The 57,671-nt window shown below is 53.8% G+C and carries 47 protein-coding genes (2 of these 47 only partly in view); 33 read left to right on the forward strand and 14 right to left on the reverse strand.

The window, feature by feature from the left end; all coding sequences use genetic code 11:
- The 6 genes from folK to thpR all read right to left on the reverse strand — a co-directional run.
- Nucleotides 1–86 carry the start of a 2-amino-4-hydroxy-6-hydroxymethyldihydropteridine diphosphokinase gene (gene folK / locus F4V61_RS12155; protein ID WP_000150784.1) on the reverse strand. 394 nt of this gene lie to the left of the window's left edge, so the window shows 86 of its 480 coding nt (coding positions 1–86); it begins with the start codon at nt 84–86; the stop codon falls past the left edge of the window.
- Entirely contained in the window at nt 83–1,480 is a 1,398-nt protein-coding gene (gene pcnB, locus F4V61_RS12160) for a polynucleotide adenylyltransferase PcnB (protein WP_206730753.1), read from the reverse strand. The genes folK and pcnB overlap by 4 nt, the downstream gene beginning before the upstream one ends.
- Before the next feature lie 161 nt (nt 1,481–1,641).
- Nucleotides 1,642–2,538: a tRNA glutamyl-Q(34) synthetase GluQRS gene (gluQRS, locus tag F4V61_RS12165; protein ID WP_024132003.1), complete on the reverse strand. Its 897-nt coding sequence runs from the start codon at nt 2,536–2,538 to the stop codon at nt 1,642–1,644.
- Between the two features lie 68 nt (nt 2,539–2,606).
- Nucleotides 2,607–3,062 carry an RNA polymerase-binding protein DksA gene (gene dksA / locus F4V61_RS12170; RefSeq protein ID WP_001155232.1) on the reverse strand — a complete coding sequence of 152 codons (456 nt, stop codon included), beginning with the start codon at nt 3,060–3,062 and terminating at the stop codon, nt 2,607–2,609.
- Between the two features lie 176 nt (nt 3,063–3,238).
- Nucleotides 3,239–3,943: a DNA/RNA nuclease SfsA gene (sfsA, locus tag F4V61_RS12175; RefSeq protein WP_038396933.1), complete on the reverse strand. Its 705-nt coding sequence runs from the start codon at nt 3,941–3,943 to the stop codon at nt 3,239–3,241.
- Between the two features lie 16 nt (nt 3,944–3,959).
- Complete coding sequence (thpR, locus tag F4V61_RS12180) at nt 3,960–4,490, reverse strand: RNA 2',3'-cyclic phosphodiesterase (RefSeq protein ID WP_079799285.1); 531 nt, start codon at nt 4,488–4,490, stop codon at nt 3,960–3,962.
- A gap of 72 nt (nt 4,491–4,562) precedes the next feature.
- Between thpR and hrpB the strand changes: the two genes are divergently transcribed.
- From hrpB to fhuB, 6 genes are all read left to right on the forward strand, one after another.
- Entirely contained in the window at nt 4,563–6,992 is a 2,430-nt protein-coding gene (hrpB, locus tag F4V61_RS12185; protein ID WP_058819650.1) for an ATP-dependent helicase HrpB, read from the forward strand.
- A 139-nt stretch (nt 6,993–7,131) separates the two neighbouring features.
- Nucleotides 7,132–9,651 (forward strand): bifunctional glycosyl transferase/transpeptidase, encoded by a 2,520-nt coding sequence (mrcB, locus tag F4V61_RS12190; RefSeq protein ID WP_000918114.1) that lies wholly within the window; start codon nt 7,132–7,134, stop codon nt 9,649–9,651.
- A gap of 293 nt (nt 9,652–9,944) precedes the next feature.
- The gene (gene fhuA, locus F4V61_RS12195; RefSeq protein WP_079827778.1) at nt 9,945–12,188 is read left to right on the forward strand and encodes a ferrichrome porin FhuA; all 2,244 of its coding nucleotides are present in this window, start codon (nt 9,945–9,947) and stop codon (nt 12,186–12,188) included.
- A gap of 49 nt (nt 12,189–12,237) precedes the next feature.
- Complete coding sequence (gene fhuC, locus F4V61_RS12200) at nt 12,238–13,035, forward strand: Fe3+-hydroxamate ABC transporter ATP-binding protein FhuC (protein ID WP_038396929.1); 798 nt, start codon at nt 12,238–12,240, stop codon at nt 13,033–13,035.
- Nucleotides 13,035–13,925 carry a Fe(3+)-hydroxamate ABC transporter substrate-binding protein FhuD gene (fhuD, locus tag F4V61_RS12205; protein WP_080161255.1) on the forward strand — a complete coding sequence of 297 codons (891 nt, stop codon included), beginning with the start codon at nt 13,035–13,037 and terminating at the stop codon, nt 13,923–13,925. The genes fhuC and fhuD overlap by 1 nt, the downstream gene beginning before the upstream one ends.
- Nucleotides 13,922–15,904 carry a Fe(3+)-hydroxamate ABC transporter permease FhuB gene (gene fhuB, locus F4V61_RS12210; RefSeq protein ID WP_079827780.1) on the forward strand — a complete coding sequence of 661 codons (1,983 nt, stop codon included), beginning with the start codon at nt 13,922–13,924 and terminating at the stop codon, nt 15,902–15,904. The genes fhuD and fhuB overlap by 4 nt, the downstream gene beginning before the upstream one ends.
- Nucleotides 15,905–15,996: 92 nt before the next feature.
- On the opposite strand, the gene hemL is transcribed toward fhuB, so the two are convergent.
- Complete coding sequence (gene hemL, locus F4V61_RS12215; RefSeq protein ID WP_038396927.1) at nt 15,997–17,277, reverse strand: glutamate-1-semialdehyde 2,1-aminomutase; 1,281 nt, start codon at nt 17,275–17,277, stop codon at nt 15,997–15,999.
- A gap of 169 nt (nt 17,278–17,446) precedes the next feature.
- On the opposite strand from hemL, the gene clcA reads away from it, so the two are divergent.
- Both clcA and erpA read left to right on the forward strand, forming a co-directional pair.
- Nucleotides 17,447–18,868 (forward strand): H(+)/Cl(-) exchange transporter ClcA, encoded by a 1,422-nt coding sequence (gene clcA, locus F4V61_RS12220; RefSeq protein ID WP_079827782.1) that lies wholly within the window; start codon nt 17,447–17,449, stop codon nt 18,866–18,868.
- Nucleotides 18,869–18,948: 80 nt separating this feature from the next.
- Nucleotides 18,949–19,293, forward strand: a complete 345-nt coding sequence (erpA, locus tag F4V61_RS12225; protein WP_001278668.1) for an iron-sulfur cluster insertion protein ErpA — start codon at nt 18,949–18,951, stop codon at nt 19,291–19,293.
- A gap of 118 nt (nt 19,294–19,411) precedes the next feature.
- Here erpA and F4V61_RS12230 read toward each other — a convergent pair whose 3' ends face one another.
- Genes F4V61_RS12230 through mtnN form a run of 3 tightly spaced genes read right to left on the reverse strand, consistent with a single transcriptional unit; the run spans nt 19,412 to nt 21,557 of the window.
- Nucleotides 19,412–20,029: a TRIC cation channel family protein gene (locus tag F4V61_RS12230; protein WP_000964232.1), complete on the reverse strand. Its 618-nt coding sequence runs from the start codon at nt 20,027–20,029 to the stop codon at nt 19,412–19,414.
- Nucleotides 20,030–20,065: 36 nt separating this feature from the next.
- Nucleotides 20,066–20,866 (reverse strand): vitamin B12 ABC transporter substrate-binding protein BtuF, encoded by an 801-nt coding sequence (gene btuF, locus F4V61_RS12235; protein WP_001118844.1) that lies wholly within the window; start codon nt 20,864–20,866, stop codon nt 20,066–20,068.
- Nucleotides 20,859–21,557, reverse strand: coding sequence for a 5'-methylthioadenosine/S-adenosylhomocysteine nucleosidase (gene mtnN / locus F4V61_RS12240; protein ID WP_000689860.1), 699 nt, complete (start codon nt 21,555–21,557; stop codon nt 20,859–20,861). Before mtnN ends, btuF begins: the two co-directional genes overlap by 8 nt.
- An 85-nt stretch (nt 21,558–21,642) precedes the next feature.
- On the opposite strand from mtnN, the gene dgt reads away from it, so the two are divergent.
- From dgt to cdaR, 3 genes are all read left to right on the forward strand, one after another.
- The gene (gene dgt / locus F4V61_RS12245) at nt 21,643–23,160 is read left to right on the forward strand and encodes a dGTPase (protein ID WP_038396926.1); all 1,518 of its coding nucleotides are present in this window, start codon (nt 21,643–21,645) and stop codon (nt 23,158–23,160) included.
- Nucleotides 23,161–23,289: 129 nt separating this feature from the next.
- Nucleotides 23,290–24,717 carry a serine endoprotease DegP gene (gene degP, locus F4V61_RS12250; RefSeq protein WP_024132001.1) on the forward strand — a complete coding sequence of 476 codons (1,428 nt, stop codon included), beginning with the start codon at nt 23,290–23,292 and terminating at the stop codon, nt 24,715–24,717.
- A 151-nt stretch (nt 24,718–24,868) separates the two neighbouring features.
- A complete protein-coding gene (cdaR, locus tag F4V61_RS12255; protein WP_000929413.1) occupies nt 24,869–26,026 on the forward strand; it encodes a DNA-binding transcriptional regulator CdaR in 1,158 nt (385 codons plus the stop codon).
- 78 nt (nt 26,027–26,104) lie between these two features.
- Here the strand turns inward: cdaR and F4V61_RS12260 are convergent, their stop codons facing one another.
- Nucleotides 26,105–26,491, reverse strand: coding sequence for a DUF3461 family protein (locus F4V61_RS12260; RefSeq protein ID WP_000272195.1), 387 nt, complete (start codon nt 26,489–26,491; stop codon nt 26,105–26,107).
- A gap of 245 nt (nt 26,492–26,736) precedes the next feature.
- Here F4V61_RS12260 and F4V61_RS12265 point away from each other — a divergent pair, with 245 nt between their 5' ends.
- A complete protein-coding gene (locus F4V61_RS12265; protein ID WP_038396925.1) occupies nt 26,737–28,038 on the forward strand; it encodes an MFS transporter in 1,302 nt (433 codons plus the stop codon).
- Between the two features lie 53 nt (nt 28,039–28,091).
- On the opposite strand, the gene dapD is transcribed toward F4V61_RS12265, so the two are convergent.
- The 3 genes from dapD to map all read right to left on the reverse strand — a co-directional run bounded on the left by dapD (nt 28,092) and on the right by map (nt 32,521).
- The gene (gene dapD, locus F4V61_RS12270) at nt 28,092–28,916 is read right to left on the reverse strand and encodes a 2,3,4,5-tetrahydropyridine-2,6-dicarboxylate N-succinyltransferase (protein WP_001186673.1); all 825 of its coding nucleotides are present in this window, start codon (nt 28,914–28,916) and stop codon (nt 28,092–28,094) included.
- Between the two features lie 29 nt (nt 28,917–28,945).
- Nucleotides 28,946–31,618, reverse strand: coding sequence for a bifunctional uridylyltransferase/uridylyl-removing protein GlnD (glnD, locus tag F4V61_RS12275; protein WP_079827784.1), 2,673 nt, complete (start codon nt 31,616–31,618; stop codon nt 28,946–28,948).
- A gap of 108 nt (nt 31,619–31,726) precedes the next feature.
- Nucleotides 31,727–32,521, reverse strand: a complete 795-nt coding sequence (map, locus tag F4V61_RS12280; RefSeq protein WP_001018207.1) for a type I methionyl aminopeptidase — start codon at nt 32,519–32,521, stop codon at nt 31,727–31,729.
- Between the two features lie 323 nt (nt 32,522–32,844).
- Here map and rpsB point away from each other — a divergent pair, with 323 nt between their 5' ends.
- The 21 genes from rpsB to tilS form a co-directional block, all read left to right on the forward strand.
- Nucleotides 32,845–33,570 (forward strand): 30S ribosomal protein S2, encoded by a 726-nt coding sequence (rpsB, locus tag F4V61_RS12285; protein ID WP_000246886.1) that lies wholly within the window; start codon nt 32,845–32,847, stop codon nt 33,568–33,570.
- A gap of 259 nt (nt 33,571–33,829) precedes the next feature.
- On the forward strand, nt 33,830–34,681 hold the full coding sequence (gene tsf / locus F4V61_RS12290) for a translation elongation factor Ts (RefSeq protein WP_000808101.1): 852 nt from the start codon (nt 33,830–33,832) through the stop codon (nt 34,679–34,681).
- Nucleotides 34,682–34,826: 145 nt separating this feature from the next.
- Nucleotides 34,827–35,552 (forward strand): UMP kinase, encoded by a 726-nt coding sequence (gene pyrH / locus F4V61_RS12295; RefSeq protein ID WP_000224567.1) that lies wholly within the window; start codon nt 34,827–34,829, stop codon nt 35,550–35,552.
- A gap of 408 nt (nt 35,553–35,960) precedes the next feature.
- A complete protein-coding gene (gene frr, locus F4V61_RS12300) occupies nt 35,961–36,518 on the forward strand; it encodes a ribosome recycling factor (protein ID WP_000622423.1) in 558 nt (185 codons plus the stop codon).
- Nucleotides 36,519–36,658: 140 nt separating this feature from the next.
- On the forward strand, nt 36,659–37,855 hold the full coding sequence (ispC, locus tag F4V61_RS12305) for a 1-deoxy-D-xylulose-5-phosphate reductoisomerase (RefSeq protein ID WP_058819643.1): 1,197 nt from the start codon (nt 36,659–36,661) through the stop codon (nt 37,853–37,855).
- Between the two features lie 312 nt (nt 37,856–38,167).
- A complete protein-coding gene (ispU, locus tag F4V61_RS12310) occupies nt 38,168–38,926 on the forward strand; it encodes a (2E,6E)-farnesyl-diphosphate-specific ditrans,polycis-undecaprenyl-diphosphate synthase (RefSeq protein WP_024132000.1) in 759 nt (252 codons plus the stop codon).
- Nucleotides 38,927–38,938: 12 nt separating this feature from the next.
- Nucleotides 38,939–39,796: a phosphatidate cytidylyltransferase gene (gene cdsA / locus F4V61_RS12315; RefSeq protein WP_079827786.1), complete on the forward strand. Its 858-nt coding sequence runs from the start codon at nt 38,939–38,941 to the stop codon at nt 39,794–39,796.
- Between the two features lie 11 nt (nt 39,797–39,807).
- Nucleotides 39,808–41,160, forward strand: coding sequence for a sigma E protease regulator RseP (rseP, locus tag F4V61_RS12320; protein ID WP_038396922.1), 1,353 nt, complete (start codon nt 39,808–39,810; stop codon nt 41,158–41,160).
- 31 nt (nt 41,161–41,191) lie between these two features.
- A complete protein-coding gene (bamA, locus tag F4V61_RS12325; protein WP_001240917.1) occupies nt 41,192–43,624 on the forward strand; it encodes an outer membrane protein assembly factor BamA in 2,433 nt (810 codons plus the stop codon).
- 122 nt (nt 43,625–43,746) lie between these two features.
- A complete protein-coding gene (gene skp / locus F4V61_RS12330) occupies nt 43,747–44,232 on the forward strand; it encodes a molecular chaperone Skp (RefSeq protein ID WP_000758960.1) in 486 nt (161 codons plus the stop codon).
- A 3-nt stretch (nt 44,233–44,235) separates the two neighbouring features.
- Nucleotides 44,236–45,261, forward strand: coding sequence for a UDP-3-O-(3-hydroxymyristoyl)glucosamine N-acyltransferase (lpxD, locus tag F4V61_RS12335; RefSeq protein ID WP_038396921.1), 1,026 nt, complete (start codon nt 44,236–44,238; stop codon nt 45,259–45,261).
- A gap of 105 nt (nt 45,262–45,366) precedes the next feature.
- The gene (gene fabZ, locus F4V61_RS12340) at nt 45,367–45,822 is read left to right on the forward strand and encodes a 3-hydroxyacyl-ACP dehydratase FabZ (protein WP_000210741.1); all 456 of its coding nucleotides are present in this window, start codon (nt 45,367–45,369) and stop codon (nt 45,820–45,822) included.
- A gap of 3 nt (nt 45,823–45,825) precedes the next feature.
- Nucleotides 45,826–46,614 carry an acyl-ACP--UDP-N-acetylglucosamine O-acyltransferase gene (gene lpxA, locus F4V61_RS12345; protein WP_000565955.1) on the forward strand — a complete coding sequence of 263 codons (789 nt, stop codon included), beginning with the start codon at nt 45,826–45,828 and terminating at the stop codon, nt 46,612–46,614.
- Nucleotides 46,614–47,762: a lipid-A-disaccharide synthase gene (gene lpxB, locus F4V61_RS12350; RefSeq protein ID WP_000741211.1), complete on the forward strand. Its 1,149-nt coding sequence runs from the start codon at nt 46,614–46,616 to the stop codon at nt 47,760–47,762. The genes lpxA and lpxB overlap by 1 nt, the downstream gene beginning before the upstream one ends.
- Nucleotides 47,759–48,355 (forward strand): ribonuclease HII, encoded by a 597-nt coding sequence (gene rnhB, locus F4V61_RS12355; RefSeq protein ID WP_000569408.1) that lies wholly within the window; start codon nt 47,759–47,761, stop codon nt 48,353–48,355. Before lpxB ends, rnhB begins: the two co-directional genes overlap by 4 nt.
- Nucleotides 48,356–48,378: 23 nt before the next feature.
- Entirely contained in the window at nt 48,379–51,861 is a 3,483-nt protein-coding gene (dnaE, locus tag F4V61_RS12360) for a DNA polymerase III subunit alpha (protein ID WP_038396920.1), read from the forward strand.
- A 12-nt stretch (nt 51,862–51,873) separates the two neighbouring features.
- Entirely contained in the window at nt 51,874–52,833 is a 960-nt protein-coding gene (accA, locus tag F4V61_RS12365; protein ID WP_000055758.1) for an acetyl-CoA carboxylase carboxyl transferase subunit alpha, read from the forward strand.
- A gap of 319 nt (nt 52,834–53,152) precedes the next feature.
- Nucleotides 53,153–54,916 carry a chitinase gene (locus F4V61_RS12370; RefSeq protein WP_079782007.1) on the forward strand — a complete coding sequence of 588 codons (1,764 nt, stop codon included), beginning with the start codon at nt 53,153–53,155 and terminating at the stop codon, nt 54,914–54,916.
- 75 nt (nt 54,917–54,991) lie between these two features.
- Nucleotides 54,992–57,133: a lysine decarboxylase LdcC gene (gene ldcC, locus F4V61_RS12375; RefSeq protein ID WP_079827788.1), complete on the forward strand. Its 2,142-nt coding sequence runs from the start codon at nt 54,992–54,994 to the stop codon at nt 57,131–57,133.
- 55 nt (nt 57,134–57,188) lie between these two features.
- Nucleotides 57,189–57,578, forward strand: coding sequence for a VOC family protein (locus F4V61_RS12380; RefSeq protein ID WP_058344689.1), 390 nt, complete (start codon nt 57,189–57,191; stop codon nt 57,576–57,578).
- Nucleotides 57,579–57,640: 62 nt separating this feature from the next.
- Nucleotides 57,641–57,671: the 5' end (the start) of a tRNA lysidine(34) synthetase TilS gene (gene tilS, locus F4V61_RS12385; protein ID WP_079827790.1), read on the forward strand. 1,268 nt of this gene lie beyond the right edge of the window; 31 of the gene's 1,299 nt are visible here — the first part of the coding sequence; the start codon lies at nt 57,641–57,643; its stop codon lies off the right edge, out of view.

Below are 57,671 nucleotides of genomic sequence, written 5' to 3' on the forward strand. Positions count from 1 at the left end.
ATGCCGGCGATAGCCTTCAGGGCGGCATTGACCTGCTCCAGCGGAGAGGCCTGGTTACTGCCAAGCGCGATATACGCGATCGTCATGCAGCGCCCTCGCGACGCGGCGCTTTCCGGCGCGGACGATGCCGGCGGCGACGTGGCGCAGGATCGTCGTCCAGCTCGTTAAGCATCCCTTTTTGTTCCGGCGGCGCGGAAGCCTGAAACTCGCCCCACCACTGCGCCAGACGTTGCAGTTCAGTATTCTTTTCCACCTGAGCGCGCAGTTCCAGCAAGTCAAACGCGGCGCGGAATTTCGGATGTTCCATCAGTTTCCAGGCGCGTTTACCCTGACGTCGCGACATTCGTAACTGAAGCTGCCAGATATCACGGGTAAGCGTGGTAAGACGTTTCGGGATCGCCAGAGAACGGCAGGCTTCATCCAGCACGTCATTCATGGCCAGCGCGAAAGCATCGTAATAGGCCAGACCGCTCTCCTGAGCGATTTTTTGCGCCATCTCCAGCAGCGGATACCAGAACATGGCGGCAAACAAAAATGCCGGATTAACGCGCATCTCGTTACGGATGCGGTTATCCGTATTCTTCAACACCTGCGCAATGATGCGTTCCATTGCGCTGTCGCCGTTTTCGGTAAAATAACGCGTAATGGTGGGAAACAACGGCTGGAAAAGGTTGTACTCCCGCAGTTGTTGATAGGTTTCAAAGCCGTTCCCCGCCTGCAACAGCTTCAGCGACTCTTCGAACAGACGCGCGGGAGGAATGTCGTTTAGCAAGGCCGCCAGACGCGGGATCGGCTCGGCGGTTTCAGAGCTGATACGCATATTGAGCTTTGCAGCGAAACGTACGGCGCGCAGCATCCGGACCGGATCTTCGCGGTAACGCGTTTCCGGATTGCCGATCAGACGAATCACGCCTTCTTTTAGATCCTGCATTCCGCCGACGTAATCGCGCACGGTAAAATCCGCCACGCTGTAGTAAAGGCTGTTGATGGTGAAGTCGCGGCGCTGGGCATCTTCTTCGATAGAGCCGAAGATATTATCGCGCAGCAGCATACCGTTTTGCCCACGCTGGGAGGTGGTACGGTCGCTTTCACTGCCTTCATGATGACCACGAAACGTCGCCACTTCGATAATTTCCGGACCAAACATGACGTGAGCCAGGCGGAAACGGCGCCCCACCAGACGACAATTTCGGAATAATTTCCGCACCTGATCCGGCGTAGCGTTGGTGGTCACGTCGAAATCCTTCGGCTTTTTGCCGAGCAGGAGATCGCGGACGCCGCCGCCGACCAGGTAGGCTTCATAGCCCGCTTTGTTCAGCCTGTACAGTACCTTGAGGGCATTTTCACTGATATCTTTGCGGGAGATAGCGTGCTGTTCACGCGGGATAATCGTCATATGTGGACGGGCGACGGCTTGCTCTGCCTCGCTCTCCTCGCGGCTTAACACCTTACGGCAAAAATTAGCGACTCGGGTAAAAATAGCGCACCTCGGTAGTGTCATACATTAATAAGATCCACTTACTCTATGTCTTTCGCATTACGGCAGACGGGCTAAAAGAACGACGCGCCCCAAGGCTGTAAGCATCATTAACGCCGCAGCAATGCGAAAGACGATGAGTAAAAATAGCGGCTAATCATAGCTCAGCGAGACGCATTTGAGAATGCCGGATTTACATTAGCCGATGTGGGTACGGCTGTAAGCCTCCAGTGAGCCACCGCAAAACGCAGTAATTGCTCAACAGACATCTCCTGCCACGGTACGACGGCGCGCTGGCCTAAAAAGCGTAATGCCTGGACAAGTACCGGGCGCGGGTCGCCTGTCGGAAGCGCAGGAGCATGATTCTGCTTGGAAAGTTTAGCGCCTTGTTCGTTGCGCGCCAACGGAAGGTGAACGTAATCCGGCGCGCGCCAGCCAAACTGTTTATACAGCGAAAGTTGTCGGACGGTTGGTTCGATTAAATCCGCGCCGCGGACAATCTCCGTCACGCCCTGGAAGTGGTCGTCTACCACTACCGCGAGGTTATAGGCAAACAGCCCATCGCGACGGTGGATGATAAAATCTTCGCCTGCCAGTTGTGGGTCAGCCAGAATATCGCCGCGCAAGGCATCATGGAAACGCATCACCGGATGCTGCTGTTTAATTCTGACGGCGGCATTCTCCGGCCCGTGGCATAACGTCCGGCAATGGCCGTCGTAAATACCGCCCAGACGTTGAATGCGCGAGCGGGGGCAGGTGCAGTAGTAGCTCAGTCCCTGCTCGTGAAGCCAGGCCAGCGCCTCGCGATAGGCCTCATGACGCTGTGATTGCCATAAGATTTCGCCATCCCAGTGCAGGCCGTAATGTTCCAGTTGACGCAGAATGATCGCTGCGGCACCGGGAACTTCACGAGGGGGATCGATATCCTCTATGCGAACACGCCAGACCCCGCCTTGCGCGCGGGCTTGCAGATAGCTGCCGAGGGCAGCGATTAACGAACCGAAATGCAGTTCGCCGGAGGGCGACGGCGCGAAACGGCCAATATAGTGTGAGTCAGTCATGCTGCGGGCAATAAAGAATAAGGCGGGAAAACTCCCGCCTGTCATAAATAGGGTAGAAACGAACGGGATTAACCCGCCATCTGTTTTTCGCGAATCTCAGCCAGCGTTTTGCAGTCGATGCACAGATCGGCTGTCGGACGCGCTTCCAGACGGCGGATACCAATCTCCACCCCGCAGGACTCGCAATAACCGAAGTCTTCATCTTCCACTTTCTTCAGCGTCTTCTCGATCTTTTTGATCAGTTTGCGCTCACGGTCACGATTACGTAACTCCAGGCTAAACTCCTCTTCCTGCGCGGCGCGATCGACCGGATCGGGGAAGTTGGCGGCTTCGTCCTGCATGTGCGTCACAGTGCGATCGACTTCATCCCGGAGTTGATTACGCCATGCTTCAAGAATACGCTTGAAGTGCGATAGCTGGGCTTCGTTCATATACTCTTCGCCCGGTTTCTCCTGGTACGGCTCCACCCCAGCGATGGCGAGAATACTCAGGGACGATGTTTTACGGTTTTGCCCTTCTTGCATGTTGCTTCTCCTTAACACGCACTATCGATCCCCATGTTCGGGGGAAAATCAGGTCGCTATAAATAGCAGATGCTTTTCCGGATAGCAATTATCTAAACGTAACACTTGACAACCCTGTGAGGAAAAGCGTATTTACGCACGCGGCCAGAATACTTAATAATCAGGCTGTTATTCCACTACAACATTATGGGTAGTGATTTGTTCAGCTCCATCTTTGTGGCTGAAAGTTCTGCTTTATAAGCTAAAACTTCCACACCTTTATTCTGAGCCTCGCTCAATAGCTGCGCGTATTTTATATCGATATGACGTGCGGGTGAAAAACGTGTAATGGCGGAGTGCAGCACCGCGAACAACACCACCGCGCGATGACCTGCCGCCGCAACGCCCATCAACTCCCGAAGATGTTTTTGCCCTCGTTCGGTGATGGCGTCGGGAAAATAACCGTTTTCTTTTTCCGCTAACGTGACCGATTTCACTTCAATATAGCAGTCAGGGCGGAAATCTGCCTGTAACATAAAATCTATACGGCTGCGTTCGGCGCCATATTTGACTTCACTTTTCAGAATATTGTACCCCGCCAGCTCCGGCAGGCGATCCTCTTGAATCGCTTCTTTCGTTAACCGGTTCGCCCACAGCGTATTCACGCAAATGAATGCGCCGGATTGCGTTTCAGTTAACTCCCAGGTGTGCGGATATTTGCGTTTAGTATTTTCTGATGTCGAATACCAGACGGTATCGCCAGGCGTGGCGCAGCCGGTCATTGCGCCAGTATTAGGACAGTGCAGCGTGAGCGCCGTACCGTCAAGGGTGATCACATCGGCTAAAAAACGTTTATAGCGCTGAATCAGCGTAGCGCGTTGTAAAGGGGGTGAGAATAGCATCGAAATTCCTTCATGATTATTCGCCCAGCGTCCAGCGCTGCAGTTCGGCGTAGCGGGTACGGCCTTGCCCATACGAAGAGGCGTAAAGCGCAAACGACGTGACCGGGAATGACCAGCAAAAGCCCGGCGGCGGGATAGTCACCGCATGGCTGGCGTCGCGCAGCAGCGTAATATGCGGGTGAAAAGGCGGCGGGCTTTGGTAACAACCGCTGCGGGCGGCCTGCGCGCGTAGCATATTCGCCAACTGTAACAACCCGCGCGGCGGCTGGCGCATCCCCAGCCACACAACGCGCGAACGCAGCCACTGACCGGCGTCATCCAGATGTAGCATAAAGCCCGGCTGGCGAATTCGTCCGGCCAACTGCGCAAGCGCGCGCTGCTTATCGTCACTGACGTCGCCTAAAAAGGCCAGCGTCAGGTGTAGGTTCGCCGCCGCGACGGGACGCCCGTCTTCAGACGCAAAATGGGCGGCGCGCCAGGCGATAATTTGCGCGCGCGCCTCGTCGGGTAAGTCAATGGCAAAAAAAAGCCGTTTTGGCTCAGACATAGGGATACTCGGTTATGGATTAACACGATGCTACAATGCGGCGCAAAGAAAGTTAACCCCGTGGAGCCGTTTGTGACGTCATTGCCCGTTGCCGCCGTATTGCCTGAATTGTTGACAGCCCTAAAAACCGCGCCGCAGGTTTTGTTGTCCGCGCCTACCGGGGCGGGAAAATCTACCTGGCTGCCGCTGCAACTCCTGCAACAAGGTCCGGTTGCTGGAAAAATTCTCCTGCTTGAACCGCGTCGTCTGGCGGCGCGTAATGTCGCGCAGCGTCTGGCGGAAGGGTTGAATGAAAAGCCTGGCGAAACGGTAGGTTACCGGATGCGCGCGCAAAACTGCGTGGGGCCGCATACCCGGCTGGAGGTGGTGACAGAAGGCGTATTGACCAGAATGATCCAGCGCGATCCCGAATTAAGCGGCGTGGGGCTGGTAATACTGGATGAGTTTCATGAGCGCAGTTTGCAGGCGGATTTAGCTCTGGCGCTGCTGCTGGATATCCAGCAAGGGCTCCGTGACGATCTCAGGCTGTTAATTATGTCTGCGACGCTGGATAACGACAGGCTTTGCCAACGGCTGCCCGATGCGCCGACGATCGTCTCGCAGGGACGCGCGTTTCCGGTGGAGCGACGTTATCAGCCGCTTGCGGCGCATCTGCGTTTTGATGAGGCCGTCGCGATGGCGACAGCGGAACTGCTGCGCAATGAAAGCGGCTCGCTACTGCTATTTTTACCCGGTGTAGGCGAAATTCAGCGCGTCCATGAACATCTGGCGTCGCGGGTTGGGAGCGATGTCCTGCTTTGTCCGCTGTATGGCGCATTGTCTCTGGAAGCGCAGCGCAAAGCGATTATTCCCGCGCCGGCCGGGATGCGTAAAGTTGTTTTGGCGACTAACATTGCCGAAACCAGTTTGACGATTGAAGGCATTCGTCTGGTGGTTGATAGCGCTCAAGAGCGCGTAGCGCGATTCGACGCGCGAACGGGACTGACGCGGCTGGTTACGCAGCGTATAAGTCAGGCCTCAATGACGCAGCGCGCGGGGCGCGCCGGACGACTGGCGCCGGGTATCTGTTTACATCTGCTGGCAAAAGAACAGGCGGAGCGGGCGGCAGCGCAAAGCGAACCGGAAATCTTACAAAGCGATCTCTCCGGTTTGTTGATGGAGGTGTTGCAGTGGGGATGTCACGATCCGGCATCGCTTTTCTGGCTGGATATGCCGCCGGAAGCGAATCTCCAGGCCGCCCGTCGTTTATTAGTGATGTTAGGCGCGCTGGAGGGCGATCGATTAAGCGCGCGGGGCCGGAAAATGGCGGCAACAGGTAACGATCCGCGCCTGGCGGCGATGTTAGTCAACGCCGGCGAGGGCGATAGCGCCGCCACCGCCGCCAGGCTCGCGGCAATCCTTGAAGAACCGCCGCGCGGCGGCGGTACGGATTTAAGCGAGGTATTTTCGCGGCGACAGCCGGGCTGGCAGCAGCGCAGCCAGCAACTTTTAAAACGGCTGCAGGTGCGCAATGGCGAGCCGGATAGCGCGCTTATCGCGCCGCTGCTGGCTGGCGCATTCAGCGACCGCATCGCGCGGCGTCGCGGTCTGGAAGGGCGCTATCAGTTGGCCAATGGCATGGGGGCGATGCTGGATGCGGATGACGCGTTGGGACGTCATGAATGGCTTATCGCGCCGCTGTTGCTGCAAGGCAGCGCCTCGCCGGACGCCCGAATATTGTTGGCGCAGCCGCTGGATATCGCCTCGCTGATTCAGGCGTGTCCTGATTTGCTGCGCCAGTCCGACACGATTGAATGGGACGAAGCGCAGGGAACGTTGAAAGCGTGGCGCAGAATATGTATTGGGCAGTTGACGGTTAACGTCCAGCCGCTGGCGAAGCCATCTGAAGAGGAGCTTCATCAGGCGATGCTGAACGGCATCCGCGATAAAGGTCTGGCGGTACTCAACTGGACGCCGGAAGCGGAGCAGTTCCGCCTGCGTCTGCATTGCGCGGCGAAATGGCTGCCGGAATATGACTGGCCCCCCGTGGATGAGGCGTCGCTGCTGGCGACGCTGGAGCGCTGGTTGCTGCCGCACATGACCGGCGTACAATCATTACGCGGACTGAAATCTCTGAATGTGAATCAGGCGTTACGGGGACTGCTTGACTATCCCATGCTGCAACGTCTGGATAGTGAGCTGCCTGGGCATTACACTGTGCCGACGGGAAGCCGAATAGCGATTCGTTATCATGAAGATAACCCGCCCGCACTGGCGGTCAGGATGCAGGAAATGTTCGGCGAGGCCAGTACGCCGACGCTTGCGCAGGGGCGGGTGCCGCTGGTGCTGGAACTGCTTTCGCCTGCGCAGCGACCGCTACAGATTACCCGCGATTTAAGCGCTTTCTGGCAGGGCGCATATCGGGAAGTGCAAAAAGAGATGAAGGGCCGTTACCCCAAACATGTCTGGCCGGACGATCCGGCGAATACGGCCCCAACGCGGCGCACGAAGAAGTATTCGTGACGTGTTATACGTTGCCTCCAGGCCAGATAAGGCGTTAATCGCCATCCGGCAAAAGGTAAATTGAGAGATTTCTTCTTCTGTCGCCTGGCGGAAGAATAGAGAATCGGGCCCTTGCGCCTGTATGTTGCGGAGAAAAAGCATGGCGGGGAATGACCGCGAGCCGATTGGACGTAAAGGGAAACCGTCGCGTCCTGTGAAACAAAAGGTGAGCCGTCGTCGGCAGCATGACGACGATTATGATGATGACTATGAGGATGAAGAACCGATGCCGCGTAAAGGTAAGGGCAAAGGGCGTAAGCCTCGTGGCAAGCGCGGCTGGCTGTGGCTATTGCTAAAACTGTTTATCGTTTTTGTGGTGCTGTTCGCCATTTACGGCGTCTATCTGGATCAAAAAATCCGCAGCCGTATTGATGGCAAGGTCTGGCAGCTACCGGCGGCGGTATATGGCCGTATGGTGAACCTTGAGCCAGACATGCCCGTCAGCAAAAACGAGATGGTGAAATTGCTGGAAGCCACGCAGTATCGTCTGGTGACGAAGATGACCCGTCCTGGCGAATTTACCGTGCAGGCCAATAGCATTGAGATGATTCGTCGACCGTTTGACTTCCCGGACAGTAAAGAAGGGCAGGTGCGCGCGCGGCTGACTTTCGATGACGGGCGTCTGGAAACCATCGTCAATCTGGATAACAATCGCCAGTTTGGCTTCTTCCGCCTCGATCCGCGGCTTATCACCATGCTTTCTTCGCCAAATGGCGAGCAGCGTTTATTCGTCCCGCGCAGCGGTTTCCCGGATCTGCTGGTCGATACGCTGTTGGCGACGGAAGACCGTCATTTCTATGAGCATGATGGCATTAGCCTTTACTCCATCGGGCGTGCGGTGCTGGCTAACCTGACGGCGGGACGCACGGTGCAGGGGGCCAGTACACTGACCCAACAGCTAGTGAAGAACCTGTTCCTCTCCAGCGAAAGATCATACTGGCGTAAAGCGAATGAAGCCTACATGGCGCTGATCATGGATGCCCGCTACAGCAAAGATCGTATTCTTGAGCTGTACATGAACGAGGTCTACCTCGGTCAAAGCGGGGATAATGAAATTCGCGGTTTCCCGCTGGCGAGCCTGTATTACTTTGGTCGTCCGGTAGAGGAACTGAGCCTCGATCAGCAGGCGTTACTGGTAGGGATGGTGAAAGGGGCGTCGATTTATAACCCGTGGCGCAACCCTAAACTGGCGCTGGAGCGCCGTAACCTGGTGCTACGCCTGCTACAGCAGCAGAAAATCATCGATCAGGAACTCTATGACATGCTGAGCGCGCGTCCGCTTGGCGTACAGCCGCGCGGCGGCGTTATTTCACCGCAGCCTGCGTTTATGCAGATGGTTCGTCAGGAACTGCAGGCGAAGCTGGGGGATAAAATTAAAGATCTCTCCGGCGTGAAGATCTTCACCACCTTTGATCCCGTGGCGCAGGATGCCGCAGAGAAAGCCGTTGTCGAAGGCATTCCGGCGTTGAAGAAGCAGCGTAAATTGAGCGATCTGGAAACCGCGATGGTGGTGGTGGATCGCTTTAGCGGCGAGGTGCGAGCGATGGTTGGCGGGGCGGAGCCGCAGTATGCCGGCTATAACCGCGCCATGCAGGCGCGTCGTTCCATCGGGTCGCTGGCGAAACCGGCCACCTATCTGACTGCGCTAAGTCAGCCGAACTTATACCGACTGAACACCTGGATTGCCGATGCGCCGATTTCTCTGCGCCAGCCGAATGGTCAGATCTGGTCGCCGCAGAACGACGATCGTCGCTACAGCGAAAGCGGGAAAGTGATGCTGGTGGATGCGTTAACTCGCTCGATGAACGTACCGACGGTCAATCTGGGGATGGCGTTAGGTTTACCGGCGGTAACCGATACCTGGATGAAGCTCGGCGTGCCGAAAGATCAGCTCAATCCGGTTCCGGCTATGCTGTTAGGGGCGCTGAACCTGACGCCGATCGAAGTGGCGCAAGCGTTTCAGACTATCGCCAGCGGCGGTAATCGCGCGCCGTTATCAGCGCTGCGTTCGGTCATTGCGGAAGATGGTAAGGTGCTGTACCAAAGTTATCCGCAGGCTGAGCGCGCCGTACCGGCACAGGCGGCTTACCTGACGCTCTGGACAATGCAACAGGTCGTTCAGCGTGGTACGGGGCGTCAGCTTGGCGCAAAATATCCGGGTCTGCATCTGGCGGGTAAAACCGGGACGACAAACAACAATGTCGATACCTGGTTTGCCGGTATCGACGGCAGCCAGGTGACTATCACCTGGGTAGGCCGTGATAACAACCAGCCGACGAAACTGTACGGTGCCAGCGGCGCGATGGCGATTTACCAGCGCTATCTGGCGAACCAGACGCCGACGCCTTTAGTTCTGACGCCGCCGGAAGATGTAGTGGATATGGGCGTTGATTACGACGGTAATTTTGTCTGTAGCGGCGGTATGCGAACTCTGCCGGTCTGGACGGACGATCCGAATACGCTGTGCCAGCAGGGCGAGATGATGCAGCAACAGCAGCCGTCAGGTAATCCGTTTGATCAGTCGTCTCAGCCGCAGCAGCCTGCGCAGCAACAGCCGCCAAAAGAAGAGAAGAGCGACGGCGTTGCTGGCTGGATTAAGGAGATGTTCGGCGGTAATTAATCACTATAATGGTGCCGGGGGGCGCTGCGCTTACCCGGCCTACGCTATTACCAGCACATTAACCGCTCCCGTAGGCCGGATAAGACGCTAGCGTCGCCATCCGCAAATCGCCCATAAATAACATTCCAGCTTAATTTATTAAACCTTTCTTTTCATCTGGTTGTTTCTTAACCCCTTAGTTTTCGTAGGGGCGCGTATCGCTTGCCATTGCGGTTATATTTCGCCTATTATGCTGCGGTTATAATAATAATTCTCGTTTACGTTATCATTCACTTTTCATCAGAGATATACCAATGGCGCGTCTTAAAACTGCTCAGCCAAACTCCTCACTGCGTAAAATCGCAGTTGTAGTAGCCACAGCGGTTAGCGGCATGTCTGTCTACGCACAGGCGGCGGTTCAACCGAAAGAAGAAACTATCACCGTAACCGCAGCGCCTGCCCCGCAGGAAAGCGCCTGGGGACCGGCGGCTACCATTGCCGCGAGACAATCCGCTACCGCGACCAAAACGGACACGCCGATTCAAAAGGTTCCACAGTCTATTTCCGTCGTTACTGCCGAAGAGATGGCTCTGCATCAGCCAAAGTCGGTTAAAGAAGCGTTGAGCTATACTCCTGGCGTCGCTGTGGGGACTCGCGGCGCGTCTAATACTTATGACTACCTGATCATTCGCGGTTTCGCCGCCGACGGCCAAAGCCAGAATAACTATCTGAATGGCCTTAAGATGCAGGGCAACTTCTATAATGACGCGGTGATCGACCCTTATATGCTGGAGCGTGCGGAAGTGATGCGCGGTCCGGTTTCTGTTCTCTACGGAAAAAGTAGCCCTGGCGGTTTGCTAAATATGGTTAGCAAGCGCCCGACCACAGAGCCGCTAAAAGAAGTCCAATTTAAGATGGGTACCGACAGTCTTTTCCAGACTGGCTTTGACTTCAGCGATGCGCTGGATGAAGATGGCGTATATTCTTATCGTTTAACTGGCCTGGCGCGTTCCGCCAACGCGCAGCAGGATCGTGCGGAAGAACAGCGCTATGCGATTGCGCCAGCGTTCACCTGGCGTCCGGATGAGAAAACGAACTTTACGCTCCTCTCTTATTTCCAGAACGAACCGGAGACCGGCTACTACGGCTGGTTGCCGAAAGAAGGAACGGTTGAGCCGTTGCCAAACGGTAAACGTCTACCCACCGATTTTAACGAAGGGGCTAAGAACAATACCTATTCTCGTAATGAGAAGATGGTGGGATATAGCTTTGACCACGAATTCAACGATACCTTTACCGTGCGTCAGAATTTGCGCTATGCCGAGAATAAAGTCGCGCAAAATAGCGTCTATGGTTACGGCGTCTGTTCCGATTCGGCTAACGCCAATAGCAAGCAGTGCGCAGCATTAGCGCCAGCGGACAAAGGCCATTATCTGGCGCGGAAATATGTTGTTGACGATGAGAAGCTACAAAACTTCACTGTCGATACCCAGTTGCAAAGTAAGTTTGCGACCGGTGAGGTAGATCATATCCTGCTAACCGGCGTCGATTTTATGCGTATGCGTAACGATATCAACGCCTGGTTTGGCTACGACGACTCCGTACCTCTGCTTGATCTCTACAACCCGGTGTACACTGATTTCGACTTTGCTTCGCAAGATCCGGCAACATCCGGCCCGTACCAGATTTTGAATAAGCAGAAGCAAACGGGTCTGTACGTCCAGGATCAGGCGCAGTGGAATAAAGTTCTGGTGACGGTGGGGGGGCGTTATGACTGGGCCGATCAGGAATCGCTCAACCGTACTACCAGCGTTACATCTAAACGTGATGATAAGCAGTTCACTTGGCGTGGAGGTGTTAACTATCTTTTTGATAACGGGATAACCCCTTATTTCAGCTATAGCGAATCGTTTGAGCCAGCTTCACAAACGGGAGAGAACGGTAAAATATTTGCGCCTTCAAAAGGTAAGCAGTATGAAGCGGGGGTGAAATATGTACCGAACGATCGTCCAATCGTGATCACCGGTGCTGTCTACCAGTTGACGAAAACCAATAACCTGATGGCCGATCCGAACGGATCGTTTTGGTCTGTAGAAGGCGGTGAAATTCGTTCTCGCGGGGTAGAAATTGAAGCGAAAGCGGCGCTGTCTGCAAGCATCAACGTTGTCGGTTCTTATACTTATACTGATGCCGAATACACGACGGATACAACCTACAAAGGTAATACTCCTGCGCAGGTGCCAAAACATATGGCGTCGCTGTGGGGCGACTACACCTTCTTTGATGGCCCGTTGTCTGGTTTGACGCTGGGAACCGGCGGTCGTCTCACAGGTTCAAGCTATGGCGATCCGGCAAACTCTTTTAAAGTAGGAAGTTATACGGTTGTCGATGCGCTGGTGCGTTATGACCTTGCGCGCGTAGGCATGGCAGGCTCCAACGTCGCGCTCCATGTTAATAACCTGCTTGACCGTGAGTACGTCGCCAGTTGCTTCCAGACCTACGGCTGTTTCTGGGGCGCGGAGCGTCAGGTTATTGCAACGGCAACCTTCCGTTTCTAATCTCTTTTTGGGCACGGCTTGCCGTGCCCGTTTTACAAGTTGGCTTGCAATGCAGGAAAACCACATTCATCCCGATACCACCTTTGCGCTGCGAAGCGTCGCCTTTCGCGTGCCGGGCCGCACGCTTTTACACCCTCTCTCGTTAACCTTCCCTGCGGGTAAAGTGACCGGACTTATCGGCCACAACGGCTCCGGTAAATCCACGCTGTTAAAAATGCTGGGACGCCATCAGCCGCCTTCCGAAGGGGATATTCTGCTCGACAATCAGCCGCTGGCGAGTTGGAGCAGCAAGGCATTTGCCCGTAAAGCCGCGTATCTGCCGCAGCAACTGCCGCAGGCGGAAGGTATGACGGTACGCGAACTGGTGGCGATTGGCCGCTATCCATGGCACGGCGCGCTGGGACGCTTTGGCGTCGCGGACCGGGAAAAAGTAGAAGAGGCGATTACGCTGGTTGGATTAAAACCGCTGGCGCATCGTCTGGTAGACAGTCTTTCCGGCGGCGAGCGTCAGCGCGCGTGGATTGCCATGCTGGTCGCGCAGGACAGCCGTTGTCTGCTGCTGGATGAGCCGACGTCAGCGCTGGATATCGCCCATCAGGTTGACGTGCTGGCGCTGGTGCATCGCTTAAGCCAGCAGCGCGGGTTGACGGTGGTTGCGGTGCTGCACGATATCAATATGGCGGCGCGTTATTGCGACTATCTGGTGGCGCTGCGCGGCGGCGAAATGATTGCGCAAGGAACGCCTGCGGAACTGATGCGCAGTGAAACACTGGAACAGATTTACGGTATCCCGATGGGTATCCTTCCGCATCCGGCGGGCGCTGCACCTGTGAGTTTTGTGTATTAATGCGTGATTTATATCCTCTTACTCGCCGCCGTTTATTAACGGCGATGGCGCTCTCGCCGCTGCTTTGGCAAATGAATACGGCGCAGGCTGCCGCTATCGACCCCCGCCGGATTGTGGCGCTGGAGTGGCTGCCGGTTGAGCTGTTGCTGGCGCTCGGCATTACGCCTTATGGCGTGGCGGACGTGCCAAATTATAAGCTGTGGGTTAGCGAACCGCCGTTGCCGGATTCAGTGATTGATGTAGGTCTTCGCACTGAACCCAATCTTGAACTGCTGACGGAGATGAAGCCGTCGTTTATGGTCTGGTCGGCAGGTTACGGACCCTCGCCGGAGAAACTGGCGCGGATCGCGCCGGGGCGCGGGTTTGATTTTAGCGATGGCAAAAAGCCGCTGGCGGTGGCCCGACGCTCGCTGGTTGAGCTGGCGCAGACGCTGAATCTGGAAGCCGCGGCAGAAAAACATCTGGCGCAATACGATCGTTTCATCGCCAGCCTGAAGCCGCGTTTTATCCGCCGCGGGGGACGTCCGTTACTGATGACGACGCTTATCGATCCGCGGCATATGCTGGTGCTCGGCCCGAATTGCCTGTTCCAGGAGGTGCTCGACGAGTATGGCATCCGTAACGCCTGGCAGGGGGAAACCAACTTTTGGGGCAGTACGGCGGTCAGCATCGATCGGCTGGCGATGTATAAAGAGGCGGATGTAATTTGCTTCGACCACGGGAATCACACCGATATGAATGCGCTGATGGCGACGCCGCTGTGGCAGGCCATGCCGTTTATCCGCGCCGGGCGTTTTCACCGGGTGCCCGCCGTTTGGTTCTATGGCGCGACCCTCTCCACGATGCATTTTGTCCGCATCCTGAATAACGTGCTGGGAGGGAAAGCGTGAATAAACGTGTGGCGCGTTTCCCGGTCTTTCTGCTGGCCGGGCTGTTTATCATCGCGGTCTGGCTTACCTGGACGAATCTCTCCATAGCGCTACCACGCGACCAGTGGCGGCAAGCGATGTGGTCGCCGAATGTAGATGCCATCGGACAGATGATTTTTCATTACAGCCTGCTGCCAAGGCTGGCGATTTCGCTGCTGGTGGGGGCGGGGCTTGGGCTGGTAGGCGTACTGTTCCAGCAAGTATTGCGTAACCCGCTGGCGGAGCCGACCACGCTGGGCGTGGCGACCGGCGCGCAATTGGGGATTACGGTTACTACGCTATGGGCGATTCCCGGCGCGCTGACGACGCAGTTTGCCGCCCTGGCGGGAGCCTGCATCGTCGGCGCGCTGGTGTTTGGCGTGTCGTGGGGCAAGCGCTTGTCGCCCGTGACTCTGATCCTCGCCGGGCTGGTCGTCAGCCTCTATTGCGGGGCAATCAACCAGCTATTGGTGATTTTCCGTCACGATCAGTTGCAAAGCATGTTTTTATGGAGCACCGGAACGCTGACGCAAACCGACTGGAGCGGCGTGCAGCGTTTGTGGCCGCAGTTGGTAGGCGGTGTCATGCTCACCTTATTACTGTTACGTCCGATGACGTTAATGGGGCTGGATGACGGCGTTGCGCGTAATCTGGGGCTGGCGCTGTCTTTAGCGCGTCTGGCGGCGCTGTCGCTGGCGATTGTGTTGAGCGCGCTGTTGGTCAACGCAGTGGGCATTATCGGTTTTATCGGTCTGTTTGCGCCGCTGCTGGCGAAAATGCTTGGCGCAAGACGTCTGCTGGCGCGCCTGATGCTGGCGCCGATCATTGGGGCGCTTATTTTGTGGCTGTCTGACCAGATTATCCTCTGGCTAACCCGCGTATGGATGGAAGTCTCCACAGGGTCGATCACGGCGTTAATTGGCGCGCCGCTACTGCTATGGCTGCTGCCGCGTCTTAAAAGCATGAGCGCGCCGGATATGAACGCCAGCGATCGCGCGGCGGCGGAGCGTCAGCATGTCCTCGCTTTTGCCGTTGCCGGCGGGGCGTTACTGCTGCTGGCGACATTTGTCGCGCTCTCTTTTGGCCGCGATGCGCACGGCTGGACGTGGGCGAGCGGAACGCTGCTTGAAGAACTGATGCCGTGGCGCTGGCCGCGGATACTGGCGGCGTTAATGGCGGGTGTTATGCTGGCGGTGGCGGGCTGTATTATTCAGCGTTTAACCGGTAATCCGATGGCCAGTCCGGAAGTGCTGGGAATCAGCTCCGGGGCAGCGTTTGGCGTGGTGTTGATGCTGTTTCTGGTACCGGGGAACGCCTTCGGCTGGCTGCTGCCTGCCGGAAGTCTTGGCGCGGCGGCGACGCTGTTGATTATTACTCTCGCCGCTGGTCGCGGCGGTTTTTCACCGCAACGGATGCTGTTAGCGGGGATGGCGCTCAGCACGGCTTTCACCATGCTGCTGATGATGCTCCAGGCGAGCGGCGATCCACGCATGGCGGGCGTGCTTACCTGGCTCTCCGGTTCAACCTATAACGCCTCCGGTGAGCAGGTTTTACGTACCGGTATCGTAATGGTTATTCTACTGGCAATGACGCCGCTGTGCCGTCGTTGGTTGACGATTTTACCGATGGGCAGCGACGCCGCGTGCGCGGTGGGCGTGGCGCTCACGCCATCTCGTATTGCGCTGCTGGCGCTGGCGGCTTGTTTGACGGCAACCGCGACGATGACCATTGGACCGTTGAGTTTCGTTGGTCTGATGGCGCCGCATATTGCGCGAATGATGGGGTTTCGTCGGACGATGCCGCATATGGTGATTTCCGCGTTGATTGGCGGTCTGTTGCTGGTGTTTGCGGATTGGTGCGGAAGGATGCTGATGTTCCCGTATCAGGTGCCAGCAGGGCTGCTCTCGACCTTTATCGGCGCGCCGTACTTTATCTATTTGTTGAGGAAGCAGAGCCGATAAAAAGCCGGATGGCGTATGCGCTTATCCGGCCTACCGATAGCGCATTCATATAGGCCGGGTAAGGCGAAGCCGCCACCCGGCAACCACAGCGCTTACAGCTTTGCAAACACCCGACGCGCGGCGTCAATGGTGTTATTAATGTCATCCATGCTGTGTGCGACAGACATAAAGCCAGCTTCAAACGCCGATGGCGCCAGATACACGCCTTCATCCAGCATCAGATGGAAGAAACGCTTAAAGCGTTCAACGTCGCACGCCATCACGTCCTGATAGCAGGTTACGCTCCCGGCGTCGGTGAAGAAAATCCCGAACATGCCGCCGACATGGTTGACGACCAGTGGGATCCCCGCCTCCTGCGCCGCTTCGCGCAGCCCTTCCGCCAGACGAGTGGTAAGTTTATTCAGCGTTTCATGAATACCGGGCTGGGCGACTTCGTTCAGACAGGCGAAACCCGCTGCCATCGCGATCGGGTTGCCGGAAAGGGTGCCCGCCTGGTAAACCGGGCCTGTCGGCGCCAGCGCGTCCATCACATCGCGACGACCGCCAAACGCGCCTACCGGCATCCCGCCGCCGATGATTTTGCCCAAACAGGTTAGGTCCGGCACGACGCCGTAGTAATCCTGGGCGCCTGCCAGCGCTACGCGAAAACCGGTCATCACTTCGTCGATAATCAGCAGTGCGCCGAACTCATCGCACAAAGCCCGCAGGCCCGGCAGGAACTCCGGTAGCGGCGGGACGCAGTTCATATTGCCCGCCACCGGTTCGACGATGATACAGGCGATTTCCTGCGGATATTGTTCAAACGCCGCTCGTACTGACGCCAGATCGTTATAGACGCAGGTCAGGGTATGTTTAGCAAAATCGGCCGGAACGCCCGGCGAGTTCGGCTGACCGAGCGTCAGAGCGCCAGACCCGGCTTTTACCAGCAGGCAGTCTGCGTGGCCGTGGTAACAGCCTTCGAATTTAATGATCTTATCGCGGCCGGTAAAACCACGCGCCAGGCGAATGGCGCTCATGGTCGCTTCGGTGCCGGAGTTCACCATACGCACCATATCCATTGTCGGTACCAGGCTTGTGACCAGTTCCGCCATTTTGACTTCCATTTCGGTTGGCGCGCCGAAGCTCAGTCCCCGCTCGGCGGCTTCGATTACCGCATTACGGATTGCCGGATGATTATGCCCTAGCACCATCGGTCCCCAGGAACCGACATAATCTATATACGCTTTGCCGTCGACATCATAAAGCCAGGCGCCGTCTGCTTTTTCGATAAACAGTGGGGTGCCGCCCACGCCAGTGAAAGCGCGAACAGGGGAGTTCACGCCGCCGGGGATCAGCTCACGCGCTGCGCTATAAAGATTTTCAGACTTACTCATGGAAAGGTTCCTGGTTCGTAGAAAAAGTGAATGCCCGCTATTCTAAGTTATTCAGAGAAGGTTATGAAAGTTTTACGCATTTGAAACAATACGATTTACAGGGGATTTTCACGGCGTTGGCGAGTAGAATGCCGACTTTAGATTTGTATTACCAATTAATGATCTTCTGATGAAAACAGACACTCCCACTTTTGAAGCACAGCAAATCGTGCGTTTACGGCGCGGGCGTTTGATCCGCCGATTAGTGCAGCGGGATAAAACGCCGCTGGCCATTCTGCTCATGGCGGCCGTTGTCGGCACGCTGACCGGACTGGTTGGCGTCGCCTTTGAAAAGGCCGTTTCCTGGGTACAAAACATGCGCATTGGCGCGCTGGTTCAGGTTGCCGATCATGCGTTTTTACTGTGGTCGCTGGCCTTTATCCTTTCGGCTTTACTGGCGATGGTCGGTTACTTTTTGGTGCGAAAATTTGCGCCGGAAGCCGGCGGATCGGGTATCCCGGAAATTGAAGGCGCGCTGGAGGAGCTACGTCCGGTGCGCTGGTGGCGCGTATTGCCGGTGAAGTTTATCGGCGGGATGGGAACGTTGGGCGCGGGAATGGTATTAGGGCGCGAAGGGCCAACGGTGCAAATCGGGGGCAACCTGGGACGCATGGTGCTGGATGTATTTCGTATGCGCAGCGCCGAAGCGCGGCATACGCTGCTGGCGACCGGCGCGGCGGCGGGGCTCTCTGCAGCGTTTAACGCGCCGCTGGCGGGTATCCTGTTTATTATTGAAGAGATGCGTCCGCAGTTTCGCTACAATCTGATTTCGATTAAAGCGGTGTTTACCGGCGTGATCATGTCGAGCATCGTGTTCCGCATATTTAACGGCGAAGCGCCGATTATTGAAGTCGGTAAATTGTCTAACGCCCCGGTTAACACTCTCTGGTTATACCTTGTCCTCGGTATTATTTTCGGCTGCGTCGGGCCGGTATTTAATACGCTGGTGCTGCGTACTCAGGACATGTTTCAACGCTTTCATGGCGGCGAAATTAAAAAATGGGTGTTAATGGGCGGAGCGATCGGCGGCCTGTGCGGTATTTTGGGGCTGATTGAACCGGAAGCGGCAGGCGGCGGATTTAACCTTATTCCTATCGCCGCGGCGGGTAATTTTAGCGTCGGGCTACTGTTATTTATCTTTATTACCCGGGTGGTCACCACGCTGCTTTGCTTTTCTTCCGGCGCGCCGGGGGGGATATTCGCCCCGATGCTGGCGCTGGGAACGCTGCTGGGTACGGCCTTTGGCATGGCGGCGGCAGTGCTTTTCCCGCAGTATCACCTGGAGGCGGGTACCTTTGCGATTGCCGGAATGGGGGCGCTGATGGCGGCGTCGGTGCGCGCCCCGCTGACGGGGATTGTACTGGTGCTGGAGATGACCGATAACTACCAGCTCATTTTGCCAATGATTATCACCTGTCTTGGCGCGACACTATTGGCTCAGTTTTTGGGCGGGAAACCGTTATACTCAACGATCCTGGCACGCACTCTGGCGAAGCAGGACGCGGAGCAGGCGGCGAAAAACCAGAGTACGCCTGCGGGTGAGAATACTTGAACGAATTACCAGGGTATTAGATAATGGCGTTAATATTGGGCTGAAATTTACCCAATGACCCATGTCATTTGGAGCAGAATATGAGTGATGACGTAGCGCTGCCGCTGCAGTTTACCGACGCAGCAGCTAATAAAGTAAAAAGTCTTATCGCTGACGAAGATAACCCGAATCTGAAACTGCGCGTGTATATCACCGGTGGTGGCTGCAGCGGCTTCCAGTACGGTTTCACCTTTGACGATCAGGTTAACGAAGGGGATATGACCATCGAAAAACAGGGCGTTGGCCTGGTGGTTGACCCGATGAGTTTGCAGTATCTGGTCGGTGGTTCGGTAGATTATACTGAGGGTCTGGAAGGCTCCCGCTTCATTGTGACTAACCCGAATGCGAAAAGCACCTGCGGGTGTGGCTCTTCCTTCAGCATCTGATGTATTGCCGGATGTCGGCTTAACGCCTTATCCGGCCTGGGGACACGCTATGGTAGGCCCGGTAAGCGAAGCGCCACCGGGCGCTTTGTTATACCTCATTCGGCCTACAAATTATGCTTCAGTTCTCATCTAAGGCAAAGGTCGGCAATTTCAAGTGCCAGCGTATTGCCGCCAGCCGAATGAACAGCGTGACGACCATGCCCATCATGCTGGCGCTTTCCAGCGGCACTGAAAACGTATAAAACGCGGTGGCGTGAACGATTCCGCCGATAATACAGGCTGTGGCATAAATTTCGGTGCGTAGGATCATGGGAATCTCGCGAGCCAGAACATCGCGAATAATCCCGCCGCCGACGCCGGTAATCACGCCCATACAGACTGCCACTAATGGCCCCGTTTCGGCGAGGAAGGCTTTATTCACTCCAATGCCGACAAACACCGCCAGCCCGACGGCATCCAGTACCGGCAGCATCCATTTCGGCAGACGTCTTGGCTGACGAACCAGCAGGATAGTCAACATACTGGTGACCATGGCGACGACCAGATCGGTAGGATCTTTAACCCAGAATACCGGGCCGTTATCCAGCGCCATATCACGAATTGTCCCGCCGCCGACGGCAGTAACGACGCCGAGCACCAGTACGCCAAACGGATCCATACGTAATTTCCCCGCCAGCAACACGCCAGAGATAGCAAATACAGCCGTGCCTACGATATCCAGCCAATAGACGAGCATTGTCGAATCCCCACTGAGAGCCTGGTGAGGCAGGCTCTAATTCACCTGTGAAAGCGCATTACAGAGTTGTTTTGCGGCGAGGATAATACGCGGGCTTGCGCGTTCAAACCAGTCGCTGTTAAGCGTAATAACCGGAGTTTTTAGCAGGTTTCCCCAGTATTGTTCAATTTTGAGAATTTCGTCCGCTTTTCCGGTTACGATAATGGCCTGGGGATGCCTTGTCAGCACCTGCTCACGGCTGACTTGCGGCCACGGTACGCGGCTGTCAGCGAAGACGTTTTCCCCACCGCAGGTCGTCAGAACCTGATGTTGAATAGACCCTTTACCGCTGGTAAACAGGGGATTCATACCAAACTGAAGAAAAACGCGCTTTTTAGCTTTACTGGCATATTCGGCTTTGAGCGCGGCGTACTCCTTTAGCAACCTCTGCGCCGCCTGGCGAGCCTTTTCCGGCTGCGGGCTCCAGGGGGCCAGTTGACGGAGCGTATCGGCGATCTGTTCGATAGTCACCGCGTCCACCCACATGACCTTAATACCTAGTGAAGTTAGTTGGTTTACCTGGCGTTCCGCATTACCGCCGCGCCAGGCGACAACCAGATCCGGTTTTAGCGCCACAATGCGCTCCAGATTCATTCCCTGCCAGGTAGAGACCTGCTCTATTTTTTGCGCTTCGGGCGGATAGTCGGAATAGCTACTGACGCCAACGGGCGTAATCCCGGCGGCAAAAGCGAGTTCCGTATTGGCGGGAGAGAGGGTAATTACGCGCGGCGCAGCATAAAGCCACACCGGGAGCGTAAGCAGCAGGGCGACCAGCGCCCTGAACATTTGCTTAGCCATGCGCCAGTTTCTGTACCAACGTTTCGACCATCAGAGTCGACTGTTTCGCCGCCACAGCAAGGAATTCGTCAAAGTTGAGGTGCGACTGCTGATCGGCGACGTCAGAGATAGCGCGCACCACCACGAATGGCACCTTGAAGTTATAGCAGACGTGTGCGATAGCGGTAGCCTCCATCTCTACGGCTACTGCGTTGGGGAAGTTATGCCGGATTTTCGCCAGCCCGACGGAGCCGTTAATAAACGCGTCGCCGCTGACGATAAGGCCGCGCACCGCGTTCAGATTCAGTTCTCTGATACAGTATTCCGCAGCGGCGATCAGTTTGTCATCGGCCTTAAATCCTGCTGGGCAGCCCGGTAATTGTCCGTATTCATAGCCGAATGCAGTCACGTCGGCGTCGTGGTAACGCGCTTCGTCAGAGACGACGATATCGCCGACCTTCAGCGTGGATGCCAGACCGCCAGCGGAGCCGGTATTGATGATCACATCCGGTTTGCAGTGCTCCAGAAGCAACGTTGCGCCCAGCGCCGCCGCGACTTTACCAATACCAGATTTCAGTAACGCGACGTCGGTGCCATTCAACTGGCCGGTATAAATTTCGCAGCCGCCCAAAGTGAGCGTCTGACGGTTTTCAATTTTGTCACGCAGCAGCGTAACTTCTTCTTCCATTGCGCCAATGATGCCGATTTTCATAGATTTACTCGCGATAAGTCAGTTTTGAGGGCATAGTTTATCATGCGCTTATGGGGAAGCGTATTTCTCAGGCGGGGGAGAGGATATGGCATCGATCGATTTCCGAAATAAAATTAACTGGCATCGTCGTTATCGTTCACCGCAGGGCGTAAAGACGGAACATGAGATCCTGCGGATTTTTGAAAGCGATCGCGGGCGGATTATCAACTCTCCGGCTATTCGCCGTTTGCAGCAAAAAACGCAGGTATTTCCGCTGGAGCGTAATGCCGCAGTGCGTACTCGTCTGACGCACTCAATGGAAGTTCAGCAGGTGGGACGTTATATCGCGAAAGAGATTTTAAGCCGCCTGAAAGCGCAAAACCAGCTGGAAGAGTATGGTCTGGATGCGCTGACCGGTCCCTTTGAAAGCATTGTAGAAATGGCCTGCCTGATGCACGATATCGGCAATCCGCCGTTCGGCCATTTTGGCGAGGCGGCGATCAATGACTGGTTTCGTCAGCGGTTGTATCCGGAAGATGCGGAAAGTCAGCCGCTCACGCATGACCGCTGTGTGGTTTCTTCGCTACGGTTGCAGGAGGGCGAAGAAAGCCTGAATGATATTCGCCGCAAAGTACGCCAGGATATCTGCCATTTTGAAGGTAATGCGCAGGGGATTCGTCTGGTACATACGCTCATGCGGATGAATCTTACCTGGGCGCAGGTTGGCGGGATTTTAAAATATACACGACCGGCATGGTGGCGAGGACCTGTGCCGGATTCCCATCGTTATTTAATGAAGAAACCGGGCTATTATCTTTCTGAAGAGAAGTATATTGCGAGGTTACGTAAAGAACTTCAGTTAGCGCCTTACAGTCGCTTCCCATTAACGTGGATTATGGAAGCCGCCGATGATATTTCTTATTGTGTTGCCGATCTTGAAGACGCGGTAGAGAAAAGAATCTTTAGCGTTGAGCAGCTTTATCACCATTTATATCACGCGTGGGGCCACCATGAGAAGGATTCGCTGTTTGAGCTGGTGGTGGGAAATGCGTGGGAAAAATCACGCGCCAATACTTTAAGCCGCAGTACCGAAGATCAGTTTTTTATGTATTTACGGGTAAATACATTAAATAAACTGGTGCCGTATGCCGCTCAGCGTTTTATTGATAATTTGCCGCAGATTTTTGCCGGGACATTCAACCAGGCGTTGCTGGAAGATGCCAGCGGTTTTAGTCGCCTACTTGAATTATATAAGAACGTGGCGGTTGAACATGTGTTTAGCCATCCAGACGTAGAGCAGCTTGAACTACAAGGATACCGGGTAATCAGTGGGTTATTAGATATCTATCAGCCGCTATTAAGTATGTCGCTTAACGACTTTAGTGAGCTGGTGGAAAAAGAACGGTTGAAACGCTTTCCTATAGAATCGCGTTTATTTCAGAAACTCTCGACGCGTCATCGTTTGGCCTATGTGGAAGTCGTTAGTAAATTACCAATGGATTCGGCGGAGTATCCGGTGCTGGAATATTATTATCGTTGTCGGTTGGTTCAGGATTATATCAGCGGTATGACTGACCTTTACGCATGGGATGAATATCGGCGCTTGATGGCGGTCGAACAGTAAATGGGCTTTTGTAAAGATGGACAATAAATTTTTACTTTTTCCAGAAACTTTATTCCGGAACTTCGCGTTATAAAATGAATCTGACGTACACAGCAATTTTGCGTTACCTGTTAATCGAGATTGAAACACATGAAAAAAACCACATTAGCAATGAGTGCACTAGCTTTGAGTTTAGGTTTGGCATTGTCGCCTCTGTCTGCCACGGCGGCTGAAACGTCGTCTTCAGCCATGACCGCCCAGCAGATGCCAAGCCTGGCGCCGATGCTCGAAAAAGTGATGCCATCGGTGGTCAGTATTAACGTAGAAGGCAGCACCATGGTGAATACGCCGCGTATGCCGCGTAATTTCCAGCAGTTCTTCGGCGATGACTCCCCGTTCTGCCAGGACGGTTCTCCGTTTCAGAACTCTCCGTTTTGCCAGGGAGGCGGTAATGGCGGCAACGGCGGTCAACAACAGAAATTCATGGCGCTGGGCTCCGGCGTAATTATTGACGCCGCGAAGGGCTACGTCGTCACCAACAACCACGTTGTTGATAACGCCAACGTGATTAAAGTGCAACTGAGCGATGGGCGCAAATTTGATGCCAAAGTTGTAGGCAAAGATCCGCGTTCTGATATCGCGCTGATTCAAATTCAGAATCCGAAAAACCTGACGGCGATTAAGCTGGCGGACTCCGACGCGCTGCGCGTGGGGGATTATGCCGTGGCTATCGGTAACCCGTTCGGTCTGGGCGAAACGGTGACGTCAGGTATCGTTTCTGCGCTGGGGCGCAGCGGCCTGAACGTTGAAAACTATGAAAACTTTATTCAGACCGACGCCGCGATTAACCGTGGTAACTCCGGCGGCGCGCTGGTGAACCTGAATGGCGAACTGATCGGTATTAACACCGCGATCCTCGCGCCGGACGGCGGTAATATCGGTATCGGCTTCGCTATCCCCAGCAACATGGTGAAAAACCTGACGTCGCAGATGGTGGAATACGGCCAGGTTAAACGCGGCGAATTGGGGATCATGGGGACTGAGCTGAATTCCGAACTGGCGAAAGCGATGAAAGTCGACGCCCAGCGTGGCGCGTTCGTTAGTCAGGTGATGCCGAATTCATCCGCGGCAAAAGCGGGTATTAAAGCCGGGGATGTCATTACCTCGCTGAACGGGAAACCGATCAGTAGCTTTGCGGCGCTGCGCGCTCAGGTCGGCACTATGCCGGTCGGCAGCAAAATTAGCCTTGGTCTGCTGCGTGAAGGTAAAGCGATTACGGTTAATCTGGAACTGCAGCAGAGCAGACAGAGCCAGGTTGATTCCAGCACCATCTTCAGCGGTATTGAAGGCGCTGAAATGAGCAATAAAGGCCAGGATAAAGGCGTTGTAGTCAGCAGCGTGAAAGCTAACTCACCGGCCGCGCAGATTGGCCTCAAAAAAGGCGATGTGATTATCGGCGCTAACCAGCAGCCGGTAAAAAATATCGCTGAGCTGCGTAAAATTCTCGACAGCAAGCCGTCGGTTCTGGCGCTAAATATTCAGCGTGGCGATAGCTCTATTTATCTGCTGATGCAGTAATCACCTTGTCCCCCTTCCACTACGGAAGGGGGTAACACTTTTCTGTGAACCTTCCCACAACTCCATACATCTCTACTCTTTTCTGTGCATTTGCACAATGTCGAGACCTGCCATCTTCCTTATGCTTATGCTCTGCTCACCGGAGGGATTTATGGCTGGCTGGCATCTTGATACTAAAATGGCGCAGGATATCGTGGCGCGTACCATGCGCATCATCGATACTAATATCAACGTAATGGATGCTCGCGGGCGCATTATCGGCAGCGGCGATCGGGAGCGTATTGGTGAATTGCACGAAGGCGCGCTGTTGGTACTGTCACAGGGCCGGGTCGTGGATATCGACGCCGCCGTGGCGCGACACCTGCACGGGGTGCGCCAGGGGATTAATCTCCCCTTACGCCTGGAGGGCGAAATTGTCGGCGTGATTGGCCTCACTGGCGAACCAGAACATCTGCGTAAATATGGTGAACTGGTATGTATGACCGCCGAAATGATGCTTGAACAGTCGCGGCTAATGCACCTTCTGGCGCAGGATAGCCGTCTGCGTGAAGAACTGGTGATGAATCTGATTCAGGCCGAAGAAAATACACCCGCGCTGGTGGAATGGGCGCAGCGTTTGGGGATCGATTTAAACCAGCCGCGTGTAGCGGCGGTGGTGGAAGTCGACAGCGGCCAGCTTGGCGTCGACAGCGCAATGGCGGAGCTTCAGCAGTTGCAGAATGCGCTCACCACGCCGGAACGTAACAACCTGATAGCCATTGTTTCTCTCACGGAGATGGTGGTGCTCAAGCCGGCATTAAACCCGTTTGGTCGCTGGGATGCTGAAGATCATCGTAAGCGCGTAGAACAACTGATCGCCCGTATGAAAGAGAATGGGCAATTGCGTTTTCGAGTGGCGTTGGGTAACTATTTTACCGGGCCGGGCAGTATAGCGCGATCATACCGCACGGCGCGCACCACGATGATGGTCGGCAAGCAGCGGATGCCAGAGAGCCGCAGCTATTTTTATCAGGATCTGATGCTGCCGGTTCTGTTAGATAGCCTGCGTGGCGGCTGGCAGGCCAATGAGCTGGCGCGTCCGTTGGTAAAACTCAAAGCGATGGACAACAACGGACTATTACGTCGGACATTGACGGCGTGGTTTCGCCATAATGTCCAGCCGCTGGCGACCTCTAAAGCGCTGTTTATTCACCGTAACACACTGGAATACCGACTGAACCGTATTTCGGAACTGACCGGGCTGGACCTGGGAAACTTTGACGATCGGCTGTTGCTGTATGTGGCGCTACAATTAGATGAACAGCGTTAAGCCCGACGGCTTTGTTCCTGAATGAGCAGGCTGGATAAGTACAGTGAGAGGGGCCCGAAATGAAGCCCCGGCAGCTTTTTATTTGCGGGTGAGCTTTTCCAGATCGGATTCGATTTCACTGATCTTATTCGCGACTACGCTTTCCAGATGGCGCAAATCGTCAAGAATCTTACGTTTGAGATCGAGTTCTGAGCGGTCGCGATGACAGATTTGGTCGAGCTCGTCAATCACATAGCGTAGGTTAGGGCTGATCTCCTGTACTTCTTTATAGCCCTGGCCGACGCCATCGGCCACTACCGTTTTACGCTGGCGTGGGTACTTAAACTTAACGCTTTTAGCAAAGAATTCACCTCTATCCTTTTGAAAATAGATTTTCAGGATATCGTTGTTGGCTTCTTGCCGCAGGCTGTAACGATCGATTTCTTCAGGATTGGTAATGCCCAGACTTTTTAGATTGTCATACATAGCGGTATCCTTCATCACACTATAACTTTTGAATAATTAACGAAAAGTTGGTTTTTCGCCACCAATGGATACAAAAAAAGCGCAGTTGATCGCAGAAGACTCTTCGGCAAAGTGATGAGTGAAGGTGAGGGGCTATTGATAGTCTAAGTAATTCAATGTGATATTCAGTTTATAGAGAAAGCGTTTGAGGTCAGCGTGGAAAATTGGCGGGAGGCTGCATTCGATAACCTCAAGAGGCGGAGTCTATGTCTGGTACGTATAATGCCACGATTCGCCGGGTGGTGATTTCCGCTTGGATAGGAAACTCCATTGAATATTATGATTTTCTATTATACGGCTTGGCCAGCGCGCTGGTTTTTAGCCCCCTTTTTTTCCCCGGCGCCAGCCCGTTTACCGCCACGTTATCTTCTTTTGCCAGTTTCGGCGTAGGATTTATTTCCCGGCCGCTGGGCGCACTATTTTTTGGCAACAGGGGAGATACGCTTGGACGTAAAAATACATTATTAATAACCTTAGGGGGGATGGGAACAGTAACATTTCTCATCGGGTGCCTGCCTTCTTACGCCAGTATTGGCGCCCTGGCGCCTGTTTTACTGGTTATTCTGCGTTTTCTTCAGGGATTTCTGGTTGGAGGCGAATGGGGAGGCGCCATGTTAATGGTCGTGGAGTATGCTTCGGGAAAGCACCGGGGACGGTTAAGCGCGCTCTCGCAAACAGGAGGACTCACGGGACAATTATTGGCGACTGGCGTATTTATATTTGTGACCAAATTACCGGAGGAGGAATTGTTATCGTGGGGATGGCGTATTCCTTTTCTGCTCAGTGCGCTGTTGGTGTTGCCGGGATTATATATGCGTCATCGTCTGGATGAGACGCCTGTATTCCGCGCATTTAAAAAGCAGCAAGCCATTAATAATATGCAGCACAAAGAAAAAAGGCCGGTGGTCAAAGTAGTACGAGAACAGTGGCGCAGCATTTTGGTGATTATGATTCTCCGCTTTGCTGAAAGCGTTCCCTTTTTTCTTGCCACGGTCTTCACGGTTTCCTGGGCGACAACGCAGCTTGGGATTGCCAGTCTGACTATTCTGTACGTCGTGATGATCACCTGCCTGCTGGCGTATCCAATGCACTTACTATTTGGCATAGTGTCGGATCGGACTGGCTGTCGTCAGGTGTACATTTTCGGCGCGCTTTTTGTGGCGGCCATGGCTTTTCCATTTTTCTGGCTGCTGGAAAGCCGTTCGCTAATATTGATGATAGTGGGCTATGTTCTGTTTATTAACATTGGTCATAATTCACTGAATGCCGTGCAACCTTCTTTTTTCGCCGGACTATTTCACCCGCCTGTACGCTATAGCGGTTCATCAATTGGCGCTCAGTTGGGGGCGGTTGTGGCAGGGGGATTCACGCCGTTTATCGCTAAAACGTTAAGCGCAGTCTATGATAATAGCTGGACTTGGGTTGCCGGTTATGTCGTTCTGACCGCGCTGGCCTCGGCGTTTGCGGCAAAAATTGCGCCGGAAACCGTTTTGCCGCATTCGCCGTAAAGGATGAGTGTTTCAGTTATGCAAAGGGGGCGGTCGCCCCGTTTCTCACTCGCTTAATCAATAGTGCGCAGCAATTCGTTAATGCCCACTTTACCACGCGTTTTGGCATCGACCTTTTTCACGATCACCGCGCAGTACAGGCTGTACTTACCGTCTTTTGACGGCAGGTTGCCGGATACGACTACGGAGCCCGCCGGTACGCGGCCATAATGAACTTCACCGGTTTCGCGATCGTAGATTTTGGTGCTCTGACCGAGGTACACGCCCATAGAGATGACGGAACCTTCTTCGACGATCACGCCCTCCACGACCTCAGAACGCGCGCCAATAAAGCAGTTGTCTTCAATAATCGTCGGGTTAGCCTGGAGCGGCTCCAGTACGCCGCCGATACCAACGCCGCCGGAGAGGTGAACGTTTTTACCAATCTGCGCGCAGGAACCCACGGTTGCCCAAGTGTCAACCATAGTGCCTTCGTCAACGTAAGCGCCGATGTTAACGTAAGACGGCATCAACACGGTGTTGCGCGCGATAAATGCGCCCTGACGAACCGCGGCGGGCGGAACGACGCGAAAGCCCTCTTTCTGAAAACGCGCTTCGTCGTAATCAGCGAATTTCATCGGGACTTTATCGAAGTAGCGGCTTTCCGCACCGTCGATAACCTGGTTATCGTTAATACGGAAAGAGAGCAGAACCGCTTTCTTCAACCACTGGTGAGTGACCCACTGACCGTCGATTTTTTCTGCGACACGCAGCGCGCCGGAATCGAGTAGAGAAATGACCTGGTTTACCGCCTCCCGGGTCACGGTGTCTACGTTAGCCGGCGTAATATCGGCGCGGCGCTCAAAAGCGGTCTCAATAACGTTCTGTAACTGCTGCATTGTTAAACTCTTTCATCTAAATAAACACACTACCCTTTATCGTTTGGATTGAGGGCCGCTGTCAACCGTTGTTGCACCTCAAGTTGCAGCACATTATTAAGCGCGCGCCGATCCGCTGTGGCGATTATGAATAAATCTTCTACTCGCTCGCCAATGGTTGTAATTCGGGCGCCATGAAGCGAAATTCCCAGATCGGCAAAAATTTGCCCGACCCTGGCCAGTAGGCCCGGTTGATCGAGCGCGATCAATTCCAGGAATGATTTGCGGTCGGTATGGGTGGGCAGAAAATTGACTTCCGTTTCGACCGTAAAGTGCCGTAACTTTGCCGGTTGCCGACGCGGCTGCGGCGGTTGCCAGCTTCGCTGTGTAATGGTCTGCTCAAGGCTGGCGCGAATAACTTCATGGCGATCTGGCGCCAGCGGGCTGCCGTCTGGCTCCAGTACGATAAATGTATCCATCGCCATGCCGTCGCGGGTGGTAAAGATCTGGGCGTCATGGACGCTTAAATTACGCCTGTCCAGCTCGGCGCAGACGGCGGCAAACAGATAGGGTCTGTCCGGGCTCCAGATAAATATTTCGGTTCCGCCGCGCGTGGCCTGCGGACTGAGTAATATCAACGGTTGGCGCAGATCGTGCTGCAATAAATGGCGTGCGTGCCAGGCGAGCTGATTTGGACTATGACGAACAAAATAGTTAGCGCGACAGCGGGTCCAGATTTTGTGTAGCGCGGCTTCATCAATATTATCCATTCGCAGCAGCGCCAGCGCCTGAAGCTGATGGTGGCGCACGCGCTCACGCATATCCGGCGTATTTTGCATTCCGCGCCTGAGCTGTTTCTCAGTGGCGAAGTACAGTTCGCGCAGCAGACTCTGTTTCCAGCTATTCCACAAGGTTTCGTTGGTAGCGCATATGTCTGCGACGGTCAGACAGACCAGAAAGCGCAGACGTGTTTCGGTCTGCACTTCTTCGGCAAACTGCTTGATGACTTCCGGGTCCTGGATATCGCGGCGCTGGGCAGTAACCGACATCAGCAGGTGCTGGCGAACCAGCCATGCTACCAGTTGCGTTTCGCGTGAGTTCAGACCGTGCAGTTCGGCGAACGTAAGTACGTCCTGCGCGCCCAGTACCGAGTGGTCGCCGCCGCGTCCTTTCGCAATATCGTGGAACAACGCTGCGATCAGAATCAGTTCCGGATGGGGAAGCCGCGGCCAGAGATCGACGCATAGCGGGTGGCGTTGGCGCGTCTCTTCTTTCGCAAAGCTCTCCAGCTTGAGCATGACGCGGATGGTGTGCTCATCCACCGTGTATGCGTGGAACAGGTCAAACTGCATTTGTCCGACAATGTGCGACCACTGCGGCATATAGGCCCACAGTACGCTGTGGCGATGCATTGGCAGTAAACCGCGGCTTACGGCACCGGGATGACGCAGCATACTGAGAAATAGCGTGCGCGCCTCCGGGATGTAGCACAGCGGTTGGCTCAGATGGCGGCGGGCGTGGCGCAAATGGCGCAACGTCGTAGAGTAGATGCCGGTGATAGCGCTATTGCGCACCATCATATAAAACATCCGCAGGATCGCTTCCGGTTCCCGGATAAACAGCGTTTCGTCACGCAGGTCAATCAGCGTGCCGCGCAGTTGAAACTCATCGTCGATGGAACGTGGTTTTTCATCCGCAGGCAGCGCCAGAATAGCCTCGTCAAATAGCTGGAGCAGCATCTGATTGAGTTCACTCACCCGGCGCGTGACCCGGAAGTAGTCTTTCATCATCCGCTCAACCGGATCGTTGCCCTCGCCGCTGTAGTTAAGACGCTGGGCGACGCTCAACTGGCGGTCGAACAGCAGGCGGTTATCATAGCGACTGAGCACCAGGTGTAATGCAAATCGAATGCGCCACAGGATATGCAGGCACTCGTTGAGTTCCGCGCGCTCAGCCGGGGTTAAAAAGCCGAAGCCCACCATCTCATCAAGCGAGGTGGCGCCGAAGTGACGCCGGGCGACCCATTGCAACGTGTGGATATCGCGCAGACCGCCAGGGCTGCTTTTGATATCCGGCTCCAGATTATAGCTGGTGCCATGATAGCGTTGGTGGCGCTGGTTCTGCTCTTCTACTTTAGCCGCGTAAAATTTGTCGGACGGCCAGAAGCCTTCGCTGAAAATGTGTTTTTGCAGCGCCAGAAACAGAGCGACATCACCGATCAGCAGACGCGTTTCGATGAGGTTTGTCGCAACGGTTAAATCAGACAGACCTTCCAGTAGACACTCTTCCAGCGTCCGAACGCTATGCCCGACGTCCAGTTTGATATCCCATAATAAGGTCAGCAGTTCGCCAACCTTTTGCGCCTGTTCATCGGGCAGATTTTTGCGGCTTAAAATGAGCAAATCAATATCGGAAAGCGGATGTAGTTCGCCGCGTCCATAGCCGCCGACGGCGACCAGCGCCAGATCGGCAATCTGACCGAAACCGGCCTCAATCCACAGGCGTTGCAACAACTGGTCGATAAATTCGGTACGGGCTTCAATAAGCTGTTCTGCACAAATGCCGCTGTCAAATGCCTCGCCCAGCCAGTGTTGAAAAATGTCGATGCGGGCTTTGATACCGGCGACAGTCAGTTCCGCGCGCGGCCAGACGCCAGGGTTTTGCGGCTGGTTGGGGAGGGTGGGGAGTGCGGTATTCGCGTACTGTTCAGGAAGAGTATTCATATGTGCCACCCATTAAAAAAACCGGATGAAAGCGCGAACGCCTTATCCGGCCTACGGGATAATGCTATTTGTAGGCCTGATAAGCGCCAGCGCCATCAGGCAAAAACGTTATGCGTCGTGCGTGATGATCGCCGGGATGGTGTCATCCTTACGTAGCGTCAGAATTTCACAGCCATTTTCCGTTACCACAATCGTATGCTCGTATTGTGCGGACAAGCTTCGGTCTTTGGTCTTTACCGTCCAGCCGTCTTTCATGATGCGGATACGGTAATCTCCCGCGTTCAGCATCGGTTCAATGGTAAAGGTCATGCCAGGCTGCAACACGACGCCGCCGTCGTCCGCATCATAATGCAGTACCTGCGGTTCTTCATGGAAGCCGCGGCCAATACCATGCCCGCAGTATTCGCGGACCACGGAGAAACCTTCGCCTTCGGCATATTTCTGGATGGCGGCGCCAATGGTGCGCAGACGGATGCCCGGTTTCACCATTTTGATCCCCAGATACAAGCTCTCTTGCGTGACGCGGCACAGACGCTCGCCCAGAATGGTCGGTTTGCCGACAATAAACATTTTGGAGGTGTCGCCGTGGTATTCATCTTTGATGACCGTCACGTCGATGTTGACGATATCGCCATCTTTCAGATGTTTAGCGTCATCCGGGATGCCGTGGCACACGACTTCATTAATAGAGATACAGACGGATTTTGGATAACCGTGGTAGCCGAGACAGGCGGAGATCGCATGTTGTTCGTTAACGATATAATCGTTACAGATACGGTCCAGTTCGCCGGTGGTGACGCCCGGTTTAATATACGGTTCGATCATTTCCAGCACTTCGGCTGCCAGACGGCCCGCGATGCGCATCTTTTCGATTTCTTCAGGGGTCTTGATTGAGATAGCCATGAATTCTGTCCATCAGGGTCGATGATTTCGACAATAATTGTGTATGTGCGGTCAATGTTAACAGTCTGACGCATCCACTACCAGATTGAGAATCAGTTACAGCATGGAGTGCCAACAATTATTGGTGTCGCTGGCGTATTTATGGTATAAAGCGCGCCGGACTTCCGTTTCATTCTCTGATACACAAGATGGGCGGGAGCGACAAATCTCACTTTGTGTAACAACACACACGTATCGGCACATATTCCGGGGTGCCCTTTGGGGTCGGTAATATGGGATACGTGGAGGCATAACCCCAACTTAATCTATAGAGGTTTTAAATCATGGCAACTGTTTCCATGCGCGACATGCTCAAGGCTGGTGTTCACTTTGGTCACCAGACCCGTTACTGGAACCCGAAAATGAAGCCGTTCATCTTCGGCGCGCGTAACAAAGTTCACATCATCAACCTTGAGAAAACCGTACCGATGTTCAACGAAGCTCTGGCTGAACTGAACAAAATCTCTGCCCGTAAAGGTAAAATCCTTTTCGTTGGTACTAAACGCGCTGCAAGCGAAGCGGTGAAAGAAGCTGCTAACAGCTGCGACCAGTTCTTCGTGAACCATCGCTGGCTGGGCGGTATGCTGACTAACTGGAAAACCGTTCGTCAGTCCATCAAACGTCTGAAAGACCTGGAAACTCAGTCTCAGGACGGTACTTTCGAAAAGCTGACCAAGAAAGAAGCGCTGATGCGTACTCGTGAGCTTGAGAAACTGGAAAACAGCCTGGGCGGTATCAAAGACATGGGCGGTCTGCCGGACGCTCTGTTCGTTATTGATGCTGACCACGAGCACATTGCTATCAAAGAAGCAAACAACCTGGGCATCCCGGTATTTGCTATCGTTGATACTAACTCTGATCCGGACGGCGTTGACTTCGTTATCCCGGGTAACGATGACGCAATCCGTGCTGTTAGCCTGTACCTGGGCGCTGTAGCTGCAACCGTTCGTGAAGGCCGTTCTCAGGATCTGGCTTCCCAGGCGGAAGAAAGCTTCGTAGAAGCTGAATAATAAGGCTTGATAACTTCCCCAAAATAGTTCGAGTTGCAGGAAGGCGGCAAGCTCGAGAATTTCCGGGAGCTTACATAAGTAAGTGACTGGAATGAGAGAGTGAAGGCAACGCACCTGCGGCTCGAAATATGAAGGGGGTAGCCCCTTATAAACCAGGTAGTATCACGTTTGGTTAGGGGGCCTGTCTAAGGCCCCCTTTTTCACTTTTATATCTGTGCGGTTTGATGCCGGGCAGATCAAATCTTTCGAGGATCTTAGAATGGCTGAAATTACCGCATCCCTGGTAAAAGAGCTGCGTGAGCGTACTGGCGCAGGCATGATGGATTGCAAAAAAGCGCTGACTGAAGCGAATGGCGACATTGAGCTGGCAATCGAAAACATGCGTAAGTCCGGCGCTATCAAAGCGGCGAAAAAAGCAGGCAACGTGGCTGCTGACGGCGTAATCAAAACCAAAATCGACGGCAACATCGCTTTCATTCTGGAAATTAACTGCCAGACTGACTTCGTGGCTAAAGATGCTGGTTTCCAGGCATTTGCCGACAAAGTGCTGGACGCGGCTGTTGCTGGCAAAATCACTGACGTAGAAGTCCTGAAAGCGCAGTTCGAAGAAGAGCGTGTCGCTCTGGTTGCGAAAATCGGCGAGAACATCAACATTCGTCGCGTCGCCTCCCTGGAAGGCGAGGTTCTGGGTTCTTACCAGCACGGTGCGCGCATCGGCGTTCTGGTTGCCGCTAAAGGTGCTGACGAAGAGCTGGTTAAACAACTGGCGATGCACGTTGCTGCAAGCAAGCCGGAATTCGTTAAGCCGGAAGACGTATCTGCTGACGTGGTAGAGAAAGAGTACCAGGTACAGCTGGACATCGCTATGCAGTCTGGCAAGCCGAAAGAAATCGCAGAGAAAATGGTTGAAGGCCGCATGAAGAAATTTACCGGCGAAGTTTCTCTGACCGGCCAGCCTTTCGTTATGGAGCCGAGCAAATCTGTTGGACAGTTGCTGAAAGAGCACAACGCTGACGTAACTGGCTTCATTCGCTTCGAAGTGGGCGAAGGCATCGAGAAAGTTGAGACTGACTTTGCAGCAGAAGTTGCTGCGATGTCCAGGCAGTCTTAATCTTCTTTAGGAGCCGCCTGAGGGCGGCTTCTTTTTGCGTCTGATTTGTAAAATCAGCCGGGGCCTCTATGGCCGTGCTGAAGTGCGGCATACAATGTCGCCAGAATTAACTCATCTCAATCGTTGACAGTCTCAGGAAAGAAACATGGCTACCAATGCAAAACCCGTCTATAAACGCATTCTGCTTAAATTAAGCGGCGAAGCTCTGCAGGGTACGGAAGGCTTCGGTATTGATGCAAGCATACTGGATCGTATGGCTCAGGAGATCAAAGAACTGGTTGAACTGGGTATTCAGGTTGGTGTGGTGATTGGCGGTGGTAACCTGTTCCGTGGCGCGGGTCTGGCGAAAGCGGGGATGAACCGTGTTGTGGGCGACCACATGGGCATGTTGGCTACCGTAATGAACGGTCTGGCAATGCGTGATGCGCTTCATCGCGCTTATGTGAACGCTCGCCTGATGTCGGCAATTCCTTTAAATGGCGTGTGCGACAATTATAGCTGGGCCGAGGCGATTAGCCTGCTGCGCAATAACCGTGTTGTGATTTTGTCTGCAGGTACGGGTAACCCGTTCTTCACCACCGACTCTGCGGCCTGTCTGCGCGGGATCGAAATTGAAGCGGATGTAGTACTGAAAGCGACCAAAGTAGATGGCGTATTCACTGCCGATCCGGCAAAAGATCCTTCCGCGACCATGTACGATCAACTGACTTATAGTGAAGTACTGGATAAGGAGCTGAAAGTGATGGATCTGGCTGCGTTCACGCTGGCTCGTGACCACAAACTGCCGATCCGTGTTTTCAACATGAATAAGCCGGGGGCGCTGCGTCGCGTGGTGATGGGCGAAAAAGAAGGGACGTTAATCACGGAATAATTCCTGTGTTACACTTCATCCTTCAAGCTGTCTCTGTGTTGGCTGCCTTTGCTCACCTCAGTCACATACTGTAGTAAGCTCCTGGGGCTGAATGAGGGACATCTTTGTCCCTCACCAAAGGCAGCCTTCAGTTGTTCAAATTCGTTCCTGACGAATTTGTTACTCAGTTGCCGCGTGATTCGGCTTACAGCCTCGCCCTTCCAGGGTCAGCGCAAGCGCTGTTCAAAACGCTAAAGCGTTTTGTGATACAACTTGAATGATTTTGTGTAGAAATAAAGGTAAGATTTCGCACTCCTGTCGCGGGATAGTGCCTTCCCCATAAACATATTAATCAGGGCTATACTTAGCACATCGTTGTATTGTGTGACCGTCTGGTCTGACTGAGACTAGTTTTCAAGGATTCGTAACGTGATTAGCGATATCAGAAAAGATGCTGAAGTACGCATGGAAAAATGCGTTGAAGCGTTCAAAACCCAAATCAGCAAAGTGCGCACGGGTCGTGCTTCTCCCAGCCTGTTGGATGGTATTGTCGTAGAATACTATGGCACTCCGACACCGCTGCGTCAGCTGGCAAGCGTAACAGTAGAAGATTCCCGTACCTTAAAAATTAATGTGTTTGATCGCTCTATGGGTCCTGCCGTTGAGAAAGCGATCATGGCATCGGATCTCGGTTTGAATCCAAGCTCTGCGGGCACCGACATCCGTGTTCCACTGCCGCCGCTGACCGAAGAACGTCGCAAAGATCTGACGAAAATTGTACGTGGCGAAGCGGAGCAGGCACGTGTCGCCGTACGTAATGTACGTCGTGATGCGAACGATAAAGTAAAAGCTCTGCTGAAAGATAAAGCGATCAGTGAAGATGACGATCGTCGCTCTCAGGAAGAAGTACAGAAAATGACCGATGCAGCCATTAAGAAAGTTGATGCAGCGTTGGCAGATAAAGAAGCAGAACTGATGCAGTTCTGATTGACCTGTACGCAGATATAACTCATTCCACAGGTAAACCTGACGGTTGAGTGGTGTACAAAGCGCCGCGCAGAAGACATTATCAGGTCTCCTGTGCGGCGTTTTGCTTTTTATCCCGTTTCAACACTTCTGGACGTTTCATGAAGCAATTAACCATTCTGGGCTCGACCGGCTCTATTGGTTGCAGCACACTGGACGTGGTGCGCCATAATCCTGATAGCTTCCGCGTTGTCGCGTTGGTGGCGGGTAAAAATGTTGCCCGTATGGCGGAGCAGTGCCTGGAGTTCTCGCCACGTTATGCCGTGATGGACGATATGCCGGGTGCACAGCAGCTCAAAATAATGCTTCAGCAGCATGGCTGCCGCACCGAGGTTCTGAGCGGTCAACAGGCGGCCTGCGAGATGGCGGCGCTTGATGAGGTCGGGCATGTGATGGCAGCTATTGTAGGCGCGGCTGGCTTATTGCCGACCCTGGCAGCGATTCGCGCAGGGAAGACTATCCTGCTGGCGAATAAAGAATCGCTGGTAACCTGCGGGCGGCTGTTTATGGACGAAGTTAAACGCAGCAACGCCCGGCTTTTGCCCGTCGATAGTGAACATAACGCGATTTTTCAGAGTTTGCCGCAATCTATTCAGCATAATCTGGGATACGCTGACCTGGAGCAAAATGGCGTAACGTCGATTTTGCTTACCGGGTCTGGTGGCCCGTTTCGTGAAACGCCAATGTGCGATCTGGCGGCGATGACGCCGGATCAGGCATGTCGTCATCCGAACTGGTCGATGGGGAGAAAAATCTCCGTCGACTCCGCCACCATGATGAATAAAGGTCTGGAATACATTGAAGCGCGTTGGTTGTTTAATGCCAGCGCACGTCAGATGGAAGTGTTGATCCATCCGCAATCGGTAATTCATTCGATGGTGCGTTATCAGGACGGCAGTGTCCTGGCGCAGCTTGGAGAGCCTGACATGCGTACGCCTATTGCGCACACGATGGCATGGCCGAATCGCGTCGCGTCCGGTACGCAGCCGCTTGATTTTTGCAAACTTAGCGCGCTGACGTTTAGTGCGCCAGACTATCAGCGTTATCCATGCCTGAAGCTGGCGATGGCGGCGTTTGAGCAAGGTCAGGCGGCAACGACGGCGCTCAATGCGGCAAACGAAATTACCGTTGCCGCGTTTCTGGCGCGACAGATTCGTTTTACCGATATCGCCGGGCTCAATTTAGCGGTGCTGGAGAGGATGGATTTACACGAACCGGCAAGCGTTGACGACGTATTGCAGGTTGACGCCATCGCGCGTGAGGTAGCCAGGAAACAAGTGATACGGCTCTCACGCTGACGATTATCCCGCGACAGAAGATTGTGCTATTTGTTAGCGTTGGGCTTCAGTGATATAGTCTGCGCCACCTGATCGCAGGTTTTTGGCTTTTTTCGGTCAGGTTAGCCGTGGTTTGACACGGCTTTTTTGTGGATACACAAAATCATTCAGGACGCATCGGGATGGCTCGCGAATACGTTCCCGGCGTGCGCAGACAGCGCGCGATAGGGACGATGACGCGCCGTCATCAGCGAAGCGGACCGAAGAGGATGTGTATAAAGGCTTCAGTATTCCTGAGTACCGCTAAATCCTTTCAGGGACAAAAAACGCGTTATGTTGTCTGCAATTCAACCAGTAAGCGAAAATTTGCCAGCACATGGCTGCCGTCATGTTGCAATAATTATGGATGGCAATGGTCGCTGGGCGAAAAAACAAGGGAAGATCCGGGCCTTCGGGCATAAAGCCGGGGCAAAGTCCGTCCGGCGAGCGGTCTCTTTTGCTGCCAATAACGGTATTGATGCGTTAACGCTGTATGCCTTTAGTAGTGAAAACTGGAACCGACCAGCGCAGGAAGTGAGCGCGTTAATGGAGCTGTTCGTGTGGGCGCTGGATAGCGAAGTCAAAAGCCTGCACCGCCATAACGTTCGCCTGCGTATAATCGGCGATATCAGTCGATTCAACTCGCGTTTGCAAGAACGTATTCGCAAATCAGAAGCGCTTACCGCCCGTAACACGGGACTAACGCTGAATATCGCTGCGAATTACGGCGGACGTTGGGATATTGTCCAGGGCGTCCGACAACTGGCGGAACAGGTGCAGGCTGGAGTGCTGCGCCCCGATCAGATTGATGAAGAGAGACTCGGCCAGCAAATCTGCATGCATGAGCTGGCGCCTGTGGATTTAGTAATTAGGACTGGGGGAGAGCATCGCATTAGTAACTTTTTGCTTTGGCAAATTGCCTATGCCGAACTTTACTTTACGGATGTTCTTTGGCCCGATTTCGATGAACAAGACTTTGAAGGTGCGCTGCATGCCTTTGCTAATCGAGAGCGTCGTTTCGGCGGTACCGAGCCTGGTGATGACAAAGCCTGATGGGGGTTGCTTTTGCTGAAGTATCGCCTGATTTCTGCTTTTGTGTTAATACCCGCGGTCATCGCTGCGCTTTTTTTATTGCCGCCGGTGGGGTTCGCCATTATTACGCTGGTTGTCTGTATGCTGGCCGCGTGGGAATGGGGACAGTTAAGTGGTTTTGTCGCGCGTTCACAGCGGGTTTGGCTAGCGGTGCTGTGTGGTCTGTTACTGGCGCTGATGCTATTTTTGTTGCCTGAGTATCATCACAACATTCGTCAACCGCTGGTTGAGATGTCGCTTTGGGCATCGTTAGGATGGTGGGTTGTCGCGCTACTGCTGGTGCTATTTTATCCTGGCTCGGCGGCAATCTGGCGCAACTCAAAAACATTACGCCTCATTTTCGGCCTATTAACTATCGTTCCTTTTTTCTGGGGAATGCTGGCGTTACGCGCCTGGCACTATGACGAGAATCATTACAGTGGCGCAATATGGCTACTCTATGTCATGATCCTGGTCTGGGGAGCGGATTCTGGCGCATATATGTTTGGTAAATTGTTTGGCAAACATAAGCTGGCGCCGAAGGTTTCTCCGGGTAAAACCTGGCAAGGGTTTATCGGCGGGCTTGTTACGGCAGCCCTGATCTCATGGGGTTACGGTATGTGGGCGAATCTGAATGTTGCGCCTGTTATCTTGCTGATTTGCTCTGTGGTTGCGGCTCTGGCTTCTGTGCTGGGCGATCTCACCGAGAGTATGTTTAAGCGCGAAGCAGGAATTAAGGATAGCGGCCACTTAATTCCAGGACATGGCGGTATTCTGGACCGAATTGACAGCTTGACGGCTGCCGTACCGGTCTTTGCTTGCCTGTCATTACTGGTGTTCAGGACGCTCTAACGGAAGGTTTTATGCTGAGTATTCTCTGGAATCTGGCTGCATTCATCATCGCACTGGGTGTGTTGATCACCGTGCATGAATTTGGTCATTTCTGGGTTGCCCGGCGCTGCGGTGTGCGTGTTGAGCGCTTTTCTATCGGCTTTGGCAAAGCGCTCTGGCGTCGTACCGACCGGTACGGTACCGAGTATGTCATCGCCCTGATCCCGCTGGGTGGCTACGTCAAAATGCTGGATGAGCGCGCCGAACCGGTCGCGCCGGAATTGCGCCGTCACGCTTTCAATAACAAAACGGTGGGCCAGCGCGCCGCGATTATTGCCGCAGGTCCGGTTGCGAACTTCATTTTTGCTATCTTTGCTTACTGGCTGGTCTTTATTATCGGCGTCCCCGGCGTTCGTCCGGTCGTTGGCGAAATAATGCCCAACTCGATTGCTGCGCAGGCGCAAATTACGCCTGGTACGGAACTTAAAGCCGTTGATGGTATCGAAACCCCTGATTGGGATGCCGTGCGTTTACAACTGGTGTCCAAAATTGGGGATCCGCAGGTCACGATAAGCGTCGCGCCGTTTGGCAGCGACCAGCGGCAGGATAAAACGCTTGATTTACGTCACTGGGCATTTGAGCCTGATAAGCAAGATCCTGTATCTTCTTTAGGGATTCGGCCCCGCGGGCCACAGATTGAACCGATACTGTCAGAAGTGCAGGCGAATTCCGCAGCCAGTAAAGCGGGTTTGCAAGCGGGCGACAGGATCGTTAAAGTCGATGGTCAGCCGTTAACGCAGTGGATGAAATTCGTTACGTTTGTACGCGATAATCCCGGTAAGCCGTTAGCGTTAGAGATTGAAAGGCAGGGGAGCGCCTTGTCGTTAACGTTAACGCCGAATACAAAATCGGTTAACGGAAAGGCGGAAGGTTTTGCAGGCGTGGTGCCTAAAATTATTCCTCTGCCGGAAGAGTACAAGACTATACGCCAGTATGGGCCTTTTAGCGCTATCCTCGAAGCTACGGATAAGACGTGGCAGTTGATGAAGCTAACGGTCAGTATGCTGGGTAAATTGATAACCGGTGATGTGAAACTGAACAACCTCAGTGGGCCGATTTCTATCGCTCAGGGGGCTGGGATGTCAGCGGAGTTCGGGGTGATTTATTACCTGATGTTCCTTGCGCTAATCAGCGTGAACTTAGGGATAATCAATCTGTTTCCGCTGCCCGTTCTTGACGGGGGTCATCTGCTGTTCCTGGCGATTGAAAAGCTTAAGGGCGGTCCGGTATCCGAGCGGGTTCAAGACTTTAGTTATCGCATTGGCTCGATTTTGCTGGTGTTGTTAATGGGGCTTGCACTTTTCAATGATTTCTCTCGGTTGTAAGAGAGTTAGTTAGGAAGAACGCATAATAACGATGGCGATGAAAAAGTTGCTCATAGCGTCGCTGCTGTTCAGCAGCGCCACCGTATACGGTGCTGAAGGGTTCGTAGTGAAGGACATTCATTTCGAAGGCCTGCAGCGAGTCGCCGTTGGTGCGGCTCTCCTCAGTATGCCGGTGCGCACAGGCGACACGGTAAATGATGAAGATATCAGTAACACCATTCGCGCTCTGTTCGCCACCGGCAACTTTGAGGACGTCCGCGTCCTGCGCGATGGTGATACCCTTCTGGTTCAGGTAAAAGAACGCCCGACCATTGCCAGCATCACTTTCTCCGGTAACAAGTCGGTGAAAGATGACATGCTCAAGCAAAACCTCGAAGCGTCTGGCGTGCGTGTTGGCGAGTCTCTGGATCGCACCACGCTGTCTGATATCGAAAAAGGTCTGGAAGACTTCTACTATAGCGTGGGTAAATACAGCGCCAGCGTTAAGGCGGTCGTAACGCCGCTGCCGCGCAACCGTGTTGACCTTAAACTGGTGTTCCAGGAGGGCGTATCGGCGAAGATCCAACAGATCAACATCGTCGGTAACCATGCCTTTAGCACCGAAGAACTCATTTCTCATTTCCAGTTGCGTGACGAAGTGCCGTGGTGGAACGTCGTCGGCGATCGTAAATATCAGAAGCAGAAGCTGGCGGGCGACCTTGAAACTCTACGCAGTTACTATCTGGATCGCGGCTACGCGCGTTTCAATATTGATTCCACGCAAGTGAGTCTGACGCCGGACAAGAAAGGGATCTACATCACCGTCAATATCACCGAAGGCGATCAGTACAAGCTTTCTGGCGTTGAGGTGAGCGGTAACCTGGCCGGACATTCCGCTGAAATTGAGAACCTGACGAAAATCGAACCGGGCGAGCTCTATAACGGCACCAAAGTGACCAAAATGGAAGATGACATTAAAAAGCTTCTTGGTCGCTATGGTTACGCTTATCCGCGCGTACAGTCGCAGCCTGAAATTAACGATGCTGACAAAACCGTTAAACTGCGTGTTAACGTCGATGCCGGTAATCGTTTCTACGTGCGTAAGATCCGCTTTGAAGGCAACGATACCTCTAAAGATTCCGTTCTGCGCCGTGAAATGCGCCAGATGGAAGGGGCGTGGCTGGGCAGCGATCTGGTCGATCAGGGGAAAGAGCGTTTGAACCGTTTGGGTTACTTTGAAACTGTCGATACCGATACGCAGCGCGTTCCGGGCAGCCCGGATCAGGTAGACGTGGTTTACAAGGTGAAAGAGCGTAATACCGGTAGCTTCAACTTCGGTATTGGCTACGGTACGGAAAGCGGCGTTAGCTTCCAGGCGGGTGTTCAACAGGACAACTGGTTAGGTACAGGCTATTCCGTGGGTATTAACGGAACCAAAAATGACTACCAGACCTACAGCGAACTGTCCGTTACTAACCCATACTTTACCGTTGACGGCGTGAGCCTCGGTGGTCGCATCTTCTATAACGACTTCCAGGCGGACGATGCGGATCTATCCGACTATACCAACAAGAGTTATGGTTCGGATGTGACGCTCGGCTTCCCCATCAACGAGTACAACACATTGCGTGCGGGCGTAGGGTATGTGCATAACTCCCTGTCCAATATGGAACCGCAGGTTGCAATGTGGCGTTATCTCTATTCCATGGGCGAACACCCGAATACGGACGATCAGAATAACAGCTTTAAGACGGATGACTTTACCTTTAACTACGGCTGGACCTACAACAAACTGGACCGTGGTTTCTTCCCGACAGAAGGTACGCGTATCAATCTGAATGGTAAGGTGACGATTCCGGGATCGGATAACGAATACTACAAAGCGACGCTGGATACCGCGACCTATGTACCGATCGATGACGATCATAAGTGGGTTATTCTGGGCCGTACCCGCTTTGGTTATGGCGACGGCTTCGGCGGTAAAGAGATGCCGTTCTATGAGAACTTCTATGCCGGTGGTTCCAGTACCGTCCGTGGTTTCCAGTCTAATACGATTGGTCCGAAAGCGGTCTATTTCCCACATGCCGCCAGCAATTACGATCCTGATGACGATTACGAATGTGCAACTCAGGACGGCGCGAAGGATATGTGTAAGTCGGATGATGCGGTAGGTGGTAACGCGATGGCGGTCGCCAGCCTGGAATTTATCACGCCGACGCCGTTTATCAGCGAGAAATATGCTAATTCGGTCCGTACTTCTTTCTTCTGGGATATGGGGACCGTCTGGGATACTAACTGGGATTCCAGCCAGTATTCTGGTTATCCGGACTACAGCGATCCAAGCAACATCCGTATGTCCGCAGGTATCGCATTACAATGGATGTCCCCATTGGGGCCGTTGGTCTTCTCCTACGCCCAGCCGTTTAAAAAGTACGATGGAGACAAAGCCGAGCAGTTCCAGTTTAACATTGGTAAAACATGGTAATTGTTCACTGCGAAGGAATGCATTGGTAGTGTAGCGATGACTTTTGGCGATACCTCCAGGGATCGCCTGGCCTCGCAAAGAGCAGTACCTTCGGGTGCAAATGGGATGGTAAGGAGTTTATTGTGAAAAAGTGGTTATTAGCTGCAGGTCTTGGTTTGGCGATGGCAACGTCCGCACAGGCTGCTGACAAAATTGCGATCGTCAACATGGGTAATCTGTTCCAACAGGTTGCGCAGAAGACGGGTGTATCCAATACACTGGAAAACGAATTTAAAGGCCGAGCGGCTGAGCTGCAAAAAATGGAAACCGATCTGCAATCCAAAATGCAGCGTCTGCAATCCATGAAATCAGGTAGCGATCGTACTAAGCTGGAAAAAGACGTGATGTCTCAGCGCCAGACTTTTGCGCAAAAAGCCCAGGCTTTTGAGAGAGATCGTGCTCGTCGTTCCAACGAAGAACGCGGCAAACTGGTGACGCGTATCCAGACAGCAGTGAAAAAAGTGGCTAACGACCAGAGCATCGATCTGGTGGTAGACGCGAACACCGTTGCTTACAACAGCAGCGATGTGAAAGACATCACCGCTGACGTGCTGAAACAGGTTAAATAAGTAATGCCTTCAATTCGACTGGCTGACTTAGCAGAACAGTTGGATGCAGAATTACACGGTGATGGCGATATCGTCATCACCGGCGTTGCGTCCATGCAATCTGCAACAACAGGCCACATTACGTTCATGGTGAATCCTAAGTACCGTGAACACTTAGGTTTATGCCAGGCTTCTGCGGTTGTCATGACGCAGGACGATCTTCCCTTTGCTAAGAGCGCGGCGCTGGTAGTTCAAAATCCCTACCTGACCTACGCGCGCATGGCGCAAATTTTAGATACCACTCCGCAGCCCGCGCAGAATATCGCGCCAAGTGCGGTGATTGATGCGACGGCAACGCTGGGTAGCAATGTTTCAGTTGGCGCGAATGTGGTGATTGAATCTGGCGTACAACTGGGCGATAACGTGGTTATCGGCGCAGGATGTTTCGTCGGAAAAAATACCAAAATCGGGGCGGGTTCACGCTTGTGGGCGAACGTAACGATTTACCACGACATTCAGATCGGTGAGAATTGTCTCATCCAGTCCAGTACGGTGATTGGCGCGGACGGTTTTGGCTACGCGAATGATCGTGGCAACTGGGTGAAGATCCCGCAACTGGGCCGGGTCATTATTGGCGATCGTGTCGAGATCGGTGCTTGTACCACTATTGACCGTGGCGCGCTGGATGATACTGTTATTGGCAATGGCGTGATTATTGATAATCAGTGCCAGATTGCACATAACGTCGTGATTGGCGACAATACGGCGGTTGCCGGTGGCGTCATTATGGCGGGTAGCCTGAAGATTGGCCGTTACTGCATGATTGGCGGCGCCAGCGTGATCAATGGGCATATGGAAATATGCGACAAAGTCACGGTGACTGGCATGGGGATGGTGATGCGTCCCATCAAGGAACCGGGCGTCTACTCCTCAGGCATTCCGCTGCAACCCAACAAAGTATGGCGTAAAACTGCTGCACTGGTGATGAACATTGATGATATGAGCAAGCGTCTCAAAGCGATTGAGCGCAAGGTTAATCAACAAGACTAACGTTCCGCCTTGTAGTTGCCATTCTTTTCCGGCCTGTCACATTCATACGATTGCGGCAGGCCGTGTTATTATTGCCTTTTTGTATATTTGGACAGGAAGAGTATTTTGACTACTAACACTCATACTCTGCAGATTGAAGAGATTTTAGAGCTTCTGCCGCACCGTTTTCCGTTTTTACTGGTCGATCGCGTGCTGGATTTTGAAGAAGGGCGTTTTCTGCGTGCAGTGAAAAATGTCTCCGTCAACGAGCCGTTTTTCCAGGGACATTTCCCAGGCAAACCGATTTTGCCAGGCGTGCTGATTCTGGAAGCGATGGCGCAGGCAACCGGTATTCTGGCGTTTAAAAGCGTCGGTAAACTGGAACCTGGCGAACTGTACTATTTCGCAGGGATTGATGAAGCGCGCTTCAAGCGTCCGGTTGTTCCAGGCGATCAGATGATCATGGAAGTCACTTTCGAGAAAACGCGTCGTGGCCTGACCCGCTTTAAAGGGGTTGCGCTGGTCGACGGTAAAGTGGTGTGCGAAGCAACCATGATGTGTGCTCGTAGCCGGGAGGCCTGATACGTGATTGATAAATCCGCCTTTATTCATCCTACCGCCATTGTGGAAGACGGCGCTGTACTTGGCGCTAATGTTCACATTGGTCCCTTTTGTATTGTTGGGCCGCAGGTCGAAATTGGTGAGGGAACCGTACTGAAGTCTCATGTGGTCGTGAATGGTCAAACCAAAATCGGCCGCGATAACGAGATTTATCAGTTTGCCTCCATCGGTGAAGTGAACCAGGATTTGAAATACGCTGGTGAGCCGACCCGTGTGGAAATTGGCGATCGTAACCGCATCCGCGAAAGCGTCACCATTCATCGTGGTACAGTGCAGGGCGGTGGGCTGACGAAGGTGGGTAGCGATAACCTGCTGATGATCAATGCGCATGTCGCACACGATTGTACGGTAGGTAATCGCTGCATCCTCGCCAACAACGCAACGCTGGCGGGGCACGTATCAATCGATGATTTTGCGATTATCGGCGGTATGACGGCAGTTCATCAGTTCTGCATTATCGGTGCCCATGTGATGGTCGGCGGCTGCTCCGGCGTGGCGCAGGATGTTCCTCCGTATGTGATTGCGCAGGGTAACCATGCGACGCCGTTCGGGGTAAATATCGAAGGGTTAAAGCGTCGTGGCTTCAGCCGCGAGGGAATCGTCGCCATTCGTAACGCTTACAAACTGCTGTATCGTAGCGGTAAAACGCTCGATGACGCGAAGCTGGAAATCGCTGAACTTGCTGAAAAGCATCCGGAAGTGAAGGCGTTTACCGAGTTCTTTGAGCGTTCAACGCGCGGTCCGATTCGTTAATGGCGGCACAGCGTCCTTTAACGATTGCCCTGGTCGCCGGCGAAACGTCCGGCGATATTCTTGGCGCAGGCTTAATTCGTGCGCTGAAAGCGCGCGTACCCAACGCCCGCTTTGTGGGCGTTGCGGGGCCGCGTATGCAGGCTGAAGGGTGTGAAGCCTGGTACGAAATGGAAGAACTGGCGGTCATGGGCATTGTTGAAGTGCTCGGACGTTTACGCCGCTTGTTGCATATCCGCGCCGATCTGACCCGCCGTTTTACCGCGCTTAAACCAGATGTCTTCGTCGGTATTGATGCCCCTGATTTCAATATTACCCTCGAAGGTAATCTGAAAAAACAGGGGATTAAAACCATTCATTATGTCAGCCCGTCCGTTTGGGCCTGGCGACAGAAACGCGTTTTCAAAATAGGCAGATCCACCCATATGGTGCTGGCTTTTCTGCCTTTCGAAAAAGCGTTTTACGATAAATTTAACGTACCGTGCCGCTTTATCGGTCACACTATGGCGGATGCGATGCCGCTTGACCCGAATAAAAATACGGCGCGCGACGTGCTGGGTATTCCGCATGACGCCCATTGTCTGGCGTTACTGCCGGGCAGTCGTGGAGCGGAAGTAGAGATGCTCAGCGCAGATTTCCTGAAAACCGCACAATTGTTGCGACAGCACTATCCCGACCTTGAAGTGGTAGTGCCGCTGGTGAACGCGAAACGCCGCGAACAGTTTGAAAAAATTAAAGCGGAGATTGCGCCGGATCTCGCCGTTCACTTACTGGACGGAATGGGGCGCGAGGCGATGGTCGCCAGCGATGCGGCGTTACTGGCTTCCGGTACGGCGGCGCTGGAGTGTATGCTGGCAAAATGCCCAATGGTGGTGGGATATCGTATGAAGCCCTTCACTTTCTGGTTGGCGAAACGTCTGGTGAAAACCGAGTATGTTTCTTTGCCTAACCTGCTGGCGGGAAGAGAATTAGTCAAAGAGCTGTTGCAGGAAGAGTGTGAACCGCAAAAACTCGCCGAAGCGCTGTTGCCGCTACTGGCGAACGGTAAAACCAGCCATGTGATGCACGACACTTTCCGTGAACTGCATCAGCAAATCCGCTGTAATGCCGATGAACAGGCGGCAGATGCCGTCCTGGAGTTAGCACAATGATCGAATTTGTTTATCCACACACCCATTTAGTGGCGGGTGTGGATGAAGTAGGCCGTGGCCCGCTGGTGGGCGCCGTAGTGACCGCCGCTGTGATCCTCGATCCGGCTCGCCCGATCGTCGGTCTGAATGATTCCAAAAAATTGTCTGAAAAGCGTCGTCTGGCGTTGTATGACGAGATTAAAGAAAAGGCGTTAAGCTGGAGTCTGGGGCGTGCGGAGCCGCATGAAATTGATGAGCTGAATATTTTGCACGCCACGATGCTCGCCATGCAGCGTGCCGTCGCTGGTCTGCATATTGCGCCAGAGTATGTGCTGATCGACGGTAATCGTTGCCCGGCATTACCCGTGCCGTCAATGGCGGTGGTGAAAGGCGACAGCCGCGTGGCGGAGATTAGCGCGGCGTCTATTCTGGCGAAAGTGACCCGCGACGCCGAAATGGCGGCGCTGGATATTATTTTTCCTCAGTATGGCTTTGCACAGCACAAAGGCTATCCAACCGCTTTTCATCTGGAAAAGTTGGCACAGTATGGCGCGACGGCGCACCACCGACGCAGCTTTGCGCCTGTTAAACGCGCGCTGGAACTTGCGTCCTGATTCTTGTATCGAGAAATCTGAAGATGTCTGAACCACGTTTCGTCCACCTGCGGGTGCACAGCGACTACTCTATGATCGATGGGCTGGCGAAAACCGGGCCGCTGGTGAAAAAGGCGGCCTCACTAGGTATGCCTGCGCTGGCGATCACCGATTTTACCAACCTCTGCGGTCTGGTGAAGTTCTACGGAGCGGGTCATGGCGCGGGCATTAAACCCATCGTCGGCGCGGACTTTAACGTTCACAACGAGCTGTTGGGGGATGAACTGACTCACCTGACGGTGCTGGCGTCGGATAATACGGGCTACCAGAATCTGACGTTGCTGATCTCGAAAGCGTATCAGCGCGGCTACGGCGCGTCAGGCCCGATTGTTGATCGCGACTGGCTGATAGAGCTTAAAGAAGGTTTGATTCTGCTTTCCGGCGGGCGCATGGGCGACGTAGGCCGCTGTCTGCTACGCGGCAACTTGGCGCTGGTGGAGGAGTGCGTTGCCTTCTATGAAGCGCATTTCCCCGATCGCTATTTTCTGGAACTGATCCGCACCGGCAGACAGGATGAAGAGACATATCTGCACGCCGCAGTCGAACTGGCTGAAGCACGCGGTTTGCCGGTTGTCGCGACAAACGATGTCCGTTTCCTTGAAAGTGATGATTTTGACGCGCATGAAATTCGTGTCGCGATCCATGACGGTTTTACGCTTGATGATCCTAAGCGTCCGCGCAATTACTCGCCGCAGCAATATATGCGCAGCATTGATGAGATGTGCGAGTTGTTCGCCGATATTCCGGAGGCGCTGGAAAATACGGTAGAGATTGCCAAACGCTGTAACGTGACGGTGCGTCTGGGCGAATATTTCCTGCCGCAGTTCCCGACCGGTGACATGACCACCGAAGATTATCTGGTCAAAAAGTCGAAAGAGGGGCTGGAAGAGCGTCTGGCGTTCCTGTTCCCGGACGAAGAAGAGCGTAAAAAGCGCCGCCCGGAATATGACGAGCGCCTGAATATTGAACTGCAGGTTATCAACCAGATGGGGTTCCCCGGCTACTTCCTCATCGTGATGGAGTTTATCCAGTGGTCAAAAGATAACGGCGTTCCAGTAGGGCCGGGACGTGGTTCCGGGGCCGGTTCGCTGGTGGCCTATGCGCTGAAAATTACCGACCTTGATCCGCTGGAATTTGACCTGCTGTTTGAGCGTTTCCTTAACCCGGAACGTGTCTCTATGCCTGACTTCGACGTTGACTTCTGTATGGAGAAACGCGACCAGGTTATTGAGCACGTCGCCGATATGTACGGGCGCGATGCGGTATCGCAAATTATCACTTTCGGTACGATGGCGGCGAAAGCGGTTATCCGCGATGTGGGCCGCGTGCTGGGGCATCCATACGGTTTTGTCGATCGTATCTCCAAGCTGGTGCCGCCCGATCCGGGAATGACGCTGGCAAAAGCCTTTGAAGCGGAACCGCAATTGCCGGAAATTTACGAGGCGGACGAAGAGGTCAGGGCGCTGATCGATATGGCGCGTAAGCTTGAAGGCGTCACCCGTAACGCCGGTAAGCACGCTGGCGGCGTGGTGATCGCGCCGACTAAAATCACCGACTTTGCGCCGCTGTACTGCGATGAAGAGGGCAAACATCCGGTTACCCAGTTTGATAAAAGCGACGTGGAATATGCCGGGTTGGTGAAGTTCGACTTCCTTGGCCTGCGCACATTGACCATCATCAACTGGGCGCTGGAGATGATCAACAAGCGGCGCGAGAAGAACGGCGAGCCGCCGCTGGATATCGCCGCTATCCCGCTGGATGATAAAAAAAGCTTCGATATGCTGCAACGCTCGGAAACCACGGCGGTCTTCCAGCTTGAATCGCGCGGCATGAAAGATCTGATCAAGCGCCTGCAGCCAGACTGCTTTGAAGATATGATCGCGCTTGTGGCCCTGTTCCGTCCGGGTCCGTTGCAGTCAGGCATGGTAGATAACTTTATTGACCGTAAGCACGGGCGCGAAGAGCTCTCTTATCCGGACGTCCAGTGGCAGCATGAAAGCCTGAAGCCGGTACTGGAGCCCACCTACGGTATCATTCTGTATCAGGAACAGGTGATGCAGATTGCCCAGGTGCTTTCTGGCTATACCCTCGGCGGCGCGGATATGTTGCGTCGCGCGATGGGTAAGAAAAAGCCGGAGGAGATGGCCAAACAGCGTTCCGTCTTTGAAGAGGGCGCGAAAAAGAACGGTATTGACGGCGAACTGGCAATGAAAATCTTTGACCTGGTGGAGAAATTCGCCGGTTACGGATTTAATAAATCACACTCCGCCGCCTATGCTCTGGTTTCTTACCAGACGCTATGGCTGAAGGCGCACTATCCGGCTGAGTTTATGGCGGCGGTAATGACTGCCGATATGGACAATACCGAAAAGGTGGTCGGTCTGGTGGATGAATGCTGGCGAATGGGGCTAAAAATTCTGCCGCCGGATATTAACTCCGGGCTGTACCATTTCCACGTTAACGATGAGGGGGAGATCGTCTACGGCATCGGCGCGATCAAAGGCGTCGGCGAAGGGCCGATCGAAGCGATCATCGACGCGCGTAATCAGGGCGGCTATTTCCGCGAACTATTTGACCTGTGCGCGCGGACCGATACCAAAAAGCTCAACCGCCGGGTACTGGAAAAACTGATTATGTCCGGGGCGTTCGACCGGCTGGGGCCGCACCGCGCCGCGTTGATGAACTCGTTGGGCGATGCGCTGAAAGCCGCCGACCAACACGCCAAAGCGGAAGCTATCGGTCAGACGGATATGTTCGGCGTGCTGGCGGAAGAACCGGAGCAAATCGAACAATCCTATGCCAGTTGCCAGCCGTGGCCGGAACAGATGGTATTGGATGGGGAACGTGAAACGTTGGGGCTGTACCTGACGGGCCACCCCATCAATCAGTATTTAAAAGAAATTGAGCGTTATGTCGGCGGGGTAAGGCTCAAAGACATGCATCCGACAGAACGTGGTAAAGTCACCACGGCTGCGGGGCTCGTGATTGCCGCAAGGGTTATGGTCACCAAGCGCGGCAATCGTATCGGCATCTGTACGCTGGATGACCGTTCCGGGCGTCTGGAAGTGATGTTATTTACCGACGCGCTGGATAAATACCAGCAGTTGCTGGAAAAAGACCGCATACTTATCGTCAGCGGACAGGTCAGCTTTGATGACTTCAGCGGGGGGCTTAAAATGACCGCCCGCGAAGTGATGGATATTGACGAAGCTCGCGAAAAATACGCTCGCGGGCTTGCTATCTCGCTGACGGACAGGCAAATTGATGACCAGCTTTTAAACCGACTCCGTCAGTCTCTGGAACCCCATCGCTCGGGGACCATTCCAGTACATCTCTACTATCAGAGGGCGGATGCGCGTGCGCGACTGCGTTTCGGCGCAACGTGGCGTGTCTCTCCGAGCGATCGTTTACTCAACGATCTGCGTGGCCTCATTGGTTCGGAGCAGGTGGAACTGGAGTTTGACTAATACAGGAATACTATGAGTCTGAATTTCCTTGATTTTGAACAGCCGATTGCAGAGCTGGAAGCGAAAATCGATTCTCTGACTGCGGTTAGCCGTCAGGATGAGAAACTGGATATTAACATCGACGAAGAAGTGCATCGTCTACGTGAAAAAAGTGTAGAACTGACGCGCAAAATCTTTGCCGATCTCGGCGCATGGCAGGTAGCCCAACTGGCGCGCCATCCGCAGCGCCCGTACACCCTGGATTATGTCCGCCTGGCGTTTGATGAGTTTGATGAGCTGGCGGGCGATCGCGCCTATGCTGATGACAAAGCCATCGTCGGCGGCATTGCGCGTCTGGAAGGGCGTCCGGTGATGGTTATTGGTCATCAGAAGGGCCGTGAAACCAAAGAAAAAATTCGTCGTAACTTTGGGATGCCGGCACCGGAAGGCTACCGCAAAGCGCTGCGTCTGATGGAGATGGCCGAGCGCTTCAACATGCCGATCATCACTTTTATCGACACGCCAGGCGCTTATCCGGGCGTTGGCGCAGAAGAGCGCGGTCAGTCTGAAGCTATCGCGCGCAATTTGCGCGAAATGTCGCGTCTGAACGTGCCAATTATCTGTACCGTGATTGGCGAAGGCGGCTCCGGCGGCGCGCTGGCGATTGGCGTAGGCGATAAAGTTAATATGCTGCAATACAGCACCTATTCCGTTATCTCACCGGAAGGCTGCGCCTCCATTTTGTGGAAAAGTGCCGACAAAGCGCCATTGGCCGCTGAAGCGATGGGCATCATCGCGCCGCGTCTGAAAGAACTGAAGCTTATCGACTCCATCATTCCGGAGCCGCTGGGCGGCGCGCACCGTAATCCGGAAGTGATGGCGGCATCGCTGAAAGCGCAACTGCTGGAAGATTTAGCCGATCTTGATGTGTTGAGCACCGATGATTTAAAAAATCGTCGTTACCAGCGTTTGATGAGCTACGGTTACGCTTAATCATTTATACACAAAATCATTCAGGTTGCATCACAAAACGCTTTAGCGTTTTGAACAGCGCTTGCGGCGGCCCGTTAGGGCGAGACCCAGGGATGAGCCGAGTAACTCGCGGCCAACTCAGAGGTAGCTTGAAGGATAACGTGTATATCTCATTTTTCCAAAGAGGCCGGATTATCCGGCCTCTTTTTTTTGGACGAGGAAAAATGAGACGCCGATGAGCCGATGTGATTAAACGCGATGGCACGTTCTCCCTGAAACTGCATCAACTGCCAGGCGTGTGGCCAGGGCAGGCAGTGAACTACCCTTCAAGGAGAAAATTATGGGATTACAAAAAACACTGGCGCTCAGCGCCGTGGCGGCAGGGATCATGTTGAGCTTATCCGGTGCGCAGGCCGCGCCGCTGCTTAGTAGTAGTGAACCAATGACCATTAACGCCAGCGATCTGGCGGCGAAAGAGAAAGCGCTGACGGATTTTCCGTTAATGGAGGCAGTGAAATCCTCTATCCAGACGTTGGATAACAGCGTGGTCGAACAAATTGAACCGGGGCGTGCCGCTAACCCAGCAAACGTAAAACGTGTCGAAAGTATTCTGACAGAAGCCGACTGGGATTATTTGTTCCCGATGCGCGCGCCGGAGTACACCTATTCCAACTTCCTGAAAGCGATCGGTAAATTCCCGGCGGTTTGTGGTACCTACACCGATGGACGCGATAGCGATGCTATCTGCCGTAAAACTCTGGCCACTATGTTTGCGCATTTTGCCCAAGAAACGGGCGGTCACGAAAGTTGGCGTGATATTCCGGAATGGCGTCAGGCTCTGGTCTATCTGCGCGAAGTCGGCTGGACAGAAGGGCAGAAAGGCGGCTACAACGGCGAATGTAACCCTGATGTATGGCAAGGACAGACCTGGCCGTGCGGTAAAGATAAAGACGGCGATTTCCTCAGCTATTTTGGTCGCGGGGCAAAACAGCTTTCTTATAACTACAACTATGGGCCTTTCTCTGACGCGATGTATGGCGATGTTCGCCCGCTGCTGGATAAACCTGAGCTGGTAGCGGATACCTGGATGAACCTGGCAAGCGCGGTCTTCTTCTTTGTTTATCCGCAGCCGCCGAAGCCGTCTATGTTGCACGTGATTGACGGTACCTGGCAGCCAAACGAACACGATAAGGCAAATGGTCTGGTGTCAGGTTTCGGCGTCACCATTCAGATCATCAATGGCGGCGTGGAATGCGGCGGGGCAGATGAGAATGCGCAGTCGCTTAACCGTATCGCCTACTACAAAGAGTTTGCCGACTACCTGAAAGTGCCGGTACCTGCTGACGAAGTGCTGGGCTGTAAGAACATGAAGCAGTTCGATGAAGGCGGCGCAGGCGCGTTACCGATCTATTGGGAAGAGGACTGGGGCTGGAGCGCCGATACTGCGGACGGGAAGACCTATTCCTGCCAGTTAGTCGGGTATCAGACTCCATATACCGCCTTTAAAGAGGGTGACTACACGAAATGCGTGCAGCACTATTTCAACGTTAATGTCATCGATGATAATGGGGGGGCCGAACCGGACGTCACGCCAACCCCTACGCCGGTTACGGATGAAAACGTGGCGCCGGTCGCACGTATTGCCGGACCCGTTGGGGCGGTGGAAGCCGGTAGCCCGGTTTCACTCAGCGCGGAAGGATCGACCGACGCGAATGGCGACAAACTTACCTATACCTGGATGTCGCAGGATGGTAAAACGCTTAGCGGCCAGGATAAAGCTATCGTGATTTTCAACGCGCCTGAGGTGACTCAGGACACCCAGTATGTGGTGAATCTGACCGTCAGCGACGGTTCGCTCTCCAGCACCGCGGTTTATACGCTGAATGTGAAAGCGAAGGCCGCCGCTGCGGATGACGAAGATAAGACCACCAGCTACCCTGCCTGGAGCAGCAGCCAGAAATGGAATCCGGGCGATATCGTCAACAATAATGGCGCGTTGTACCAGTGCAAGCCGTTCCCGGCGAGCTCATGGTGTAATGTTGCGCCTGCCTATTATGAGCCCGGCGTAGGGATTGCCTGGGCCGATGCATGGAGCGCATTGTAATAAAATAAATCCTGTCGGTGCAGAGCACCGACAGGATTGTGACTATGCTTATCTCAGGTTGTTTCAGGAGAAAGCATGAATATCATCGCCATTATGGGGCCGCACGGGGTTTATTATAAAGATGAACCCATCAAGGAGCTTGAGCGGGCATTACAATCCCTGGGATTTCAAATTATCTGGCCGCAAAATAGCGTTGACCTGTTGAAGTTTATTGAACATAACCCACGCATATGCGGCGTTATTTTTGACTGGGATGAATACAGCCTCGACCTTTGTAGCGACATCAATCAGCTAAATGAATATCTTCCCCTCTACGCTTTTATCAATACCAATTCAACGCTGGATGTTAGCGTACACGATATGCGCATGGCGCTGTGGTTTTTTGAGTATGCGTTGGGGCAGGCCGAAGATATCGCGACGCGCATTCATCAATATACCAACGAATATCTCGATAACATTACGCCGCCGTTTACCAAAGCGCTGTTTACCTATGCCAAAGAAGGAAAATACACTTTTTGTACGCCGGGCCATATGGCGGGAACGGCGTATCAGAAAAGCCCGGCCGGCTGTCTGTTTTATGACTTTTTTGGCGGCAATACCTTAAAAGCCGATGTGTCGATTTCGGTAACTGAACTGGGGTCACTGCTGGATCACACTGGGCCACATCTGGAAGCGGAAGAGTATATCGCCCGTACTTTTGGCGCCGAGCAGAGTTATATGGTGACCAACGGGACGTCGACCTCGAATAAAATTGTCGGTATGTATGCCGCGCCTGCGGGAAGTACGCTACTTATTGACCGTAATTGCCATAAATCGCTGGCGCATTTGTTGATGATGAGCGATGTAGTGCCTCTTTGGCTGAAGCCGACGCGCAATGCGCTCGGGATTCTCGGCGGTATTCCTAAGCGTGAATTTACCCGTGACAGCATTGCGCGTAAGGTGGCGGAAACCGCACAGGCGCAGTGGCCGGTTCATGCGGTTATCACCAATTCTACTTACGATGGTCTGCTGTATAACACTAACTGGCTCAAGCAGATGCTGGACGTTCCCTCGATCCACTTTGATTCCGCCTGGGTACCCTATACCCATTTTCATCCGATCTACCAAGGGAAAAGCGGGATGAGCGGCGAGCGGGTACCAGGAAAAGTGATTTTTGAAACGCAATCCACTCATAAAATGCTGGCGGCTTTTTCGCAGGCTTCGCTTATCCATATCAAAGGGGAGTATGACGAAGAGACATTTAACGAAGCGTTTATGATGCACACCTCGACATCGCCGAGCTACCCCATTGTCGCTTCTATTGAGACTGCGGCGGCGATGCTGCGTGGTAATGCGGGGAGAAGACTGATCAATCGTTCGGTGGAACGGGCGCTCCATTTTCGTAAAGAGGTGCGGCGGTTACGTGAAGAGTCTGATAGCTGGTTCTTTGATATCTGGCAGCCGGAAGAGGTTGATGAGGCGGAATGCTGGCCAGTAGCGCAGGGAGAAACATGGCACGGCTTCACCGATGCTGATGACGACCATATGTTCCTTGATCCGGTTAAGGTGACAATCCTGACGCCGGGGATGGATGAACAGGGCAACATGAGCGAAGAGGGGATACCTGCCGCGCTGGTAGCGAAGTTTCTCGATGAGCGAGGCGTGGTTGTTGAAAAAACCGGGCCGTATAATTTGCTGTTTTTGTTCAGTATCGGTATTGATAAGACGCGGGCGATGGGGCTGATGCGCGGTCTGACGGAATTTAAACGGGCGTACGATCTTAATCTGCGCGTCAAAAATATGTTACCGGATCTGTATGCGGAGGATCCTGATTTTTATCGCAATATGCGCATTCATGATCTGGCGCAGGGGATCCATAAACTGATTCGCCAGCACGATCTTCCGGGGTTGATGTTGCGGGCATTCGACGTTTTACCGGAGATGATCATGACTCCGCACCAGGCCTGGCAACGCCAGATCAAAGGCGAGGTGGAAACCGTAGCGCTCGATCAACTGCCAGGGCGCGTTTCCGCGAATATGATCCTGCCTTATCCGCCAGGCGTTCCGCTGTTGATGCCCGGCGAGAGGATCTCGCAAGAGAGTCGGGCCGTGCTCGATTTCCTGCAGATGCTTTGTTCGATTGGCCAGCATTATCCCGGTTTTGAAACGGATATTCACGGCGCGAAACAGAATGAGGACGGGGTGTACCAGGTACGAGTCTTAAAACACGCCTGTTAGCTTGTCTGACGGGAACGTGGCGAGTAACGTACTGATAATCAATAAAGGAGACGCTATGCTGGGATTAAAACAGGTTCATCACATTGCGATCATTGTGACAGACTATGCGGCGAGCAAGGCGTTTTATTGCGATATTCTGGGGTTCGAGCTGATAAGCGAAGTCTGGCGGGAAGAGCGTGACTCGTGGAAGGGCGATTTGGCGCTAAACGGGCAGTATGTGATTGAGCTTTTCTCTTTTCCCTTCCCTCCGGCGCGTCCAAGCCGACCTGAAGCCTGCGGCCTGCGCCATCTGGCTTTCAGTGTGGAAAATGTAGAAAACGCCGTTGCGCATCTGGAAAAGCATCAGGTTAAGTGCGAACCGATACGCGTCGATCCCTATACCGGGAAGCGCTTTACTTTTTTCAACGATCCGGACGGTTTGCCGCTTGAGCTGTATGAGCAGTAAGACTTGTCATTAAGGCGCTAGCCAGGTAACGTTGCCGGGCAAAGTCACTATAAGCACGAACCATGACCACTCTCACGCTGAATACTTCGTTAC

The organism is Salmonella enterica subsp. arizonae, from assembly GCF_008692845.1.
GTDB classification, from domain to species: Bacteria; Pseudomonadota; Gammaproteobacteria; order Enterobacterales; family Enterobacteriaceae; genus Salmonella; species Salmonella arizonae.

Coding starts and splice junctions, on each gene's coding strand:
- gluQRS (WP_024132003.1), bottom strand. CDS start 2,538: ATGACTGACTCACACTATATTGGCCGTTTCGCGCCGTCGCCCTCCGGC.
- dksA (WP_001155232.1), bottom strand. CDS start 3,062: ATGCAAGAAGGGCAAAACCGTAAAACATCGTCCCTGAGTATTCTCGCC.
- sfsA (WP_038396933.1), bottom strand. CDS start 3,943: ATGCTATTCTCACCCCCTTTACAACGCGCTACGCTGATTCAGCGCTAT.
- thpR (WP_079799285.1), bottom strand. CDS start 4,490: ATGTCTGAGCCAAAACGGCTTTTTTTTGCCATTGACTTACCCGACGAG.
- mrcB (WP_000918114.1), top strand. CDS start 7,132: ATGGCGGGGAATGACCGCGAGCCGATTGGACGTAAAGGGAAACCGTCG.
- fhuA (WP_079827778.1), top strand. CDS start 9,945: ATGGCGCGTCTTAAAACTGCTCAGCCAAACTCCTCACTGCGTAAAATC.
- fhuC (WP_038396929.1), top strand. CDS start 12,238: ATGCAGGAAAACCACATTCATCCCGATACCACCTTTGCGCTGCGAAGC.
- fhuD (WP_080161255.1), top strand. CDS start 13,035: ATGCGTGATTTATATCCTCTTACTCGCCGCCGTTTATTAACGGCGATG.
- hemL (WP_038396927.1), bottom strand. CDS start 17,277: ATGAGTAAGTCTGAAAATCTTTATAGCGCAGCGCGTGAGCTGATCCCC.
- clcA (WP_079827782.1), top strand. CDS start 17,447: ATGAAAACAGACACTCCCACTTTTGAAGCACAGCAAATCGTGCGTTTA.
- erpA (WP_001278668.1), top strand. CDS start 18,949: ATGAGTGATGACGTAGCGCTGCCGCTGCAGTTTACCGACGCAGCAGCT.
- F4V61_RS12230 (WP_000964232.1), bottom strand. CDS start 20,029: ATGCTCGTCTATTGGCTGGATATCGTAGGCACGGCTGTATTTGCTATC.
- btuF (WP_001118844.1), bottom strand. CDS start 20,866: ATGGCTAAGCAAATGTTCAGGGCGCTGGTCGCCCTGCTGCTTACGCTC.
- mtnN (WP_000689860.1), bottom strand. CDS start 21,557: ATGAAAATCGGCATCATTGGCGCAATGGAAGAAGAAGTTACGCTGCTG.
- dgt (WP_038396926.1), top strand. CDS start 21,643: ATGGCATCGATCGATTTCCGAAATAAAATTAACTGGCATCGTCGTTAT.
- degP (WP_024132001.1), top strand. CDS start 23,290: ATGAAAAAAACCACATTAGCAATGAGTGCACTAGCTTTGAGTTTAGGT.
- cdaR (WP_000929413.1), top strand. CDS start 24,869: ATGGCTGGCTGGCATCTTGATACTAAAATGGCGCAGGATATCGTGGCG.
- F4V61_RS12260 (WP_000272195.1), bottom strand. CDS start 26,491: ATGTATGACAATCTAAAAAGTCTGGGCATTACCAATCCTGAAGAAATC.
- F4V61_RS12265 (WP_038396925.1), top strand. CDS start 26,737: ATGTCTGGTACGTATAATGCCACGATTCGCCGGGTGGTGATTTCCGCT.
- dapD (WP_001186673.1), bottom strand. CDS start 28,916: ATGCAGCAGTTACAGAACGTTATTGAGACCGCTTTTGAGCGCCGCGCC.
- glnD (WP_079827784.1), bottom strand. CDS start 31,618: ATGAATACTCTTCCTGAACAGTACGCGAATACCGCACTCCCCACCCTC.
- map (WP_001018207.1), bottom strand. CDS start 32,521: ATGGCTATCTCAATCAAGACCCCTGAAGAAATCGAAAAGATGCGCATC.
- rpsB (WP_000246886.1), top strand. CDS start 32,845: ATGGCAACTGTTTCCATGCGCGACATGCTCAAGGCTGGTGTTCACTTT.
- tsf (WP_000808101.1), top strand. CDS start 33,830: ATGGCTGAAATTACCGCATCCCTGGTAAAAGAGCTGCGTGAGCGTACT.
- pyrH (WP_000224567.1), top strand. CDS start 34,827: ATGGCTACCAATGCAAAACCCGTCTATAAACGCATTCTGCTTAAATTA.
- ispC (WP_058819643.1), top strand. CDS start 36,659: ATGAAGCAATTAACCATTCTGGGCTCGACCGGCTCTATTGGTTGCAGC.
- ispU (WP_024132000.1), top strand. CDS start 38,168: ATGTTGTCTGCAATTCAACCAGTAAGCGAAAATTTGCCAGCACATGGC.
- rseP (WP_038396922.1), top strand. CDS start 39,808: ATGCTGAGTATTCTCTGGAATCTGGCTGCATTCATCATCGCACTGGGT.
- bamA (WP_001240917.1), top strand. CDS start 41,192: ATGGCGATGAAAAAGTTGCTCATAGCGTCGCTGCTGTTCAGCAGCGCC.
- lpxD (WP_038396921.1), top strand. CDS start 44,236: ATGCCTTCAATTCGACTGGCTGACTTAGCAGAACAGTTGGATGCAGAA.
- lpxB (WP_000741211.1), top strand. CDS start 46,614: ATGGCGGCACAGCGTCCTTTAACGATTGCCCTGGTCGCCGGCGAAACG.
- rnhB (WP_000569408.1), top strand. CDS start 47,759: ATGATCGAATTTGTTTATCCACACACCCATTTAGTGGCGGGTGTGGAT.
- dnaE (WP_038396920.1), top strand. CDS start 48,379: ATGTCTGAACCACGTTTCGTCCACCTGCGGGTGCACAGCGACTACTCT.
- accA (WP_000055758.1), top strand. CDS start 51,874: ATGAGTCTGAATTTCCTTGATTTTGAACAGCCGATTGCAGAGCTGGAA.
- F4V61_RS12370 (WP_079782007.1), top strand. CDS start 53,153: ATGGGATTACAAAAAACACTGGCGCTCAGCGCCGTGGCGGCAGGGATC.
- ldcC (WP_079827788.1), top strand. CDS start 54,992: ATGAATATCATCGCCATTATGGGGCCGCACGGGGTTTATTATAAAGAT.
- F4V61_RS12380 (WP_058344689.1), top strand. CDS start 57,189: ATGCTGGGATTAAAACAGGTTCATCACATTGCGATCATTGTGACAGAC.